Genomic DNA, 57159 nt, shown 5'->3' with positions numbered 1-57159 from the left:
GATGCGGCAATGGGTGATGAGGTGATGAGGTAGTGGGGGTTAAGAAGCAAGAGAATACACAAGAACGTCATGCTGAGCTTGCCGAAGCATCTCTACCGCTTCGTTGAATTACTATTGCAAGGAAGCGGTAGAGATGCTTCGGCTACGGCTGCGCCTTCGCTCAGCATGACGTTATAAATTAACGGCTGGAACCACGCCAGCTAAACAACCTCAGTAACAACAAGGCGCGAATACGCGTCTCTACACCTTCTGCCCGTCTTTCATGCCGCTTACTGCTCCCACCACTACCCGCCCGCGCATCCGCTTCGACCGTAACGAACTGGCGGGGGCGTTGGCGGGACTGGGCACGGATCTGCCGCTGCTCATCGGCGTTATTGCGGCCTCAGGCATTGATAGCGCGGGTGTGCTGGTCATGTTCGGGCTGATGCAGATTTTCTCGGGCGTGTGGTACGGCATGCCTATGCCGGTGCAGCCCCTCAAGGCCTTTGCCGCGCTGGTCATTGCCCAGAAAATTCCGGGCCGCGTGATATCCGGGGGCGGGCTGGCCATTGGCGTGAGCATGCTGGTGCTGTCGGTTTCGGGGCTGATTGATGCGGTGGCGCGGCTGGTGCCCAAGCCCGTTATCCGGGGCATTCAGTTCGGGCTGGCGTTACAGTTGGCCACGCTGGCGCTCAAGGAGTACGTGCCGGCCGCCGGCCTGCCGGGCTACGCGCTGGCCACGGCCGCGTTTGTGGTGACGGTGGCGCTGCTGGGCAACCGGCGCTGGCCGGCCGCGCTGGTAGTGCTGGCGCTGGGTGTGGCCTACGGGCTGCTGTTTCAGCTGGATTACGCCACCGCCACCCGCGCCATTGGGCTGCATCTACCCACCTGGCACGTGCCGCAGGTGGCCGATGTGCTGACGGGCGCGGTGCTGCTGGCCCTGCCCCAGATTCCGCTGTCGTTGGGCAACTCGGTGCTGGCGACCCGACAGGTGGTGGAGGATTACTTTCCGGAGCGCCGCCTTACCGTGCGGCAAATTAGCTTCACCTACGGCCTTATGAACCTCGTCAATCCGTTTCTGGGCGGCTTTCCGGTCTGCCACGGCTCGGGCGGTATGGTGGGACACTATACCTTTGGCGGGCGCACGGGCGGCTCGGTGGTGCTCTACGGCACGCTGTTCGTGGTGCTGGGCCTATTCTTCAGCCAGGGTTTCCAGCAGCTGGTGCAGATTTTCCCGCTGCCAATTCTGGGCGTGCTGCTGATGTTCGAGGCCCTCACGCTGGCCGCCCTGCTGCGCGACATCAGCGAGTCCCGCACTGGCTTGTTGCTGGCTTTATTAGTGGGGTTACTGTGTAGCGGGCTGCCGTATGGTTACCTTGTGGGCCTGTTGGTGGGTACGGCGTTGTACTATGCCATGCAGCGCGGCTGGGTAGGGCTGGGTAAGTAACGGCGTATGGAAGAACAAGTACTTTGTCGGATCTGGAAAACAGTGCGTATTGAAGCTGGTCCGCAGCCATTTCAGGGCTACTGGAGCATGGGCGAAGGCGTGGTGTTTGACTTCAGCTTCCTGAACCAGGCTCCCGAAGCAGCGGCTCCCCTTCGCTGGATAAAGCAGGCCGGTAAAATTGTACAGGCCGGCAATGAGGCGGCCCTGCACCTACTCATCAAAGCCCTCACCAGCCAGCACCTCACGCTGGAGTTGCACATGCTGTACGCCGGTGAGGCCCGCCACACACTCACGCTGCATCTGGTACCCGCTGCTTAGTCGGGTTGGGATGGGACGTATTCCGGGGAGGTAGTGGCCGGGCGGCCGAGGCGGTAAATCACCGACAACACCACGTTGTTTTTGGCCACGCTGGTTTGGGGCGTAAACACGTTCAGCCGATAGTTGGCGGGCGTGTAGTTGGTCTGGTTAACCCAGCCGGCCTGCACTGTCCAGTGTTTATCGAACTGGTAGCCCAACCCGGCGTACAGGCGGTTGCGCTCAAAAAACGGCCCGCGCGGATTGAAGAACACCTCATCATACACCGATAGGAAAGCCGTTTTATCGGTGAAGTTAGCATGGTTGAGGGGCAGAAAGGTGTTGAAGCGGTAGCGCATGCGCGTCCGGTAGCGGGAGGAGCCGGCCGGCACCACATCATCGCGGAAGCGGTACCAGCGTTCCTCCATGCGGTACCGGTGTTCCAGCTTCAGTCGGGCGGCAAATTGTGTGAGCGTGAGTTGCTGCCAGAGGCGCCTTTCCACATTCAACGGGCCGTCGCTCAGGTCGCGGTAGTCGGCGGTAGAGTAGCGGCCCCCGGCCAGCATCAGGGTGAAATTTTTGGCCAGATCATAGCTCACGCCACCTTTCAGCTCGGTGTAGAAATACTGCTGGAACAGTCCGTTGGCGCGGGTCTGCACTTCGGCATAGCCGCCCCAGTGCTTCGGGCCGCCGGGCAGGACCACCGTAGCAATATGCCAGGTGCCCCACTGCGGGTCGGGAATGGCGTTGGTTTGGGCGCGGCCGGCCGTGGGCAGCAGAGCCAGGAGCAGCAGGCCGGAACAGGAAAGCAGGCGGGAGGGAAGAAGCAGCATCAGGGCCCGAAGGTAAATAACCGGATTCCCTTTGCCCAACCTGCGCTGTTGTCATGCCTGTTCTTCACTCACCAGAAAATGCCTGCCACCCGGCAACCATCTGCCTACAACCCGGTCAGCACCCGGCGGATGGCCCGCTGATAGTCCGGGTTGTCCGTCATGCCGTTGTGGCCCGCGCCGGGCAGTGTGATGAACTGGTCGTGAGGCTTGAGATGCTGCCGGAGCCGGGCCGTGGATACCGGGCTGATGACCTCATCCTGGTCGCCGTGGAAGATGACGATGGGGGGCGATACACGGGACAGCACCTCGTCGGTGGCCAGCGGGTAGCGCACAATGAAGGGCGGCACCCAGGGGTAATGCTGGCGTGCCATGGCCTGCATGCTGGCGTAGGGGGCCTGTAGCACCAGCATGCGCGGGTGGTGCCGGGCCGCCAGCCACGCCGCCGGCCCGGTGCCCAGCGAGTAGCCCAGCAGCACCGTCTGGGCTTCCGGAAACTCCCGCGTGAGTTGCTGGTAAGCGGTGTCCACATCGGCCAGCAGCTGCGCCTGGTTGCTGATGCGGCCCCCGCTTTTGCCGTAGCCGCGGTAGTCGAGTAGGAAAACACTGTAGCCAAGGCGGGTGTAGGTGGCCGCTACCTCGCCCCAGCTATCCAGCGCCCCGCCGTTGCCGTGCAGGTAGAAAATCAGCCCCCGGGCCGCTGAATCGGCGGGGAACAGCAGGCCGTGCAAACGGGTGCCGTCGGCCGTGGGCAGCCACCGCTCCTCAAACCGGTTGTCGAACCGGAAACGGTAATCAGCGGGTAATTTGGTGGGGAAGAACAACAGGCGTTCCTGCTGAAAATACAGCAGCACGCACACCGCCACGTACAGCGCCGCCCCCACGCCCAGGATCCAGAATAGCACCTTCATAGTGGGCCAAGGATACGAGCAATAAATGAAACATACCCTGCGACTAATCTGACGAAACGTATCTGCTTAGTGCATCTATGCCACCTCTTATTCTCGTCAAACCGACGCCTGCAAGTAAGGCCACATGAAATAGAACACGGCGGCTTGCAGCAGCGTCAGTGCCAGCGTAACGCTCCAGAAAGCGGCTTTGCGGTTTTTGTGGTGCAGCAGCAGGATAGCCGCCCACGCGCCAAGAGCCGCGCCCGGCAGAGTGGCAAGGTGCAGGGTTCTTTCCGGGATGCGCCGCTGGCCGCGCTGGGCCTTGCGCTTATCGAGGGCGAAAAGCAGAAAACACAACAGATTGAAGAATAGCAGGCCGATCAGGAGTACGGTCATGGTGCGGGAGGCAAAACGTGCAGCAGTAGGGTCGCAAGTTATGTCTCAGCAGCTCCACTTACCCTCCAATCGTGCTCATCGACTCGAAGCTGAGCTGGTGCAAGGGGCGCTGGCTTTCGGCCTCGAAGCCGTTGGCGGCGCGGTTGCGGAACGCCGACTTCAGGGCGTCGGCAATCTGCTCATCCGAGGAGCCGCCGCGCAGCAAAGCGCGGATGTCGAGTACGCCCTGGTCGTAGAGGCAGGTTTTGAGGCCGCCCTCAGCCGTGAGGCGGATGCGGTTGCAGGTGCCGCAGAAGGTGCGCGAGTAGGCGGCAATGATGCCCAGACGGCCCTGGTGGCCGGCAACCGTGTAGTGTGAGGCCGTGTCGCCGGAGCGGGCGGGTACCGGCGTCAGCTCGCCCAGGTTTAGGGCCAGATGCTCCCGGATGCGGTTGTGGTTCCAGGGCAGCGTGGCGGGCGTGGCGTCGTGGCTGCCGCCGTTGAAGGGCATTTCTTCGATGAAGCGCACATCTACGGGCAGGTCGCGGGTGAGTTCGGCCAGCGGCAGCAGGTCCTGGGTGTTCTGCCCGTCCATCACCACGGCGTTGATTTTCACCCGGATGTTGGCCGCAAGCAGCGCGTACAGCGTGTCGAGCACACGGGGCAGCTCGTCGCGGCGGGTGATGCTGGCGAACCGGGCGCGGTCCAGGGTGTCGAGGCTCAGGTTCACGGCCTTCACGCCCATGCGGGCCATTTCGGGCACGTGGGGTGCGGTGAGCACGCCGTTGGTGGTCATGGTCAGCTCCTCGATGCCCGGAATCTGGCTCAGGCGGTCCATGAACGGCACCAGGTCGCGGCGCACGAACGGCTCCCCACCGGTCAGGCGTACTTTGCGCACCCCCAAGCCGGCCATGAGGGCTACCAGCCGCTCCATTTCCTCGTAGGTCAGCAGCTCCTGCTTGGGCAGGTACTTAATGCCTTCCTCGGGCATGCAGTAGAAGCAGCGCAGGTTGCACCGGTCCGTGACGGCCAGCCGCAGGTATTCCAGCGGGCGGCCATGATTATCAAACAGAACGGAGGGTACAGCAGTAGGCATACTCGGCAAGGAAAAACAACGCTGCGCACGACGGCAGCAAAACAAACAACGTAAACCAGCCTTTTCCGTTCGGGAAAAAGCTGCCTGGCTTCGGCCTCACTGGCTTGGCGTGACCTAGTGCGAACTTTCCGCTCGCATCGGCCACGGCCGCTGGCTTCATACAGAACTACTAAATAACCAATGAACCTGAAAATTGCTTTGTTTGGCATTGCCCGCGAAATCGTGGGACAATCCACGCTGGAGGTTTCCGCGCCCGAAGGCCAGTCGGCCCAGGGCCTGCTCCACGACCTGCACGCCCGCTACCCCGAGTTGGCCCGCCTTACCAGCCTCGCCGTAGCCGTCAACAACGAGTACGCCGCCGACGATACGCTGCTGCAGGAGCGCGACGAAATAGCGCTGATTCCGCCGGTAAGCGGCGGATAGAGACGCAATATCTTGCGTCTCGTCGTTGCTGATGTTGTTCAATCGGCAATGCTTGGCGCGGCCCTAGTCGTTCAACGACGAGACGCAAAATGCTGCGTCTCTACACCGTTCAGATTGCCCCGGACGTCAGCATGCGAGATGCTTCGGCAAGCTCAGCATGACGGCCATTTTTCACGACCTCAAATCCTTCCCGTCCTTCCCTTGATCAACATCGACCTCACCGACCAGCCCATCGACGTACCGGCCGCCCTGCGCAGTGTGGAAGCCGACGGAGCGGGCGCTATCAACACGTTTATCGGCACGGTGCGCAACAAGAGCACCGGCCGCCCCGTGGTGCGCCTCGAGTACGAAGCTTACGACAGCATGGCCCTGCACCAGCTCCACAAAGTAGCCGAGCAGGCCGCTGAACAGTGGCCGATGGTAGAGAACATAACCGTGGTACACCGCAAAGGCACCCTCCACATCGGCGACGTGGCCGTGGTGGTGGCCGTGTCCACCCCGCACCGCGCCGAGAGCTTCGCCGCCTGCCAGTACATCATCGATACCCTGAAACAGGTAGTCACCATCTGGAAAAAGGAGTTCTATGAAGACGGCGACGTGTGGGTTGCCGCGCACCCGTAACCACTTTTCTGGCCGAAATCTGCTAAAACAGAACGTCATGCTGAGCTTGCCGAAGCATCTCTACCTCTGGCTAACTGCTTTGATTAGCATTGCGGTAGAGATGCTTCGACAAGCTCAGCATGACGTTCTGTTTTGCGTTTCAACCTCAGCACGCGAGATTCCTCGCAGGCTCGGAATGACGGTCTTTTCTACTCGTTACTCCAACTCCTGGCGCACCTGTGCTGCTTCCTCGGGCGTGTTCACGTTGCGCAGCTCCTGAGGGGCGGGGGCGGGCAGCACGGCCACGTCGGAGTTGATGAGGGTTTTGCGGGGGCAGCTGTAGCCCAGGCTCAGGAAGCGCAACAGCTGCGGGTAGCTGGCCGGCTCCCAGATGGTGATGAGCGGCTCGGGCCACTCGTTTTCGGGACTCTGGAAGGCCGTAGCGAGGCGGGCCGGCTGGCGGTGCTGCACGAGGTGGGCCAGGGTGGTTTCGGACAGAAACGGCAGGTCGCAGGCCACTACCAGCCAGGCGGCATTGGGGTCGAGGCGCAGGGCCGAGAGGATGCCGCTGAGAGGTCCCAAGTCGGCGAAGGTGTCGGGCAGGGGGCGCAGGCCGGCGTATTCCAGCTCCACCACCTGGTCGGGGCGGCAGGAAACGTGGACGTCCTGGCAGAAGGGGGCCAGCAGCTCGGCCGCGTAGGCGCGCTGCTCCTGGCCATGGTAGGCCAGTTTGCCTTTGTCCTGGCCCATGCGCTGGCTGCGCCCCCCGGCCAGCACCAGACCCCGCAGCGGCGGCGCGGTGGCCTGCCACTCGGCCAGAATCAGCTGGGCAATAGCGCCGGTATCGTGCAAAGGCAGTACGGGTACATTGGCTTCTTCTAGATGGGCGCGCAGGTAGGCGGGCACTTCCGTTACGCCTTCGGGCAGCAGCAGGGCGCGCACGTCGGTGAGGCGGTCCAGCTTCTTTTCCACGGGCTTGGCGGGGTCCAGAATCACCAGCTGTTGGGCGGCCCGGAAGTGGTTGCCGTTTACCAGCACCAGGCTGTTATTTTGGAGCAATTCGGGCTGGCTGAACCGGTCCAGGGGCCGCTTCACGTCGAGGCGGGCGAAGCGGATGTTGTCGGTCAGCTCGGCGCTGGCCCCGGCGGCCAGCATGCCGGTTTCGGGGGCGGTGCCGTTGCGCACGGCATCGGCGGCGGCGTGGTCGGCATCCACGTAGGCCACGCGCAGGGTTTCGGACAGCAGCGGCAGCAGCCTGGCTGCCAGTTCCTTGATGCGGCCGCAGGGCGCGCCCAGAATGGCCAGCTCGTGCCGTCCGAACTCGCCCAGCGCGGGGCGGGTCAGGTGGGCGTGCTTGGTGCGGGGTTTATCGGCGGGGGCGTTATCCGGCATGGTGAAAGTCCTGTTTGCCGCCGGTTTTGCTGATGAGGCGGGTTTCCTGAATGAGAATGTCGTGCGAGAGGGCCTTGCACATATCGTAGATGGTGAGGGCCGCCACCGAAGCGCCGGTTAGGGCCTCCATTTCCACCCCGGTTTTGCCCGTCACGGTGGCCGTGCACTCAATCAGCACGGCATCGGGGCCATCCACCTCAATGGTCACCTGGCAGTTATCCAGGCCCAGCGGGTGGCACAGCGGAATCAGCTCAGAGGTGCGCTTGGCCCCCATAATCCCGGCCAGAATAGCCGTCTGAAACACGGGACCTTTGCGGGTCGGCAGGTCGCCTTCCTTTACCAGGGCCATGATTTCGGGGCCGAGCACCACCCGGCTGCGGGCGCGGGCCACGCGGCGGGTGGGTTGTTTGGCACCCACGTCCACCATGGCCGGCTGGCCGGCGTCGTTGAGGTGAGTGAGTTTAGCGGAGTCGGACATACGGAGCACAAGCTTCAGCTTGTGAGTGAGGAAAGTGGAGAGTAAGGCCTGTACGAAGGTACTGCCCGGAAAGTAGCGCGAACTTTGCGGTTCGCGCCCCCGCGCCGTTTGGGTGGCTGTCGTTCGGTTACCATTCGGGGGCGCGAACTACAAAGTTCGCGCTACTGCGCTGCCCCGGCCGTTGGTGCCAGCCGAATGAAATAACCAGCGCAGCTGCCGGATTGATTTTTTCAGCATCTTTGCGCAGGTCTATGCTGAGACCCTGAAGATTGCGCGCCCACTATGCGGCTGCTCCCCGAGGCGCGCCCCGCTTATTCATTTCGTAAAGAAGACCCCGTGAAAACAGTCTATTTCACGGATTGTAGCGCCGTGGAGCAGAACGCGCTACAGTCCCTGCTCGCCTTCGAGCAACAGGATAACATCGGCCAGATTGCCGTATTCCCTGATATTCACTACTGCTCCGAACGGTCCATTCCGGTAGGCGTCGCCTTCCAGACCAACGACGTTTTCTACCCGCTGGTGACCGGCAAGGATATGGGATGCGGGGTGGCGTACCTGCGCATTCCCAGGTCGGAAGTGCTGCGTCCGTTCGATAAGGCCCGACATTACCGGGCGCTGGAACGGGAAGTTCACCGCATGACCGACGAAGGCCTGGGCGGCGGCAACCACTTCCTGTCGCTGGAAGAGTCGGCCGATTACCTGTACGTCATCGTGCACACCGGGAGCCGCAACCTGGGCGTGTATATGTACCAGGAAAATGTCCGACTGCTGCAACTGCACAACCCCGGCCAGGACTGGTTGCCCGCTGAGGTGGCCACGCCGGCTTACCGGCAGCAATACCAGCGGGTGCTCACGTACGCAGCTGGTCGGCGGCGGGAGTTTCTGGACAAAACCTACGACTTCCTGCTGCGCAACCAGTACGTGGCCGCTGGCACTCCTGTGGTGGCCGACAGCTGCCACAACCTGCTCGACTTCACGCCCGCAGGCATCATTCACCGCAAGGGCAGCACCCAGCTGGTGGCCGGTGGCGAGGTAGTCATTCCGCTTTCGATGAGCCGGGGCTCCCTGATAGTGCGACCCAACCCCTGGCACGAGGCGCTGGAGCCGGCCCTCTGGAGCTGCGCCCACGGCGCCGGCCGGCAGCTGAGCCGCACCGATACCCTCAAATTCTGGCACTCCTTGAAGAAGACGGAAAAGGACGCGTACCGGCAACGCTTCTCTGAGTTGCTCAACCGCCAGGGCGACTTCGACAGCAGCATTCTGCAGGAGTTCGATTTCGCCTATAAGGATTCGGCGGCGCTGCTGGCCACCCAGCCTCACCTGCTCCGCTGCGACGAAACGACGCCCATCGTGACCGTGAAGTTCACTGGCGTGTAGGCAAGCAGTAGCGCGAACTTTGTAGTTCGTGTTCCCGCGCCATTCGAGTGGCTGTCGTTGCAACGTTTCGGGGACGCGAACTACAAAGTTCGCGCTACTGCGTCTGGCCCAAACAACCAGCCGGTTTGCGCGTTGAGAAACGGCGCAAGCTACGGCTTGTTCTACCTTCGTGCCTATGATTTCCGTTGCTGAAGCCACCCGCCTTGTTGCCGCCACCATCCGCCCACTGGGAGTGGAGCATCTTTCTCTGAGCCTGGCCGCCGGCCGCGTGCTGCGCGAGGACCTGCGCGCCGACCGGGACTTTCCGCCCTTTAACCGGGTGGCCATGGACGGTATGGCCGTGCGCTACGGGGCGCTGGCAGCGGGCCAGGCGGAATTCCGCATTGAAAGCACACAGTTTGCCGGTCAGCCTCCGCGACTGGTGCAGGATGCCACGGCGGCCGTGGAAATCATGACCGGGGCCATGCTGCCGCCCGGCGTCGATACCGTGATTCGCTACGAAGACCTCACGTTTCGCACCGATTCGGCGGGCCAGCGCTGGGCCACCGTGCAGGCGCTGCCGCCCCGGGCCGGCCACAACGTGCACCCCCAGGCTGCCGACCGCCACCAGGGCGACCTGCTGGTGCCCGCCGGCACGCGCCTGGAGCCGGCCGAAATGGCGGTGGCCGCCACCGTGGGAGCCGCTACCGTAGCCGTGTCGAGGCGGCCGCGGGTGGCGGTGGTGAGCACCGGCGACGAACTGGTGCCCATCACCGAGCAGCCCCAAGCCCACCAGATCCGCCGCTCCAATGCCTTGATGCTGCAGGCCGCCGCCGAAGCCGCCGGGGCCCGCACCGAACTGTTCCACTTCGACGACGACCCCGAAGCCTTGCGCAAGGGCTTGCCTGCCTTGCTTTCGGGCTTCGATGCGGTGGTGCTCAGCGGGGGCGTGTCGATGGGCAAGGCTGATTTTCTGCCGAGTGTGCTGCGGGAGCTGGGCGTGGAGCAGGTGTTTCACGAGGTGAAGCAGCGGCCGGGCAAGCCGTTCTGGTTCGGGCAGCAGCCCGGCGGGGCGGTGGTGTTTGCGCTGCCTGGCAACCCGGTGTCCACGTTCGTGAACTTCTACCGCTACGCCCGGCCCTGGCTGCTGGCCGTGCAGCAGCCCGCCGGTACCTCGGCCACCGGGGCCGCGCCCGTGCCCGCCGTCCTCACCCACCCCATCGACTTCAAGCCGCCCATGACGCACTTCCTGCTGGTGAGCCTGGAGGCCGGCCCCGACGGCCGCCTGCTGGCCACCCCCGAGCGGGCCGGCGGCTCCGGCGACATGGCTAGCTTGCTCACCTCCAGTGGCTTCCTAGAGCTACCGCCGGAACCGGAGCATTTCCCCGCAGGCACGGTTCTGCCAGTGTGGCGGTTTCGGTAGCCGCTACTGCTTCAACAGGTTCTGAAGTGTATTCCGGGCCCGGATTACCTGTCCACGATTGAAGCCTTTACCTTCGCATTGCTCATAAAAATCGGGAGCATAAAAGCTAGCTGACCGTGCGCTGGCGCGGGTGAGAAAATGCAGGATACTGGTTTCGGCGTCTTCCGCCCCGCAGATCTGGCCCGCTGGATGTGGATCAGCATCCCGTACTTTCCACAGTTGCCTGGGGCGTAACGCTTCCCAAGTCTGCGCCAGATTCCTAATGTTTATTTCCGGTAGAAGTAGAAATCGGTTAGTATCAGGCTTAGTAGTCCGGAAGCGGGCCTCCTGTTCATTGAAATACCGAGTAAGGCCGCCCGGTACGAAGTGTCCTCGAGTAGAATTGTATGGGCTTCTGTAAGTGAAAAAGTACACTTCCTTGCCCTGTTTGGCAAGAATCAGCATATCCGGAACATCGTACCAGCTAGAGCGGCTTTCATACACCAATGTGCTGTCGAAGTTCTGCTGGAAGAACCTGAATAAAGGCGGGGCAGTTTGGTGCCGCCTGGGCCCGCGCCAAGCCGGGGGTAGCCCCGTATGCGGTTAGCAGCAGAAGCAGATATATAATAGCTAAACGGGACATTGGCCGATAATATGCCTGATTGGAAGTAGTAGGTTGATGAAGCAAAAGGTAACAAGTCGAAAGCATCTGCTATTGGTCAGCTTTTACTTTTTCTCTTCGACTTTCCCCACTACCCCTCAAAATCCAGCCCGCACTGGAAGCAGTGGCACTGGGGTTTCTCGGGGGCCAGCAGCCACAGGCGCAGCTTCACGAACAGGTTGTCCTGGGGCTGGGGCTGGTGGCGGCACACCACGTCGGGGTGGTGGCAACGGGGGCAGCGGAGCGTGGCGGCCGACTCCTCGTCGGGCGACTCCGGGGGCATGGCCTGCATGGCGGCGCGCTGCGGGTGCAGGGCCTCCTGGGCTGCCGCTACGTCAGGCTGGCGTACGAACAGGCGCACACTGCCCAGCACGGGGCCGTAGGGCCGGCTTTCGTTGCTGAGGAAGCACGGAATACCGGCCGCTTCCAGCTGGTTTTTGGCCAGGTGGGCGGCAATGACATCCGAAAAGGAATCGAGCAGGACGATGTTGGCAGGAGCAGCGGAATCCGAAGACATGAGAGGAGGCGGGGCCAGTCGGCCGTATGGGCCTAAAAACAACAGAAGCACCCCTTAAGGGTGCTTCTGAAGATGAAAATTTCGGGGCGAAAAACCTATTTAAACAAAGCCAGCGCCTTGATAAAGGTTTGCGACACGCCCCAGGCCAGCGGAATGCCCACGTACAGCCAGGCAATAATGGCCGAGCCACCCACGGCGGGCTCCTCAACGTGCGGAGCAGATGAATTAGCGGGAGTAGTCATAAGGGAGGAAAGTTGAGAGGTGAATGATGAAGCATGACACAGAAAGGTGAAACGGCAACCGGCAGCTGCACAAAGCAGCGCAACCAAGACACGAGCATCTATCTGTATTTCAGGCTCCTTTCAGGGATTAGTGGCCGCCGGCTTCGGCCGTTACGGGGCCTTTTTCGTAGTACTGCTCCTTCACGGGGCGTACGGCCAGGTTGGCCAGCAAACCCAGCACCAGCACGCCGGCCATAGTGTAGAATACGTTCTGGTAGGCCGCCGCGCCGGTCAGGCCCTGCTCTTTGGCGTGCTCGTGGAGGGTGTGCACGATGAGCGGCCCTAATACGCCGGCCGTACTCCAGGCCGTGAGCAAACGGCCGTGGATGGCACCTACCTGGTACTTGCCGAACATATCGGAGAGGTAGGCCGGAATGGTGGCAAACCCACCGCCGTACATGCTGATAATCACGCAGGCTACTACCACAAACAGTGTCAGTTGCAGGCCGTGGCCCAGCGTGGGCACCAGCGCGTACAGCAGAATGCCCAGCCCAAAATAAATGGCGTACGTGACCTTGCGGCCCAGCTTATCGGAAGCCGATGACCAGAAGAAGCGGCCCAGCAGGTTGAACAAGCTCAGTAGGCCCACAAAGCCCGCAGCAGCGGCAGCAGTTACACCCGCGCCTGCGCCCATGGCGCCGTCGGAGAAGGTTTCCTGAATGAGGGGCGAAGCCGTTTCCAGCACACCAATGCCCGCCGTTACGTTGGTCAGCAGTACCACCCACAGCAGCCAGAATTGCGGCGTCTTGATAGCGTTATCGGCCGATACGTTGGCCGTGGTAATCATGGCGTTGTGCTCGGTGCTGGGCACGTAGCCGGCCGGTTTCCAGTCGTCGGCGGGCACCCGGATGGTCCACACCCCAAACTGCATAAATACCAGATAAATCAGACCCATTACAATGAATGTGGGCGCTACGCCCTGCGGAGCCGAGTCCTTGAAGTGGCCCATCAGGTTGTTGGCCAGTGGCGAGCCAATCATGGCCCCGCCCCCAAAACCCATGATGGCCATACCGGTAGCCACGCCTTTGCGGTCAGGAAACCACTTAATGAGCGTGCTCACCGGCGAAATGTAGCCGATGCCCAGCCCAATGCCGCCCACGAAGCCGTAGCCGAAGTACAGCAGCCAGATATTGTGCAGATGAATGCCCAACGAGCCGATCAGAAAGCCTCCGCCGAAGCATAAAGCCGAAGCCAGCATAGCCTTGCGAGGCCCTACGCGCTCCAGCCACTTTCCAAAAATAGCCGCCGATAAGCCTAGCAGCACAATGGCAATGGAGAAGGTGATGCCAATCTGGGTGGGCGTCCAGTCGTCGGGAGCGGGGGCGTTTACGTCGCCGCTGATGAGAGAGCCCAGGGGCTTGTTGAACACGCTGAAGGCGTAGGCCTGTCCAATGGCGAGGTGAATGGCCAGGGCCGCCGGCGGAACCAGCCAGCGGTTGTAGCCAGGACCGGCCACGGTGCGGCTGCGGTCAAGAAAGGAGTCGTTTGCCATGCGGGAACGGGTGCTTTTTAGGAGAGAAAAGAACGGAAACTACTGGCCTGATACCAGCTCCCGAATGAAGCCGGTATTAGTTGATTAACACTTAAGGTAGAGGCCTGGGGGAGGCTTTACTGTTTTCCAGACAACTATTTTTTGCTAAAAAGCTATAGCTGCCCGCCGGAAGGTGAGCACTTACTCAGGGGTGAATACGTGAGATAAACCGGAAAAGGGTGTAGCTACACGCATATTCTTACGTGCTTCAGTCGGTGAGGGTCACCTTTCGGCGGGCAAAACCAGCTATTCTTCCGCTGCTTGCTTGCCAAGCCAGCTCTTTAGCCCCGGGGCTCTGCTCTGTTTTAAAAACTGCAACAACCCCTGCTTCATGGCTTCCGCCATGCGCTGCTGAAACTTAGGGTCAATCAGCCTTTTTTCGTCTTCGGGGTTTGATACGAAGGCCGTTTCCACCAGCGCATTGGGATATTCAGTCGGCCCGTTCAGCCCGAAGTTGAAGCTGCCCACGTTACCGAAACCGGCCAGCCCGGTACCGTGCATCTGCTCATATAAGGCCACAGAAAGCGGCCGGAAGGCCACGTAGCGGTAAAACGTGCTGGTACCGTGGGCACTGGCGCTACCCGAGGAGTTGACGTGGATACTCACCAGCAGATCGGGGTTGAGGCGGCGCAGCAGCAGTACCCGGTCGCCGTTGTCCACGGTGGCGTCAGTGGTGCGCGTCATCAGCACCCGGGCGCCGGCCAGCTCCAGCTCCTGCTGCAGTTTCAGGGCAATGGCCAGGGTCAGGTCTTTCTCGCGGGCTCCGCTGGCCCCCGTGGCCCCAATGTTGGTGCCGCCGTGGCCGGCATCGAGGGCCACCGTGAGGCCGCGCAGGCGTAGCTTCTGCGGCGGCCGTTTCACCCGGATTTCCAGCGTATTGCCCCGGTAGCCGATATGGTAGCCCCAGCTCTGGCGGTGCCGTAGGTGCAGTGTCAGTCGGAATACGTCGGGCTGCACCTGCTCATACGTCACGTCGCCCAATGCCTGCAGCCCGTCGCGCTGGGTTATCCAGTTAGTATTGGAAGTGGCCCCGAAGATGTCCACCACCAGCCGGGCGGGTTCCGTGAGCAGCTGGGAGCGGTAGGGCAGGCGCTGGGTGAGGGGCACCCGCACGTAATCGTACGCGGAGTCGCCTTGCACGCTCCAAGAGCCGGTAAGGGAGCCGGGCACGAAGCCGCCCGGCGGCAGCAGGCGCACTACTTCCTGCGGCACCCAGGCCACGGTGGCTTGTGAGAGCTGCGCCCGGTACTGACTGCCCACGCGTCCCGTCAGGTGCAGCACCACCGCCGAATCGAGGTAGCCGAGCTTGGCCCCACCCAGCCGGTCTTCGCCCAGCCCGTAGTTGAGGTAGGCCAGCTCCCCTTTGGTCAGGGCGAGCTGGGGCACGTTGGGGTTGAGAAACCGGATTTTACTTTTGCTGAAGGCCGTGGCCATCAGGCTGTCTTTGGAAAGCAGCTCAAACCGGATAAGGCGGTTTTGCAGCGTATCGCCGGGGCGCACCACGTAGGTGCCCTGGTACACGCCGCGCCGGCCCTGCGCCTGGGCGGGCGGCAATTCCGTGAGCGGCTGCCCGTTCAGAAACGAGCCCTGCAAACCGGAAGTGCCCATCAGCCGCACCTGCAGCCGGTCGCCGGGTTGCAGCCACTGGTCAGCGGCCGGTACGGTTTCGGCGGCGGTGATGGTGGGCGGCGGGGCGGTCTGGGCAGGTGTAAGCTTTTGAGCGGAACGTTGCTGAGCCTGCGTGGTCAGCGGCTGAAACAGGCTGGCAAGGCTCAGGAGAAAAGGCAGTAATTGACGAAGCAGCATAAGCCGGAAAGCAAAAGCCCCGCGCGGGGCGGGGCTCGGGTACTACGATGGAAAGGTGGGCTACGGTTGCTTCACGGCGTCGCCGAGGTCCTTCACGTCGCGGCCGGTTTCCAGGGCCGTAAACTCGGTTTGCAGCGCCCGGATGTGCAACTCGTCGCGGCCCTTGATGTCGAGGCGAATGGCGCGAAACTGCGCGTTGAGGCGGCGGCTGATGGCGGTGGCGTAATCCCAGTCGCGCTGGGTCCATTGCTTGCGGCGGGCCCGTACCTGCTGCATAAACTGCACGAAGGCCGGCTCAATGGTAGCGGGCGTCAGGCCTTCAATGGCCGTGTACGTGCCCAACAGCTCGCTGGTGAAAGCGGTTTCGCCGGCTTTATCCAGCGGTTGGCGGCTGCGGGATTTCGACACTGAATCGAAGCGGGCGGCGCGGCGGCCGGCCACGCGCAGCTTGGCAGCGGCCTCGTCTACTACCGTATCAAGCTTGCGGGCTTCCTGTTTCACCATATCCTGCCGCTCCCGCGGCGTCGAGTCGCAGGCGGAGAGGAGCAAAACCCCGGCTGATAGCCCAAACAAAACGTGCTTTTTCATGGCCGTAAGATACGGGAATGGACAATCAACGGTTAGCCCCGGGCCGTAGGCCTGTGCCCTGGCCGGGGGCACCGTTTTACTGCTGGCTCAATCGGAAAGTAAAAGGCAGCTCAAACTTCGATACCACGGCCCGGCTGCCCACCCGGGCCGGAATCCATTGGTCGGGGATACTGCGGGCGACGCGCAGGGCCTCTTCGTCGCAGCCCGAGCCGATGCCCAGCAACACCTGCTGGTCGGTGGCGTGGCCCAGGGTATCCACTACAATAGACACCAGCACCCGGCCCTGCACATTTTTGGCTTGCGCCGCCGCCGGGTAGTTGAGCTTACTGATGAAAGGAGCTAGGGCTGCGTCGCTGCCGATATAGAAGATCGGATGGGTCACGCGCTGGCGCGTCCAGTCGCCGGCCGCGTTGCGTACGGCATAGGGCACATCATCGAATGGCCGGAAGAAAATCAGCTTTTTGGCCGTGTGGTCGTATTTCTGGGCAATTACCTGGCTTCCGTCGCGGGTGTAAGCGTAGTATTCCCATACGCCTATCTTTTCGCCCTTATCCAGCATGCCACTGCCGGTATCGGTTTTGCGCAGCTTCTGAGCCTGTGCGCTCAGGGTGAGGAGGAAAAGAGCGAAAAGTAAAACGTGTTTCATGGGAACAGGTGGGAAGGTAGCGAGGACAGTACGTGGCAACAGCCGGCTGGAAATCCAGTCGGCTTACTACCGCGAAGCAAAGAAATTATTGTTTTAATACAAGCACGACCGTAGGCCGCAGGCAGGCGGGGAAAGCGGGTGGGACCATAATAATCTGGCCCTGACGGCCAGAAAAGACAGTAAACAGTCGGGGGGAATTGACTGTTGAAGCTGCCCGGTCCGGGAAATTTACAACTATCTGGGTAACTCAGCAAGCCCCGGGCTGGCGAAATAGCGGCCCCGCTGGTAAATTAGTCCGGCCGCTCATCCAGCCGGTCGCGCAGGTTTCGGAGCTGCTGCTGCAGCCCCGGCCAAGCCGGGCACAGCTGTTCCAGCCGCCGCAAAACCTGCAGCGTGCCCCGGTCGTCGCCCAGGGTGCGAAGCATGGTGGCCCACCCCGAGAGGGCACCGAAGTGACGGGGCTCGCGGCGCAGGGTTTCCTGCACGTCGCGCAGTGAGGCCTTGTATTCGCCGCGTAAGAAGTGCGCCGTGGCGCGTTTGTTCCAGCCTTCGGCGTACTCCGGCATGGCTTCCGTGAGGAAGGTAAACTCGTGAATAGCTAAGGTATAGTCGTCGGCGGCCAGGGCCCGGATGCCGTTTTCCAGCCGCTTATCCAGTAAGGGGTGTACGGTGGTAAGCCAGAGCTGCCAGATGCCGTCCTGCAGGGCCTCAATCTCAGCCGGGGCCTTCGCCTCGCGCAGGCGTGCAAACAGGTCGTCGAGGGAATCCAAAGTGGTGAACCGGTGAGATAGTGAAATGGTGAGTTTTACGTTGTGCTGGCCTATATGGTGTGGTCAGAACGTAAAACTCACCATTTCACTATCTCACCGGTTCACCCCTAAAAAAGGGCTGAGGCCACCCGCCGGATGCTTTCCGACTTGCCCATGCTGTAGTAGTGCAGGCAGGGCACGCCGTGGGCCATCAGCTCCCGGCTCTGGTTGATGCACCACTCAATCCCGATTTCGCGGGCCGCCGCGTTGTCGGGGGCGAGGTGCACGGCATCTACCAACTCGTCGGGCAGGTTGAGGTAGAAGGAGCGGGGCAGGGCCGTAAGCTGGGCTTTGGTGGTGAGGGGCTTGAGGCCGGGGATGATGGGCACCAGAATGCCCGCCGCCCGGCACTTCTGCTCAAACTGGAAAAACTGCTCGTTATCGAAGAACATCTGCGTCACGATGTACTCGGCCCCGCGGTCCACTTTGTGCTTGAGGTAGCGGATATCAGCCCCTGAGTTGGGCGACTCAAAGTGTTTCTCGGGGTAGCCGGCCGTACCGATGCAGAAATTGGTGGCCCACACGTCATCCTGCTCCTCATCCAGGTACGCGCCCTTGTTCAGGTCCGACACCTGCCCGATCAGGTCGCAGGCGTAGGCGTGGCCGTCGGGTTCCGGCACGAAGCGGCCCTCGCTCTTGATCGGGTCGCCGCGCAAAGCCAGCACGTTATCAATGCCCAGGAAGTGCAGGTCGATAAGAGCGTTTTCGGTTTCCTCCTTCGAGAATCCGCCGCAGATGAGGTGGGGCACCGTGTCCACATCGAAGCGGTTTTTGATGGCCGCGCAGATGCCCACCGTGCCGGGCCGGCGGCGCACGGTTTTCTTCTCCAGCAGCCCGTTGGCGTGCTGCCGGTACACGTACTCCTCGCGGTGGTACGTCACGTCGATAAACGGCGGCTTGAATTCCAGCAGCGGCTCGATGTTGGAAAACAGGTTCTGGATGTTCTCTCCCTTTTTGGGCGGCAGCACCTCGAAGGAAAACAGCGTATTGCCGTTGGCGCGGGTCAGGTGTTCGGTTACTTTCATATGGGTCGGTGGTCCGGCTCGTGCTGGTGGGCGCCTCACCCCCCGGCCCCCTCTCCGAAAAAGGAGAGGGGGAGCCTGACGCGTTATTGGGCAGTTGAGGTGAGGTGGAGTTTGATGGTGGCGACTGTTCGGCGGGGTTGTGTGAGGACCTGAGCGTTGGAAAACCGCAGCAGTCGGTAGCCTAACTCGGCAAGAAGGGCTGTGCGGCCAGCATCGTAGTCCTGCTGATCAGGCTGATAATAGCCTTCGCCATCAACTTCCAGGATCAGCTTGTGGCGCAGGCTCACAAAATCCACGATATACTGGTCAATGCTATGCTGATGCCGGAATCTGGCCCCCGGTGCATTGCCGCGCACCAGCTGCCAAAGGGCTTCTTCCGCTTCCGTGGGCGCATGGCGCATAGCCCGGCTTCGGTCTTTCAGATTGAGCTTGCCATACTGCCGCTTGTCGGCGGTAAAGGCCTTTTCCTGTGGCAGAATAACCTCTAACCGGTTCATCGTCTGGCTCCCCCTCTCCTTTTTCGGAGAGGGGGGCGGGGGGTGAGGCGTTTCGTCAGGTTCGTTGCAACAGTCCATGCCCTACCCCGCCGTTACCGCCACCACTGCCGGCTCGTAGTTCAGGTTGGGCATCAGCCAGCGCTCCAGCTCCGGCAGCGGCATGTGCTTGCGCGCGGCCAGGTCGGCTACCTGGTCCTGGCCGATGCGGCCGAGGCCGAAGTAGCGGCTGTCGGGGTGGGCGTAGTAGAGGCCGCTCACCGACGAGGCCGGGTACATGGCCAGGTTTTCGGTGAGGCGGATGCCGGTGGCGGCTTCGGCGTCGAGCAGCTCAAACAGGGTGATTTTCTCGGTGTGATCGGGGCAGCCGGGGTAGCCGGGCGCCGGGCGCACACCTTTGTACTTCTCCTGAATCAGGTCCTCGTTCGATAGGTTTTCGGCCGGGTCGTAGCCCCAGAACTCCTCCCGCACGCGCTGGTGCAGGCGCTCGGCAAAGGCCTCGGCGAGACGGTCGGCCAAGGCCTTCATCAGGATGCTGCTGTAGTCGTCGTGCTCGGCCTCAAACCGCTCCAGGTGCTTCTCGATGCCGATACCGGCCGTGACGGCAAAGCCGCCGATGTAGTCCTGGCGGCCGGTTTCCAGCGGGGCCACGAAGTCGGAGAAGGCCAGGTTGGGCACGCCCGCGGCCTTTTCGCTCTGCTGGCGCAGGGTGAAAAACTCGGTGGCTACTTGCTGGCGGGTATCGTCGGTGAACACCTGCACGGTGTCGTGGCCGACGGTGTTGGCGGGCCAGAAGCCGATGACGGCGCGGGCCGTGAGCAGCTTCTCGTCGATGATCTGGCGCAGCATCTTCTGCGCGTCGTTGAAGAGCTGGGTGGCGGCCTCGCCCACGTTCGGGTCTTCCAGGATGCGCGGGTAGCGGCCCTTCAGCTCCCAGGTCTGGAAGAACGGCGTCCAGTCGATGTAGGTGGCCAGCTCGGCCAGGTCGTAGTCTTCCAGCGCCTTGGTGCCCAGGAAGGTCGGCTTGACGATGGGCGTAGCGGCCCAATCGGCCTTGAAGCCGTTTTCGCGGGCGGCCTCGATGGTCAGGTAGTTTTTGTCGCGCTGGCGGCCGGCGTAGTCCTCGCGCAGCTGGCGGTACTCCTCGCGCACCGTGCGGGCGTACTCCACATCAGCCGAGCCCAGCAGCGCGGCGGCTACGCCCACCGAGCGGGACGCGTCGTTGACGTGCACGATGGGGCCGCTGTAGTTGGGCGCAATTTTCACGGCGGCGTGCAGGCGGGAGGTGGTAGCGCCGCCGATGAGCAACGGGGTTTTCAGGCCGCGCTTTTCCATCTCCTGAGCCACGTACACCATCTCGTCGAGGCTCGGCGTAATCAGCCCGCTCAGCCCGATAACGTCCACCTGCTGCTTCTGCGCTTCGTCGAGGATGCGCTCCAGCGGCACCATCACGCCCAGGTCCACGATGTCGAAGTTGTTGCAGGCCAGCACCACGCCCACGATGTTCTTGCCGATGTCGTGCACGTCGCCTTTCACCGTGGCCAGCAGGATTTTGCCGGCCGTCTGCCGGTCGCCGCTTTGCTTGTCGGCCAGCAGGTAGGGCTCCAGATAGGCCACCGCCTTCTTCATCACCCGGGCCGATTTCACCACCTGGGGCAGGAACATCTTGCCGGCCCCAAACAGGTCACCGACCACGTTCATGCCGGCCATCAGCGGGCCTTCAATCACCTCCAGCGGGCGGCCTACCAGCTGCCGCACTTCCTCGGTATCTTGGTCGATGAACTCGGTTATGCCCTTCACCAAGGCGTGTTGCAGGCGTTCTTTCACCGGCAGACTGCGCCAAGCGTCGGCCACCACTTCCACTTTGTCCTTCTGCTTCACCGTGTCGGCGAAGTCCACGAGGCGCTCGGTGGCGTCGGGGCGGCGGTTGAGCAGCACGTCTTCCACCAGCTCCAGCAGGTCCTTGGGCACCTCGTCGTACACGGCCAGCTGGCTCGGGTTCACGATGCCCATATCCAGGCCGGCCCGGATGGCGTGGTACAGGAACGCCGAGTGCATGGCCTCGCGCACCACGTCGTTGCCGCGGAACGAGAAGCTGATGTTCGAGACGCCGCCGCTGGTGAGGGCGCCGGGCAGGTTCTGCTTAATCCAGCGGACGGCCTCGATGAAGTCTACGGCGTAGTTGCGGTGCTCGTCGAGGCCGGTGCCCACCGTCAGGATGTTGGGGTCGAAGATGATGTCCTCGGCCGGGAAACCGACTTCATTCACTAGGATATCGTAGCTGCGCTGGCAGATTTCGATGCGCTTCTCGTAGTTGTCGGCCTGGCCGTTTTCGTCGAAGGCCATGACCACCACGGCCGCGCCGTACTGGCGCACGGTGCGGGCCCGCTGCCGGAACACGTCCTCACCTTCCTTGAGGGAAATGGAGTTGACGATGCTCTTGCCCTGCACGCACTTGAGGCCGGCTTCCAGCACGCTCCACTTCGAGGAGTCAATCATGACGGGCACCCGCGAAATGTCGGGCTCCGAGGCAATCAGGTTCAGGAACGTGGTCATGGCCTGCTCCGAGTCGAGCATGCCTTCGTCCATGTTCACGTCGATGACCTGCGCGCCGCCTTCCACCTGGTCGCGTGCTACTTGCAGGGCCTGCTCATAGTTGCCGGTCCGGATGAGGCGGGCGAAGGCGCGGCTGCCGGTGACGTTGCACCGCTCGCCTACGTTCACAAACAGGCTGTCGGAGGTGATGTTGAAGGGCTCGAGGCCGGCGAGGCGGGTGATTGCCTCACCCCCTAGCCCCCTCTCCGGTAGAGAGGGGGAACTAGATACTAGCTTTTTAGAGCTAATTCCTTTCTCTAAATCTAGTTCCCCCTCTCTACCGGAGAGGGGGCTAGGGGGTGAGGCAACCCGTGAGGTCAAGGGCCGTGGCGCGTATTTTTCGGCCAGCTGGGCCAGCTCGCCGATGTGCTGGGGCGTGGTGCCGCAGCAGCCGCCCACCACCGTCACGAGGCCATCGGCCAGGTAGCCTTCCACCACGCCCGCAAATTCCTGGGCCGACTCATCGTAGCCGCCAAAGGCGTTGGGCAAACCGGCGTTGGGGTAGGCCGAAATGTGCACGTCGGCAATGCGGCTCAGCTCCTTGATGTACACCTTGAGCTGGTCGGCGCCGAGGGCGCAGTTCAACCCCACGCTCAGCAGCGGCAGGTGGCGGATGGAGTTCCAGAACGCCTCCACGGTCTGCCCGCTCAGGGTGCGGCCCGAGGCGTCGGTAATCGTGCCCGAAATCATGACGGGCACCACTTTGCCGCCTTCATCAAAGAACTTCTGCACCGCGTACAGGGCCGCTTTGGCGTTGAGCGTATCGAAGATGGTTTCGATGAGCAGCGCGTCGGAGCCGCCGTCCACGAGGCCGCGCACCTGCTCCAGGTAGGCGGTGGCCAGCTCGTCGAAGGTCACGGCCCGGAAGCCGGGGCGGTTCACGTCGGGCGAGAGGCTGGCGGTGCGGTTGGTGGGCCCCACGGCCCCGGCCACGAAGCGCGGCTTGTCGGGCGTGAGAGCCGTAAACGCGTCGGCCGATTCCCGCGCCAGCCGCGCCGACTCGTAGTTCAGCTCATATACCACGTGCTCTAGGGCGTAGTCAGCCTGGGCGATGGTGGTGCCGCTGAAGGTGTTGGTTTCCACCATGTCGGCCCCGGCCGCGAAGTACTCGTCGTGGATGCCGCGGATGATATCGGGTCGGGTGAGACTGAGCAAATCGTTGTTGCCGCGCAGCGGGTGCGAGTGGTCGGCAAAGCGCGTGCCCCGGAAATCCTCCTCCGTGAGCGTGTGGCGCTGGATCATGGTGCCCATGGCACCGTCGAGAATCAGCACGCGCTGACGCAGGATGTCGTGGAGGGGAGACGTAGTAGCGGGGGCAGGAAGGACGGTCGGCATATCGGCTTTTCTGGAGAAAATCAGCAGCAAAAAGTGCCTATCCAGAAAGAGCCGCGCCGGGAGCACGCCTGTTCTTATCTTCTTTCAGAGCCCGGAAAGGACCTGAAACGGGAGTTAGCACCTTGTTTTATTTCAGGTTGCTAAGACGTCATCGGGCCCAATCCCTCGGTCTTTCTGGATAAGTAACACGGCGAAGATACAACCGGAAATTCCGAAATTCAATTCGGGTGCCACCCGCTTAACCTGAGCCGGGTGTATTGTTGCGGAAAAGAAATATATAGCTGCGACCCAATGATTCGTTGTGATAAAGCAGGCCGCTGGTTGAATAGCCGTTCTGCCCGCCGGAATGCTGCTGAATTTGCTTCTAACCTTACACTGTAGTCGTTATGCTGCCTGCCCGCTACTTCCGAAACATGGCCTTTGGGTGGCTGTTGCTGTTCTCCTTTTCAAGTGCGGCGCAGTCGCGCCCCAGTGGTACGGGCCTGCGCGGGCAATACTACGAGGGGCAGAATTTCGAGAAGCTGGCCCTCACCCGCGTTGATCCGGGCATTGACTTCAACTGGACTATCGGGCCGACCGGCGACCATTTTGTGTCGCCGGGGCCGGGCGTGCCGGGCGAGTGGTTTTCGGCGCGCTGGAAGGGCCATCTGTATGCCCCGGTAACGGGCGTGTACACGTTCCGGATGACGATGGACGACGGAATGCGGGTATGGGTAGGTGGTCAGCGCATCCTGAATTCCTGGCAAAATCAGGCCGTCAGCAGCTACACGGCCCAAATTGCCCTCACGGCCGGACGCTACTACCCCATTCGGGTGGAGTATTACCAGGCCGGTCAGGACTCACGCGCTGCACTGGCCTGGCAACTGCCCACTACAACGGAGCCGGAGCCGATTCCGGCGGCGTATCTGTATGCCAGTCTGCCCACCACGGCGGTGCCCGTACCGGTAGCGGCCAGCAAACCCGCCGCTCAACCGGTCCGCCCGCAACCGGCCGCGCCCCGGCCCAGTGTGACCATGACGCCCCTCGAGCCGGCTGTGGTAGTGGGACGGCGGCCGGTGGCGGCCGCGCCGCGTGCCGCGCGTGTTGTACGTCGGCCTCAGGCAACGCCGCTACCACCAAAAGTAACCCCGCCGGATACGGTGCCGCTGCCGGACTTATCGGCCCTGAGCAAAGGCGCGGCCGTAACGCTGCCCAACCTCTATTTCACCCAAAGCACCGCTGCGCTGCTGCCTTCCAGTCGGCCCACGCTCAACGAGCTAGCCCGCCGCCTGCGCGAGCAGCCGGCTATGCGGCTGGAAATAGCGGGCCATACTGATAATGTGGGCGAGGCGGCCCTGAACCTGCGCCTTTCCGAGCAGCGGGCCCGGGTGGTGCGGCAGTACCTGGTGCAGCAGGGCATTGACTCGGTGCGGCTGGCGGCGCGGGGCTACGGCGGCACCCGCCCGGTAGCCGACAACCGCGACCCGCAGCAACGGCCCCGCAACCGCCGGGTGGAAGTGGTGGTGCAGTGAATGGGCAGAAAGTAGCTACGTTACTTGTTTTTTTGCCGGAATAAGTAGGGCTCTTTTTATCTTGTAGCCTAATTTACTCTCCGCGTGACTTATTTCTATTGGAGCGCCTTGTTGCTGTGTGCTTCTGCCTGCCTGCCAACCACCGCCCAAACCCTGCCCGCGCACGGCCTGGCAGCTACGTATTACAACGGCGAGAATTTTGAGGAAGCCGTGGTGGAGCGCACCGACGCACAGCTGGATTTCGAATGGCACGCCCGGCCGCCGGCTACCGGCGTCAGCAAAGAGCATTTCTCGGTGCGTTGGACCGGCTTTCTGGAAGCGCCGGCTACGGGCCTGTATATTCTGCACCTGACGGTGGATGATGGCGTGCGGGTGTGGGTCGGCAATAAGCTACTGCTGGACTCCTGGCGCAACCAGTACGTCACCGATGGGCAGGCCCGGGTGCGACTGGAGGCGGGCAAAGTGTACGCGCTACGCATCGAGTATTATCAGAGCGCACTGGAATCGAGGCTGGTGCTGGGGTGGGAGCGGCCCGATGTATCGATGGAGGATTTCTTCAGCGGGCGGCCCATTTTCGAGCCCATCCCTACCCGCTACCTCTGGGCTGCCTTGCCCGGGCCACCTACCGAAGTCAGGGAAGCTGCCAGCCCTGCGTCGCCGGTAGCGCGCGCCATTGCGCCCCCGGATACGCTGCCGGTGCGGCTGGAAGAACTGGCCCGCCTCGCCAAAGGCCAGCGGCTGACGCTGCCTAACCTCTATTTCACCCAAAGCACCGCCGATTTGCTGCCCACTTCCCGGCCGGTGCTGAACCAGCTAGCTCGTCGCCTGCGCGAGCAGCCGGCTATGCGGCTGGAAATAGCGGGCCATACCGATAATGTGGGCGACGCGGCCCTGAACCTGCGCCTGTCCCGGCAGCGGGCCCGGGTGGTGCGCCAGTATCTGGTGCAGCAGGGCATCGACTCAGTGCGGCTGCTGGCGCGGGGCTACGGCAGTGCCCGCCCGCTGGCCGACAACCGCGACCCGCAGCAACGGCCCCGCAACCGCCGGGTAGAGGTAGTGCGGCAGTGAGGAGTGAGGGGTAGAGCAGTTGAGAAAAATCTGGCCGAAACATAAATGTTGCTACATCGGTTAAAAGCAACTGTCCTGCAAAACGGCCCTGGGCCGAAGCAGAGGTTTTATCCACACGAAGTTTCTCATGAGCCAGACCCCAAATCTTTTCACGCCCGCCCAAGTAGGCGCGCTTTCCTTGCCCAACCGTTTCGCCATGGCGCCCATGACGCGCAGCCGGGCCGATAACCCCGGCAACGTCCCCACCGATTCGACGGTGACCTATTACGTGCAGCGCGCTACGGCCGGCCTCATCATCACCGAAGGCTCCCAGGTTTCGCCCCAGGGCGTGGGCTACATTAACACGCCCGGTATCTACTCCGAGGAGCAGGTAGCCGGCTGGAAAAAGGTGACCGACGCGGTACACGCCGCCGGCGGCCGCATTTACATTCAGCTCTGGCACGTGGGCCGGGTGTCGCACCCGTTCTTCCACAACGGCGAGCTGCCGGTGGGTCCGTCGGCCATTGCGCCGGCCGGAGCCCAGGCCTACACCGATAAAGGCATGGAAGACATTCCGGCTCCGCGCGCGCTGGAGCTGGCCGAAATTCCGGGCGTGGTCGACCAGTTCCGGCAGGCGGCCCGCAATGCCAAACTCGCCGGCTTCGATGGGGCCGAAATCCACGGGGCCAACGGTTACCTGCTCGACCAGTTCATTCAGGACGGCTCCAACCAGCGCACCGACGAGTACGGCGGCAGCCTGGAAAACCGCGCCCGTTTCGTGCTGGAAGTAGTACAGGCTGTGGTAGATGAGCTGGGTGCCGACCGGGTAGGCATCCGCCTCTCGCCCCAAGGCAGCGCCAGCATTCAGGATTCGGACCGTGTGAAAACCTTCAGCTACCTCACCGAGCAGCTCAACCAGTTCAACCTGGCTTACCTGCACGTAATTGAGGCGTTGCCGGGCCACCCGATGGCGGCCCCCGCCGACGTGCCGACCGTTGCGGCGCATCTGCGCCAGATTTTCCGCAACACCTTCATCCTGAACGGCGGCTACACCCACGAAACGGCCGATAAGGCGCTGGCCAACAACGAGGCCGACCTGATTGCCTTCGGGGTGCCCTACATTGCCAACCCTGATCTGGTGGAGCGGTTCCGCACCGGCGCGGCCCTCAACGCCCCCGACCCCAGCACCTTCTACGTGCCCGGCGACCATGGCTACATCGACTACCCTTCGTTGCAGGACGCGGCGGCCGATACCAAGCAGCCCGTTGACTATCAGAACAACTAAGCTCCGGCTTCATGGCTGATGAACAAAAACCCGTTTCGGCTGCTGTCGGAACGGGTTTTTTGTTGGGTTTTGGTTTGTTAAGGGCAAAAGTGTCGGCTCCCGATGCAAAATCTTCGTAAGCCCAGAACTCCACCATAGTCTCGCTATTCTGATGGCTGCTAAAAAAACTTCGGCTGCTCCGGCAGCTTCTAAAAAAGCCGCTGCCCCGGCCAAAACTGCCGCTACGCCCGCTGCCAAACAGGCCGCCAAGGATGCCGCTACGGCTCCCAAGCCCGTGAAGCGCCCCACGGCCAAAGACATGAAGCAGCACGCCCAGACGCTGCCCTACCCCGCCAGGCAGGCTGATATGAAGCTGCAGCCCACCATGGACTTCAGCACCTACCGCGCCGCCGGCAAGCTCCAGGATAAAGTGGCCCTCATCACCGGTTCCGATTCCGGCATCGGGCGGGCCGTGGCCGTGGCCTTTGCCATGGAAGGTGCCCACGTAGCCGTGCTCTTCAACGAAAACGTGGTGGATGCCGAGGAAACCAAGCGCCTCGTGGAGGCCCAGGGCCGCCAGTGCATCCTGCTGCAAAGCGACGTGCGCGACCCGGAGCAGTGCAAGCAGGCCGTGCGCCGCACGCTGGCTGAGCTGGGCGGCCTCAATATTCTGGTGAACAACGCCGCTTTCCAGATGTCCCAGGAGAAGTTCGAGGACATTCCCGAGGAGCAGATTCGCCGCACCTTCGACACCAACATTCTCGGCTACATCTGGATGGCGCAGGCCGCCGTGCCGCACCTCAAAAAGGACGACTGCATCATCAATACCGGCAGCATCGTAGGCCTCACGGGCATCCCGATTCTGATTGACTACGCCTGCACCAAGTCGGCCATTCACGCCCTCACCAAAAGCCTGGCCACCCATCTGGGCGAGCGGGGTATCCGGGTGAACTGCGTGGTGCCCGGCCCGGTCTGGACGCCCAACATCCCCGGCACCATGCCCCGCGAGGAAATCGAGAAGTTCGGCTACGAAGTGGCCCTGGCCCGTCCTGGTCAGCCCGAAGAGCTGGCCCCCGCCTACGTGCTGCTAGCCTCCCAGGACGGCTCGTTCATGACCGGCAGCCTTGTGCACGTCACCGGCGGCAAGATGAGCAGCGACCAGTAGGCTAGGGCCAATCGGTGCTGACGTTGTTTCATTGGGACACATCTGCCCAGTGTAGAGACGCAATAGTTGGAGTCTCGTCGTTGCTGATATTGTTTGACTGGACGATATAGTTCCGGCCTTTCAACGACAAGACTCCAACTATTGCGTCTCTACATCGTGCCAGCGGCTTTACCGGCCCGAAAACATAACCCACCGCTCCGTACTTCTAGGCTGCCCCTCCACACTTCTGACTACCCCATGCCGCACTATCCCGAAGGCACCGTCCGGGCGCTGCTCCAGACCGAGCTGGTGACGCCCGCCACCCGCGCCGCCCTGGAAGCCCGCCTCAACGCCCCCGCCGACTACACCCCGCAGTTCTTCGACGCCGATACGTACCAGCTGTTGCGTGCCGTGGCCGCCCGCATCTTCCCCCAGCCCGACCGCGAAAAACCCGTCGAGCTGGCCCCGGCCGTGGACAAGCGCCTCACCGACGGCACCGCCGACGGCTGGCGCTACGACGCCATGCCGCCCGACCGCGAAGCCTACCGCCTCGGCCTGGGCGGCATCAACCAGGCCGCCGAAGCGCAGTTTCAGCAGCCTTTCATGGCCCTGAGTGCTGAGCAGCAGGACGCAGTTATCGGGCAGCTGGCTGCCGGTGAGGCGGCCGGGCAAAACTGGCAGCAGTTGCCCCAGGACCGGTTTTTTGAGGAGTTTCTATCCGAGCTGACCGAGAACTACTACGCCCACCCGCTGGCTCAGGAAGAAATCGGCTACGTGGGCATGGCCGACGTGCCCGGCTGGCCCCACGTCACTCCCAACACCCTCGAACCCCGCGAGCCGGAAGAGGTGAAATAGTGAGGTGGTGAAATGGTGAGTTCGGAATTCTGACCGCACCATTTGCGCATTATCCACCTCACAAATTCACCATTTCACAAATTCACCGCACATGCCCGACGAAGAAGTACTCGAAGAAGGCGTGCTGAACCCGGTTCAGCCCGAAATTCAGGCCCCCTTGCTCCAAAGCCTGCTGGCTGATAACGAAGCCACCCCGGCCACCGAGCCCACTGGCGAGGAAGCCCCCAATCCGCTGCCCGACCCTACCGACGAGGTGGACTGCGTGGTGATTGGCACCGGGGCGGGTGGCGCGCCGTTGCTGGCCCGTTTGGCCATGGCCGGCCTGAAGGTGGTGGCCCTGGAAGCCGGCCCCCGCCGCGACCCAACCAAGGACTACGCCACCGACGAAAAAGCCCAGAGCTTCCTGTTCTGGAACGACGAGCGCCTCTCGGCCGGCCAGAACCCGGTGGCCTTCGGCAAAAACAACTCCGGCACCGGCGTAGGCGGCTCCACGCTGCACTACACCGCCTATACCCCCCGCGCCCACCGCGGCGACCTGAAGCTGCACACCGACTTTGGCCAGGGCGTGGACTGGCCCTTCGGTATCGAGGAGCTGGAGCCGTACTACGAAGAAATTGAGTACTTTCTGGGTATTTCCGGCCCTACGCCTTACCCCTGGGACCCTACCCGCCGCAAGGGCTACCCGCTGGCCCCGCTGCCTTTGAACGGTGCGGCTTTGCTCATGCAACGCGCCTGCGCCCAGCTGGGCATCCAGACTTCGCCTGCGGCCAACGCGGCCCTCTCGGCGCGCTATTATCAGGAGGGCATCGGCTGGCGTGAGGCCTGCACCAACCGGGGCTTTTGCCAGGCCGGCTGCAACCGCGGCGCCAAGGCCAGCATGGACGTGACGTTCCTGCCTTTGGCCGAAAGCTACGGGGCCGAAATTCGGGCCGACGCTTACGTGACGGAGATTGAGCGCGACGCCTCCGGCCGCGTGGTGGCCGTGGTATACGAGCAGCATGGCCACACCGTGCGCCAGCGTTGCCGCCACCTGTTTTTGTGCGCTGGGGCCGTGGAAACGCCGCGTTTGCTGATGCTCAATGAGCTGGCCCTCAATAGCGGGCAGGTCGGCAAGCACTTCATGGCCCACCCCGGTATGCAGGTCTGGGGCACGTTCGACGAGGACATCCGCCCCTATAAAGGTATTCCCGGCGGCCTGATTTCCGAGGATACCCACCGCCCCAAAGACGCCGACTTCGCCGGCGGCTACCTGCTGCAAAGCATCGGGGTGATGCCCGTGACCTTCGCCACCCAGATGGTGCGCCAGCGCAAGCTCTGGGGCCAGCCCCTGCGCGACTACATGCGCACCTACAACCACACGGCCGGCATCAACATCCTGGGCGACTGTATGCCGCACGCCGCCAACTACATGGAGCTCAGCGACGAAAAGGACGCCCGCGGCCTGCCCAAGCCACGCCTGCACTTCACGGCCCAGGAAAACGAGCAGCGCATGAACCGACATGCCGAGAAAATCATGCGTCAGATCTGGGAAGCCGCCGGGGCCAAGGACATTTGGGCCTTCGAGCGCTACGCCCACGTCATCGGGACGGCGCGCATGGGCCTGAGCGGCGACGATGCGGTGGTGAACCCCGACGGCAAAGCCTTCGACGTTCCCAACCTCTACATCTGCGACAACTCGGTGTTTCCCAGCGCCCTCAGCGTGAACCCCGCCCTCACCATCATGGCCCTCAGCCTGCGCACCGCCGACAAGTTTCTGGCGGCGCTACGGGCATAGCATAGGCTGAATCAGAACGTCATTCCGAGCTTGCCGAGGAATCTCGCGTGCTGACGTTGCAATAGTATTCAGACGTCAGCACGCGAGATGCTTCGGCAAGCTCAGCATGACGTTCTTCTTTATTACGAGGCGTTTTTCCGGCGCGTCATTTCAGCTTCAAAAATGAAGTCTTTCCTCAGTCATATCAAAGAAGCATTCGGCGACGGCCACTACGAGGGCGACCAGTTTGGCGGAGCCGGCGGCCACGATGGCTCGGGCCTGCCTACCGGCGACGCGGGTAACTTCATGTTTGCCACCGGCATCGAGTGCTCGTACCCCACCATTGCCAACGGCACCATCCGGCGCGACTTACTGGCCGAAACCGACCACTATAACCGCTACAAGGAAGACCTGGGGCTGGTAAAGGAGCTGGGCCTGAAGGTGCTGCGCTACAACCTGCCGTACTACCTCATCCACAAAGCCCCCGGCCAGTTCGACTGGGAGTTTGCCGATGCGGCCATGGCCGAAATCCAGCGCCTGGGCATCACGCCCATCCTGGACCTGATGCACTTCGGCGTGCCTGATTGGGTAGGAAACTTCCAGAACCCCGAGCTGCCGGTGCACTTTGCCGAGTACTGCGGGGCTGTGGCGCGGCGCTACCCCTGGGTGCGCTTCTACACGCCCGTCAACGAGATTTACGTGACGGCCCGTGCCTCCGCCAAAGACGGCATCTGGAACGAGCAGCTCAAGGATGACCGGGCCTTCGTGACGGCCATGAAGCACATCACGGCGGCCAGCATCATGGGCACCCAGCAGATTGCCAAGGTGCGGCCCGACTGCATCATCGTGCAAAGTGAATCGGCGGAGTACATCCACGAGATGCGCGCCGTACCCACGCCCGAAATCTGCCTGGTCAACAAGCTGCGGTTTCTATCCCTAGACTTGCTGTACGCCCACCCGCTCGACTCGGAAGTGCTGCTCTACTGCCTCGACAACGGCCTGACCCGGCAGGAGCTCGACTGGTTTATGGCCGGCGAGCCGCCCGGCTACCAGATCATGGGCAACGACTACTACGGTCGTAACGAGAAGATTATCAAGCCCGACGGCCAGATCTGCCAGGCCGAGGACGTGCTGGGTTGGTACACCATGACGCGCCAGTACTACGAGCGGTACCGCAAGCCCGTGATGCACACCGAAACCAACACCTTCAACCCCAAAGACGCCGAATGCTGGCTCTGGAAGCAGTGGGTGAACGTGCAGCGCATCCGCCACGACGGCGTGCCGGTGGTGGGCTTCACCTGGTACAGCCTGCTCGACCAGGTGGACTGGGACATCAGTCTGGCCGAAAAGCGTCTCACCGTGAATGCCTGCGGCCTCTACGATCTGGACCGCAAAATCCGGCCGGTGGGGGAGAGCTACAAGATGATGATCCGCGAGTTCGGCCAGATTACCATCATGCCCCACGGCGAGATGTTCGAATTCACCAACCGCCCCGCCACGCTCAAGGTGGAGCGGTAGCGCGAACTTTGCCCGCCCCGTCGTTTCGCTTCGGGGAAGCGCGGATGATATTCAGCGCGCAGCAATACGCAACTTCCGGCCCATGCGCTTTTTTCGTCCTCACCTCGGCACCGCTTTGCAATGGCTGCTGCTACTGGCCTTTGTGGTAGTGCTGACTACCGATTTGCGCCCGGTGGTGCTGGGCCGGCTGCAACAGGGGCTGCTGGCCACGGGGCTGTGGCGGCCGACGCTGCCCACCGCTCCAGCTGGCCCGCCGGCCCGGCTTACGGCGGGCGGCTACCCCCACGCGCTTACCCTGCGCGGCCTCGATGGCCGCACCCTTACTTTGCAGGAGCTGCGGGGCAAAGCAGTGCTGGTAAACCTCTGGGCCAGCTGGTGCCCGCCCTGCGTGGCCGAAATGCCCGGCCTGCAGCGCCTGTATGAGCAGGTGAACAAGCGCAAAGTGGCTTTCGTGCTGATTTCCCTGGACGAAAATCCCGCCAAAGCCCAGCGGCTGGTGCAGCGCCGGGGCTACACCATGCCCGTGTATTTCCCCGTCGCGCCGCTGCCCGCTCCCTTCGATACCGAGTCCATTCCGACCACCGTGCTGCTGGGGCCGGATGGGCAGGTGGCCGCCCGCCACGAGGGCATGGCCGACTACGATACCCCGGCGTTCAGGGCCGCGCTGGAAAAACTGGCCAGCTCTGGCCGGCCCTAGCCCGCCAAGCTGCGTACTGCGGATATGCGAGGCCGGCCCGAAGTCGGCTCATTATGCCCTTTTCTGTATGCCTGCACCGTCTGCCATTACCTTCATTGGCCTGCACTACTGGGCCGGCTCCGGCCGTGCATTTGAAGCCGTAGCCCACCTGCTGGCCCCCGATTATCCGTTGCTTTCCCCCGACCTGCTGGGCTTCGGCGACGCGGCCTTAACGGAAGCGAACAGCTACACCGTGGATGCCTGCGCCGACGCGCTGGCGGCGTTTATTACCGGGCAAAAGGTGAGGCGCTACGTGCTGGTGGGCCACAGCATGGGCGGCAAAATTGCCCTGGCCCTGGCCGCCCGCCAACCGACTGGTCTGGCGGGCGTGGCCCTGCTGAGCCCCTCGCCGCCCACACCCGAGCCCATGACCGACGAGGACCGCATGCTCAGCGTGAAAGCATACGGAAAGCCTGCCGAAGCCGAAAAAACCTTCCGCACCATCACCGCCCGGCCGTTGGCCCCGAAGCTGCATCAGCAGATTGTGCAGGACAACCTGCGCAGCTCCCGCGCCGCCTGGGATGCCTGGCTGCTGCACGGCAGCCGCGAAAACATCAGCGGCCGGATGTGCGACGTGCAGGTGCCGTGCATGATTCTGGCCGGCGACCAGGACGCCATCATGTCACCCTCCGTACACGGGCTGGAAACCCTGCCGCTGCTGCCTGAGGGCACTCCGCTCGAAATTATCAGCGGGGCGGGCCACCTGCTGCCGTATGAGGCCCCGGAAGAAGTAGCGGCGCTGCTGCGCCGGTTTGCGGCGCGGATAGAAACTGCGTAAGCCCGGCCGGTCCGGCGGGCGCAGCCCGTCGGGCCGGTTGCCGTCAGAACGGCTGCCGGAACGGTAGGCCTCGGGCCGTAGGTGTCAGTAGCCCTGGAAACCGGGCGGGGGCTTCGGGAAGCGCGGCAAACCACCGAACTTGCGGTCTGATTTCTCTGCCCTTATGAAAGCCTGGCTCTTCCCGACGCTTGTTTCCGTAGTTCTTTCCCTGACCACCTGCCGCACGGCCCGGGTGGGCGAGGGCTACGACGCCTACCCCACCTACGAAGGCCCCGACCTCGGCCTGACCTTCCAGCAGGGCCAGGGCCGGCTGCGGGTGTGGGCTCCTACGGCCGAAAAGCTCCAGCTGAAGCTCTATACCGATGGTGCCGGGGGCAGTCCGGTAGCGGAGTATGCCATGCAGAAATCAGCGGGCGGAACCTGGCTGTATGAGCTACCGGCCCAGCCGGCCGGCCGGTTCTACGTAGTGCAGGCCACCATTAAAGGTCAACAAATGGCCGAAGTGCCCGACCCCTACGTGCATGCCTTGGGCCTCAACGGCCAGCGGGGCGCGCTGCTCGACCCCGCCACCGCCAGCCCGGCCGGCTGGGACGAGGACGCACGGCCCCAGCTAAAGCAGGCCACCGACGTGGTAATCGGGGAGCTGCACGTGCGCGACCTGTCGATGGACCCGCAGTCGGGGGTAGCGCAGAAGGGCAAGTATCTGGGCCTCACGGAAGCCGGTACGCGCGGCCCCAGCGGCGTCAAAACCGGCCTCGACCACCTCGCGGAACTGGGCATCACCCACCTGCACCTGCTGCCCACCAACGACTTCTCCTCGGTAGATGAAAGCCGCCTGGCCGAAAACGCCTACAACTGGGGCTACGACCCGCTGCACTACTCCGCGCCCGAAGGCTCCTACGCCACCGACCCCGCCGACCCCGCCAGCCGCATCCGGGAGCTGAAGCAGGTGGTGCAAACCCTGCACCGCCGCGGCCTGCGCCTGGTGCTGGATGTGGTGTACAACCACACCACGGCCGTTGCGCGCACTTCCTTCGAGCAGCTGGTGCCCGGCTACTACTACCGTCACCGCCCCGATGGCACGCTCTCCGACGCGGCGGCCTGCGGCAACGAAATTGCCTCCGAGCGGCCCATGGTGCGCAAGCTCATCGTGGAATCGGTGGCGTACTGGGCGCGGGAGTTTCACGCCGATGGGTTTCGGTTTGATTTGATGGGCGTGCTGGATCTGCGCACCATGCGGGCCGTGCGCGTGGTCCTGGATCAGCAGGACCACAGTATTTTCGTGTACGGCGAAGGCTGGGCCGCCGGCAGCAGCCCCTTGCCTGAGGCCGAGCGTGCCCTGAAAGCCAACGTGCTGAAAATGGACCGCATTGCGGCGTTTTCAGATGAGCTGCGCGACGGCGTGAAGGGCCACTTCGCCCGGCAGACGGAGCCGGGTTTCGCCAGCGGCCGGCCGGGCCTGGAGGAAAGCGTGAAGTTCGGCATTGTGGCCGCCACCCAGCACCCGCAGCTGGATTACGCGAAGGTGAACTACTCCCAGGCTCCCTGGGCGGCTTCCCCGGCTCAAACCATCAACTACGTGGCCTGCCACGACGATATGGTGCTCTGGGACAAGCTGGCGGCCTCCAACCCCGGCGCATCGGAGGAGGAGCGGCTGCGGATGGATTTGCTCAGCAATACCATCGTATTCACCTCCCAGGGCGTGCCGTTTTTGCCCATCGGCGACGAGTTTCTGCGCACCAAGGGCGGCTCCCACAACTCCTACAACCAGCCCGATGCCGTAAACCAACTCGACTGGAGCCGGAAGGCACAGTACGGGCGCGTGTTCGAGTTTTACCGCCAGCTCATTGCCCTGCGGAAAGCCCACCCCGCCTTCCGGTTGCCCACCCAGGAGCTGGTGCAGCAGCACCTGGAATTCCTGCCCGGCGTGCCGCCGGTTACCATCGGCTACCGCCTGAAAAACCACGCCGGCGGCGACGAGTGGAACAATATCGTGGTGCTGTTCAACGGCAACCGCCAAGCCGCCCGCCTGCCCGTACCCGCCGGCCGCTACACCGTAGTCCTAAGCGGTTCGGAAATCAACCCTAAAGGCCTCCGCCCGCTGGAAGTTGCCGCTGAAGCGGCCGTGGAAGTGCCCGCCTCATCGGCCCTGATTCTGGTGCAGGAACGATGAAATGGTGATTTAGCGAGTTAGTGAATCGGTGAGTTGTCATTGCGAGCATGTGGCGCAGTCCTTCTTTTACCCAGCACAAAGCCCCTGACGTCCGAACTGGCGTCAGGGGCTTTTGAATAAGTCAATATTTAGCGCTCGGAAAAGGAAGGATTGCTTCGACACTGGCTTGATGCGCCACATCTCGCAATAACAACTCACCGATTCACTAACTCGCTAAATCACCACTTCACCACTTAATCCAACGACCGGTCGCGGAAAAGGACGAAGCCGATGTGGGCGAAGACGCCGAACTGGTGGTCTTTCTCGTCGTAGTGGATGAACTGTAGCGCGGCCGGCCCGACGGGCGTCTGGTACTGGAAGCCCGTCATGAGGGTGAGGTAAGGGCGGGTGATGAAGTCGCCGCGCTTGGCCAGCAGCGAGTTATCCTCGCGCCGCTCCCAAGGCCGCACCAGGGTGTGCAGGTAGCCCTCAGTGCGCCATTCCAGGGAGCCCACCACGGCTTTCACGTAGCGCAGACCGGCGGCGGCGTAGGCCGTGCCCCGGTAGCGGTCCAGGAAAATGGTGCGCGAATCGGGTAGGGGCAGGAAGGTGGAGGAGTTGGTGAGCGAGGAGCGGTAGGTAGAGAAGCTGCCCTGCGTGCTGGCCATTAAGTCTACCACGAAACCCCAGGAGTTGGTGCGCGCGCCCACCGTATCCACCTTGTTCAGGTTGAAATACTGCTCCGTAAACAGGTTGGCCTTCAGCCACTGGTGGTTGCGGCTGCGCGCCACCAGGTCGCCGGCTGTGGAGCCGGGCTCGTACTTTTCCCGGCCCGTCACGCCCCGGAAGCTCAGGTCTACGCGGCGGCCGGTGGTGGCGTACTGGCGGCGGTTGAGCGAGTTGCGCTCAAACTTAACGGCGGCCGTCCCGCCCTGAAACCGACTTTGGTCCAGCCGGTCATCGGTGCGGATGGCATCGGTGTTGGCGAAGTTGTCGCGGTTGGTGAACAGTCCGCCGCTGAGCACGTAGCGGCTGCGGTAGTTGGGGCTGATGCCCACCTGCAGGAAGGTTTTCAAGTCGCGCTGCTGGAGCTGGGTGTTCTGGGCCGCCCGGCCGTTGCTGAGCAGACCGCCGGTATCCTGGTAGTTGAAGTTGTTGAAGATGATGGTCGGCTCGAAGTACACCGGTACGTTGCCCGGCACGCTCACCCGGAACGAGCCCCTCGCTCCATTATAAAATCGCCCGATGGTGGCATCGGCCTTGATGGTGTAAAGGTAGCGGTTGAGGTAGCGGTAGCTGGCACCGAGGTAAAAGTTGCTCATCGAGCGGGTCGAGAGCAGCACGCCCAGGTCGGTGGTGAGGTTGGAGTTCTGGCGGGCGTCTACGTTCAGGGTGTAGCCCTGCTTCTGCTGGTCGTAGCGGATGCGCGGGTACACGTTGTTGAAGAAGTCGTTATTCACCAGGCGATAGTAGCCTTCCTCAATATCGGCGGGTGAGTAGGTGGAGCCGCTGCGCTGGAAAAACCGGCGCACAAACGTCTGCTGCACCTCGGGAATGCCCTGCACGTTTACCTGCTTGAACTCGGGGCGCGGCGCCCGCTCCTGAAAGGCGCGGCGGCGGGCCTGTAGCGCCACCGTATCCTCGCGGCGCGCAATGCGCTGCTGAATCAGGGCCAGCTTTTCCTCGGTAGCCTGAGTGCCTAGGTGCACCAGCTGCTTCACCTGGCCAAAATCGGCGGCCGTAATGTCGCCCAGCTTGGGCTGGATAAAGATGCCATTGGGGCCCACGGAGGTCGTATCGGCCACGTTGGAGCCCAGGAAGAGCAAGGTGCTGGTCAGCAGCTCATCATCGCGCTGCTTAGGATACTTGTTGAAGGCCACGTCGCCCACGTTGACCCCAATGATAACATCGGGCTTGAACTCTTCCCGCATCACGCCGGTCGGGAAGTTATCCACCACGGCCCCATCGAACAGGTAGCGGCCGTCGGGCTGGCGGATGGGGCGGAAGGCCAGCGGAAACGCCATGGAGTTGCGCACGGCATCGGAGAGCGAGCCGCTGCGCTGTACCACTTTTTCGCGGGTAAACACCTCCGAGGCTACGGCGCGGTAGGGCACCAGCAGCTTGTTGAAATCGTAGCCTGAAATGGCCCCGGCCGGCGCCAGCATGGTGGCCAGTACATAGTTCAGGGTCACGTCGTCCACCAGTTTGGGCGTCACGCGCACTTTCAGGGTCGAGTCGAGGGCCAGGCGCAGGTGCAGGGCGGCGGGGCTGGGGTCCGAATCGTAGTAGTTGAACACCTTGCCTTCCAGCGGCCGGCCCGAAACCCAGGTCTGGAAAGCCGGAGCCATGATGATTTCCTCGATTTCGCGGGGCGAGTAGCCGGCCGCGTACATGCCGCCCACAATGGCTCCCATGCTGGTGCCCACGATGTAGTCGATGGGAATCCGGTTCTTTTCCAGCACCTTAAGCACCCCTACGTGGGCGAGGCCCTTCGCCCCGCCGCCGCTCAGCACCAGGCCCACGCGCTGGGCCTGCAGGGAATGAAAACTCAGCAGCCACAGCAACAGCAGCGGCAGGATACGGTAGGTTTTTCGCATATAGCAGGCAGGTAGAAACGGGGAGAGCCCACGAGACGGGGCGCGTTTCCTACGAAGATAGCGGCCGGGAGTTGCCGCCGGTTCGACCTATCTGCGCGCTTACTCAGCCAATGGAGCCGTCGGCCCGGCCGGCAGCGCAAGCACAACGGTAAATTCCAGGTTTTGCTGCTCAAACCGGAGAGTGGCCCCGTGCAGTTCGGCAATGCGTCCGCTGAGCCACAAGCCCAGTCCGGCCCCGTCGCTGAGCACCTCGGCGCGGTAGTAAGGCGCGGTGAGCTGGTCGAGGTCGGGCAGCGGCCGGGCTATGGGGTTACGGATGGTTAGCTGGTACGCGCCGGCCGCCGGGGCCAGGGTGGCGTGTACGGCCGCGCCGGCCGGGGCGTGGCGCAGCGCGTTTTCCAGCAGGTTCAGCACTACCGTCAGCAGCTTGTCCGCGTCGGCCGAAACGGTGTAAGTGGGCGTATCCTCATCTATGAGCAGATGCAGCGGCCGGCCGGCTTCCCGGAAGCGGGGCAGCAGCCGGTCGGCCGCCAGCAGCAGCAGCTCATCCAGCGCCACCGGGGCCAGGTGCAGCGGCAGCGCCTGGGCCTGCAACCGGCTCACCAGCAGAAAATCATCGACTAAGCTGCTCAAACGGCGCAGTTCCTCCAAATGGCCGCGCAGCTCCCGGGCCAGCGGCTCCGATACGTCGGGGCGGGCCTGAGCCACGCTCAGGCCGGTGCGCAACGTGGCCAGCGGAGTGCGCAGCTCGTGGGCGGCGGCGGCCAGAAAGTTATCCTGCAACTGCCCACCTTCGTGCAGCCGCCGCAGCATCTGGTTGAGGGTGCGGGCCAACTCCTGCACCTCGTCGCCGGTAGTGGGCTCGGGCAGCTGCACCAAGCCGGGGGCCGACTGAATCCGGCGGGCCTGGGCCGTAATACGCCGCAACGGCCGCAACGCCAGCCGGCTCACGGCCCCCGCCAGCAAAGCCGCCAGCACCAGACTGCCGCCTGCCGCCCAAGCCAGTCCCTGCCATACCTGCCGCAGCTGCCGCCGCAAAGGCGCGGCCGGATGGGCTAGCCACACCTCCACCGCATCGGCGGGCAGTAGGTTGGCGGCTTTGCGGGCCCGGACCACGCGCCAGTCGGTGGTCCCGGCGGCGGGCCAGTGGGCCGAGCGGAACAGCTCCCGCGGGGCGTAACCGGGGGCGCGGTACAGTACCCGCAGCTGCTCGCCGGGCTGGTCGGGCAGCGGGATGGTGGGGGCGCCGGGGCCGGCTTCGGTGCGCAGTAGCAGCATCCCGGCCCGGCTGCGTAGCCGGGCGTCGTCGGTTTGGGTGAGCAACCGGCGCAGTTGCCGGAACTGGTAGCCGCCGGCCAGCAGCGTAGTCAGCAGCACTACGGCCCCGAAAGCCAGCAGTAAATGCGCGCGTAAAGACATGCGGAATCGATAGGGAAAGGGGAAAAAGCCGGTCGGCTGCCGCAGGGCTACCGTCATCAGCCCTGCTTATTAACCGCTCAGCTCCGCAGCCGGTAGCCGTGGCCGATAACGGTTTCGAGCAGGGGCGGCTGGTCAGGAAAGGCGCGGTCGAGCTTACGGCGCAGCTGGGAAATATGCACCTCAATAACGTTGGAGCCCATGTCGTAATCCACTTCCCACACTTTTTCGGCGATGCGGGTTTTGGGCACCACGCGGCCGGCGTGGCGCAGCAGCAGCTCCAGCAGGGCAAACTCGCGGTTGGTAAGGCTGATGGGTCGGCCCCCTCGCGTCACGGCCCGGTGCAGCGGGTCCAGCTCCAGATCCAGCAGGCGCAGCGGCGCGGCGGCCGGCGTGGCGCGCACCCGATCCAGCGCCCGGAGCCGGGCCAGCAGCTCATCCAGCTCGAAGGGCTTGCGCAGGTAATCCTGGGCCCCGGCATCCAGCCCGCTAATTACGTGGCGGGTATCCGACAGCGCACTCAGAATGATAACCGGCACCTGCGGATTGTTGCCAAACTGGCGCAGATTACGCAGCACTTCCAGCCCGTTCTGGCCGGGCAGCATCATGTCCAGCAGCACCACGTCGTAGGCCGTCAGGGCGGCCTGTTCCAGACCGGTAGGGCCATCGGCGGCCACATCCACTACGTGGCCGTGCTGCACCAGCCCCTGGCGCACGAACTCCGCCAGCCGGGTTTCATCTTCAATCAGCAGAACGCGCATAGGCAATGAGGGAGAAGCAGGTTGCAGCAGCCTGATGGGTTTTCATGGTCGATATAGGAATTTTTTGAACCGCCACAACAGCTCTGCCGGCTAATTCACCAGAAACCGGGTGCCGTTGATGGTGAGGGTTTGGGTGCGGAGGCGGCGTAGCGCATCGGCCGCTACCACGCCTTCCGTTGCAGGTACGGCCAGGGCCGTGGCCTGGATGCTGGTGCCTACTTTGAGCTTATCGGCCAGTTGCTCACCTACGTGCGGCGGTACCAGTAGTAGCGTATTATCGGCCAGAACCAGGCCCCGCAGCTGGCCCCGCTCATCGGTGCGCAGCTGGGCAATGGTGCCGCTGACGGTTGTAGCCGTGGCCGTGGTAGCGGCCGTGGCCTCCGGCCGGACGGGGGGCGTGAGTTGCAGGGCCGTGGTGCCTTCGCCCACGCTCACCAGCTCCAGGCGCGGCGCGGCGGCAGCAGCTGTGGCAGCCGTGGCAGTCGGCAGTGAGAAGGCGGGGCCGGCCACGGCCTCAAAGTGGACGGTTTGGCCCGGCTTGGTGGCAGCCATCAGGGCTTTGGCCATGTGCGGGGGAAAGTGGACGCGGGTGGCCGTGCCGTTGAGGTTGACCAGAAATCCGTCGTATAGTCCTTCGGGGTTGGTGGTGTAGCTGCTGAGCGTGCCGGAGTAGGTTTTCACCTCTCGCAGGGCCTGGGGCCGCCCTTGGGGGCCGCCGGGGTGGTGCGGGCCCCGGCCAGCCCGCGGACCATTCGGGCCGGCGGGCCCCTGTGGGCCTCTGGGGCCGCCGGGGAAAGGAGCCGGTGCGCCTTCGGGAGCGGGGACAACGGCGCTGGCCGCCGAGGTGGCTCGCTTGGTTTTTACCTTGGTTTTGGTGGTCTGGTCAGAGCTGGGGGTTTGTTGGGCGTGGGCGGTGTGGAGCGTGGCGGCCAGCAACAGCAGCGGCAGAAGTTTATGTGCAGTTTGCATCGAAAAAAGCAGTAGGCCGCGGGCTCGTTCCCGGCGGACGATACAAAGGTTCGGCGGCCGGATAAGGTCGGGCTGAAGCTGATATTAATTTTTCTTCAGCCGCGCTGGTGGTAGTGGGTAGCTGGAATCAGGATAACAGTTACCGACTACCACTTCCTGAAAATAACGTACACCGCCGCCACCAGCAGCGCAAACCCAACCAGGTGGTTCCAGCCCAGCTTATCGGTTTTGAACACGTACACGGCGCAGATGGTGAACACCGTGAGCGAAATAACCTCCTGAATCACCTTGAGCTGAAACAGGTTGAACGGCCCCCCATTCTCCTCGAAGCCGATGCGGTTGGCCGGCACCTGAAACACGTACTCGAAAAAGGCCAGCCCCCAGCTAATCAGAATCACGCCCACCAGCCCTAGTCCGTGCAGCCAGCTGATTTTTTTGAACTGCAGATGCCCGTACCAGGCAAACGTCATGAACAGGTTGGAAATGGTGAGCAGCAGAACGGTGTAGAGGCTTTTCATGAGGAGAGGGCGGGGAAGTCCAAGAGAAAACGGCGAAAGTCGAAGTAGACGGTATGGCTGCACGGACAACGGAAACAGCCCGGACGGGCGGTTTCCATACGCAGGCCGGCCGTTTCAGGTGCGTCGGCTACCAGCTTTCTTCTGGGGCAGCTGCTCTTTCACTTCCGCCCAAAACCAGGCGTTGACTTTCGAAATTTTCTCTTTGACTTTTCTCCCGGCTAGTCCTCGTGGCCCACTATGGCCTTCACGGGGGCCTGATCCAGCTGTTTGGCTTCGAGGGCCAGGCGTTGCTGTTCCTTCTCGGAGGGCGTGCGGGGCAACTTGTCGAGGTCGGGCTGGCCGGCATCTACCCAGGCCGTGTACCAGAACGCGCCTACCAGCCGCAGGGCCAGCCGCATCTGGCGCTCCACTTGGCCGCTGAGGCGCTGGTGGTACTCACGGGCAAAGTCGCGGGAATAGGTGCGCACCGTGAGGTTGCCGCGCTGCTCGAAGCCGTACTTGCGGTCCTCAGGCATCTTCTGGCTCAGTTCCCGCTCAAACCGCAGCACCGAGTCCACGGCGGCGTTGGAGCGGGCCACCGCGCCCCAGATGGCGTCGGTGGGCTTGTCCAGGTAAGGGGCGGGGCCGGTGAAGAAATCGTAGCCCGAGCTGAGCAGCTCGGGCAGGCGGCTTTCCCAGAGGCCGTGAATACCGCGCTGCCCGGTCAGCTGGCCATTGTAGTTGTGGGTGGTGTGCAGCGGCACGCAGGCGTCGGCCACGTAATGGCCCATATCGGCCGAGAGGTGCAGAATCCGGTCGGTGTCGTGGGCCTGAAAGGCGGCCGTGAGCTGACCTTTCATGCGGGCCACCTGCCAGGGCACAATGCCGTGGCGCAGCAAAGAGTCTTCGCCCAGCAGGGCTACCGCATCGGCGTAGGAGCGGGGCAGCCGGGTCAGGGCCGAGTCGCCGTACACGTCCACGTCCAGAAAGTGACGCGGGGCTTCGGTGGGCACCACCGAGCGGCGGGAATCGGGGCGGGTGGCATTGTCGGTGAGGTAGTCGATGTTGGCCTTGTAGAAGCCAATCATTTCGGGCGGCAGTGTGTACACGGCCAGCCGGTTAATCAGCCGGTGCCCGAAAAATCCCCAGGCCCGGGGTTGCAGCGGCAGTAGCAGCAGGAAACCAAGCAGTAGCAGGATACGAAGCATAGACATCTGGAATACAGCGAATAGAGCGAGGAAGATACATGGAGTTCCTGAGCCCGACAACTGCTGGCTGGGGCAGCTGGCCTCAGTCCCGCTCCCGCACCAGCCGGTACAGACTGTCGCGGTAGGTTTCGCCCACCGGAATGGCCTGCTCACCGATGTAAACCGTGTTGCCGTCCACCATGCTGATCTTGTCCACGGACACCAGAAACGACTTATGCACCCGCAGAAACGGGGGCTGCGGCAGCTGGGCGGCCAGCTCCTTCAGCGTCTGATAGGTGATGAGGCGCTGGCCCGCCACGAAGAGCGTCACGTAGTTGCCCAGCGCTTCAGCGTAGAGAATATCGGCATGGCTGACGCGCACAAACTTGTTTTTGCTTTCGCCCTTCACGAACAGGTAGCCGTTGGCCGTCGGCGCCGTAGCCGCTGGTGTTGCAGCTACGGGTAGGGGCGGGGCCGCAGGTGCCAGCAGAGCCTGGGCTTTCTGCACGGCCCGCAGAAACCGGTCGAAGGCAATGGGCTTGAGCAGGTAGTCCACCACGTCGTGCTCGTATCCCTCCAGGGCGTACTCGGGGTAAGCGGTGGTGAGGATGACTTTGCACTTGTTGCCGCAGAGCTTCAGAAACTGCAGCCCCGTCAGTTCGGGCATCTGAATATCCAGGAACACGAGGTCGGCGCGGCCTTCCTGCACCCACTGTAGCGCCTCAATGGGGTTGGTGGTGGTGCCGGCCAGCTCCAGCCCCGGAATTTTCTGAATGTAGGCGGCCAGCAACCGGCTGGCGTAGGCTTCATCATCAACGGCAATACAGCGGAGCATAGCAGGCGGGCAGCAGGTAGAGGCCGCAATATAGCCGCCAGAACAGCGCTGCGTCCTCCGCGTTTTCCTCCGCGCCTTCTGCGGGTACCGTCGTCAGGAAATAGCAAGGACTTCACCCCAACTCCAGCTCCAGCAGCGTGTGGTGCATGGTGCCGTCGTTGCGGATTTCCAGGCGATGGCGGCCGGGGTAGAGCAGCGCCAGCCGCCGCCGGATATTGCCCAGCCCGATGCCGGTGGTAGGATCTTTCTGGTGCTGGCTGATGTGGTTGTGGACCTCAAACTGCAGCTTCCGGGGCGTGGGCAGGCGCAGACTGATGCGCACCGGGCACTCGGGCCGGCTTGTGACGCCGTGCTTGAGGGCGTTTTCCACGAACGGAATCAGCAGCAACGCCGCAATGCGCTGCCCATCGACGGCACCCTGTACGTCCATTTCCACAAAAAACCGGTCCTCGAACCGCAGCCGGTGCAGGGCCAGGTAGTTGTGCAGGTAGTCTACTTCGTGCTGCAGGCTGGCTGTGCCGTCGGGGCTTTCCGTGAGCATGTAGCGCATCAGGTCGGAGAGGCGCAGTACCGCGTCGGCCAGCGGCTCCGACACCAGATAGGCTTCGGCGTAGAGGTAGTTGAGCGTGTTGTAGAGGAAGTGCGGGTTGATCTGGGTTTTGAGGAAGGCCAGTTCGGCCTGGGTTTTCTCGCGCTGCAGCTGCTGGTGCTCCCGCTCCCGCCGAAACGCATTTTCCAGTCCCCATACAGCCGCGCTCAGCACCATGTAGGAGGTACCCCAGTACAGATTGTCGAGGGCGTAGTGGCTGAAGGTGGTATCGGGCGAGTAGTTGCTGATGCCTATGGTGGCGGGCAGCAGCACTTCTTCCAGCAGGTAGCGCAGCGTAATGAACGCGCCCATCATACCGGCTACGCCCAGCAGCAGCTGCGGCAGCCGGCCGCGCCGCAGGTAGCGCGGAAACACCCATAGGTAGCCCAGGTAAAACTCCGCGCACTCCACCAGCAGCAGGGTGTAGGTCAGGATGGCAAACGAGCGTTTCGCGTGGTCGAGGTAGAAGCCCAGGCCGATGTAGCTGGCCCACAGCCCCCAGCCCAGTACATGCAGCCCGATGAGTTGGCGTTTCGTCATGCCCTAAAAGTAGCAGGAGCCGTCCGGCGGGCGCGGTTTATTATGTGAATCCGCTGGTTTGGCTTGTGAACCGGGCGGCCGGGTTCCGGGCGGGCAGATGGGGAGTTGGCAGTTGGTTTTGGGTAGTTGAAATAATAAAGTTTCGTCCGGCGGGCGGGGGCTGCACCTTTGAATCAGTTCTGCCACCTCACCTACTTTCTCCTGCGTTATGCTGCTTTCCCCGCTCCGCCACCTGCTGTTCTGCCTGCTGCTGGCACTTCCCCTGGCCGCCCGTTCCCAGTCTGCCGCGCCGCTTGAGGTGGTGGTGGTGGCTTCCTCGCACGGCAACCCCAACCCCGCGGCCAGCTACCGGCCCATCATCGAGAAGCTGAAAGCCTATAAGCCCGATATGATTTTCGGCGAGTATATCTCGGCCGCGGAAATGCAGCAGCTGCCCGCCGACAGCTACGCGCCCCGGATGTTCCGGACCCGCCGCCAGTTTGTGCAGCAGCGCAGCCCCAAAGCCCGGCCTCTTACGGCGCGCCAGATGGAGAAGGCCCGGCAGGCGCTGGCTGGCTTCCCTTACTACCACAAAACCCGCATGGACCTGGCCCGCAGCTATGTGCTCGGCTTCGACCGGGCCAATGCTGAGTATCAGCTCTACCTGCTCAACCAGGAAATGAAGCCCCGCTTCGGTGGGCAGGAGCTGGCCTACTTCAACACCGTATTCGGCGGCTCCGACTCCTTGCAGCGGCAGCGCCTCGTGCGGCCCAACAGCGAGTACCACAAGATTTTTTTTCCGCTGGCCTACGAGCTGCAGCACCCCCAGATATACCCCATGGATTGCCAGCTCTACGATGCCGCCTGGAGCGCCGCCTGGGAGCAGACCGACAAGCAGGTAACTGCCCTGGGTGCCCGCTTCAAGCTTGATTCCACCTCGGCCGAAGCCACCACCTGGCGCCGCATGAACGCCGCTGGCACCGCTTACGCCAACTACGGCCCCGCCACCAACACCCCGCTGGCCGTCTACCAGGCCCTGAATGCCCCTGCTTATGCCGAGGTAGATGAGCCCGCCAACTTCTACGGCGGCGTGGCCCTGTACGGCGCGCCCGGCTTCCCCACCGAAGAAGTGAAGGCCATGAAAGCACAATGGCTGCTGCGCAACCAGGGCATGTGCGCCAACGTGGTGCGCCTGGCCCGCCAGCAGGGTGCCCGCCGGGTGGTGGTAGCCGTCGGGGCCTCCCACGGGCAGCTGATGACCGAGCTGCTTAATGCAACTCCCGGTGTGAAGGTGGTTAGCTTCAACGTGCTGCCGTAGCGCGCAGCGCAAAGCCGTTGCTTCGTGCCGCCGGTGCCCGAAATACACGGGCCATCAGCATACGCAAAAGGCCCGCGGCGCAATACCGTGGGCCTTTTCTGCAGTTAAATAATTGCCGCCTACCGCCGGCCCTGGCCCGCGAAGCGCATGCGGTAGTCGGCATTCACGTCGCCCTTGCTGATGCGGGCCAGCTTGCCCTTCAGCAGCTGCTTCTTCAGCCCCGACACGTAGTCAGTGAACAGTACGCCCTCCAGGTGGTCGTACTCGTGCTGGATTACGCGGGCGGTCATGCCGGTAAAGGTTTCCTCTTGTTGCTGGCGGTTTTCATCCTCGTAGCGTAGCACGATGGTGGCATGGCGCACCACTTTCTCGCGCACGCCGGGAATGCTCAGGCAGCCTTCCTCAAAGGCCCATTCCTCCCCGGTTTCGCTTACCATCACGGGGTTGATGAAGGCGCGCTTTACCGGGCCGGCCGTGGGCTCCTCAATAATGGGGTTGCCATCTTCATCCTCATCCATCATCGGGGTGGAGTCGATAACGAACAGGCGGATGCTTTTGCCTACCTGCGGCGCGGCCAGGCCCACACCACTGGCGTGGTACATGGTGGCGTACATGTCGGCAATAATCTGCTTCAGCTCCGTGGCGGAGTAATCGGCCGCCAGGGGTTTGGCGGGCGTTTTGAGAACCGGGTCGCCGAAGGCAACAATGGGGTAAATCATCGGGATTCGAGGTAGGATTGCAGAATGATGGTGGCGGCCACCTTGTCTACGGTTGCTTTGTCGCGGCGGTCTTTTTTGCCCAGGCCCCCGGCCAGCATGGCGGCGTGGGCCATCCGGGAGGTAAACCGCTCGTCAATCTCATGCACGGGCACGCCCGGAAACTCCTTGCGCAGCCGCCGCACCACGCCTACTACGGCGCTGGTCGAGTCGGTGGCTTCATTCTGGAGGTTTTTCGGCATGCCAATCACCAGGGCATCCAGCGGGTCGCGCTGGTGGTAGGCCTTGAGGTAGGCCAGCAGGTCCTGGCTGTGAATGGTTTCGAGCGGGGTGGCGATGAGCTGGAGCGGGTCCGTCACGGCCAGCCCCACGCGCTTATGGCCGTAATCGATGGCAAGAATTCGGCCCATCGCAAAAAGAACTAAGTAGAAAGCCAAGCGGCGGCCAATCAGCCGGTTAGCCGGAGCCGCGCCCCAAAGATACGACACCCACCCCGAAAGGTGCTACCCACTTGCCAACCACCGCAATCTGACAGCGGGGTGGTTCCCGTAGTTTACCGGCAAAACCGGCCTGTTGAACGAGATACCCGCGCCTTTCTAAAATGATAAAATAATATTTGCAGCACGCTCAGTATCAAGCCCTTTTATTGCCGGATAAAACCGTCACTAATGAATGGTAATTGACTTGGGGGAATATTAAATTGTACTGTTATTGGAAAATGCCTATACCTCTATGCGTAGCGTGGCTTTCTTGGAAAAGTTTCAATAGTTTTGAAGACCTGTCCGTAGTGTGGATTCCTGATTATCGACTGAACAACTACTCTCTCAACGCGTTATGACCACCGAGCCGAACGACTCGCCGCTACCCGCGTCGGAGCCGACCCCGCGTAATTTCCGGTGGCAGGTGCGTCAGCCGTGGCTGTTGGGCCTGATGCTGGCCTGCGGCATTCTGCTGGGGGCAAATCCGTTCCGGCCTTCCGATCAGAACCCCGACCTCACGGCCCGTGGCTACTTAAAGTTCAAAGAAATCCTGAGCTACGTGGACCGCGACTACGTGGACTCGGTAAATGCCGAGGAGCTGTCGGATTACGCTATCAGCCGCATGCTGGAGCGCCTCGATCCGCACTCGGTGTTCATTCCGGCCAAGCAGCAGCAGCAGGCATCTTCCTTTCTGCAAAGCGACTACGACGGCATCGGAGTGGAGTTTAACCTGTTCCGGGACACCGTGACGGTGGTGGCCCCGCTCAGCGAAGGCCCCGCCGAACAGGCCGGCCTGCAGCCCGGCGACCGGATTCTGGCCGTGAACGGGCAGCGGGTATCGGGCGTGCACCTGACCACCGAGCAGATGTTCGGGAAGCTGCGCGGCCCCCGCGGCACCAGCGTCACCCTCCAGATTACCCGCCGCGGCCTGGCCCGCCCTCTGAACGTACAGGTAACGCGCAACCGCATTTCCAACGCCTCCGTGGACGTGGCCTACATGGTGGATAACCAGACCGGCTACATCAAAGTAAGCCGCTTCGCCAGCGGCACTTACGATGAATTTAAATCGGCCCTGGGCGACTTGCGCCGGCAGGGCCTCACGCGCCTCGTGCTGGATTTGCGCGGCAACCCCGGCGGCTACCTCGACCGCGCCACCAAAATGGCCGACGAGTTCATCGGGGGCACCAAGAAGATTGTGTACACCGACGGCAAGGGCGACCAGTACGACACCCAGACGTTTTCGCGGGTGGCCGGCGAGTTTGAGGAAGGCTCTCTGGTGGTAATGGTGGATGAAGGCAGCGCCTCGGCGGCCGAAGTGCTGGCCGGTGCCCTGCAGGACCACGACCGGGCCGTGCTGGTAGGCCGCCGCACCTTCGGCAAAGGCCTGGTGCAGCAGCCCATTGCCCTCAACGACGGCTCGGAACTGCGCCTGACCATTGCCCGCTACTACACGCCCTCGGGCCGGAGCATCCAGAAGTCCTACCGGGGCGGGCTGGGCGAGTACGAGAAGGACCTGCAGAACCGCCTGCGCCACGGCGAGCTATTCCACGCCGACAGCATCCACTTCGCCGATTCGCTGAAGTTCCGCACCGCCCACGGCCGCACCGTGTACGGCGGCGGCGGCATCATGCCCGACCTGTTCGTGCCCCGCGACACTTCGGCTTACTCGGCGTATTACACCCGCCTGCAGAGCAATAACTTAGTGCGCGAATTCGCCCTCACGTACTACCAGGAGCACAAAGACGAGCTGGAAGCTTTGCGCTTCGAGCAGTTCAGGGAGACGTTCAAAATAGGAGATGCCCAACTGCAGCAGCTGGCCGCCCGCGCCGCCCAGAATGGCGTGCCGGCCGATGCCGCCGGCCTGCGCCGCAGCTCGCCGCTGCTGCGCACCCAGCTCAAAGCCCTCATTGCCCGCAACGCCTACGGCAAACCTGCTTATTTCCAGGTGCTGAACCAAGACGACGCCGAGATGCAGCAGGCCCTGAAAGCCGTGCAGGAACCCAACAACCCCGTGATGCTGGGGCTGTTGGAGAAGTAGCCGGGTGGAGACTCGATTAGAGGCCGTTTCGAAAAAAACAGAACGTCATGCTGAGCTTGCCGAAGCATCTCTACTGCAGTGCTAATCAAAAAAGTTAGCCAGAGGTAGAGATGCTTCGGCAAGCTCAGCATGACGTTCCAGGTTCATAACAAACGCGAAAGGCCCGCTATGCTCAGTACATGGCGGGCCTTTTGCGTCTGGCTGGGCTGCATTACCTCACATCTTGAAACCGGAAGGTCTGCTGAATGCCCGTCAGCGGCTTGCCGTCAGCTTCGGCGTAGGGGTAGATGAAGTAGTTGAGCGGGGCACTTTCCTGACGGGGCGCGAGCACCAAGTCGCGGCCTCGGGTGAACTCCAGGCGGTTTTCGTCGTGGGCGCCGAAGAAGTAGTTGCGGCGGGCGGGGTTTTTGGCGGCTTCGGAGGCATCGACGGGTACCCAGCCGGTGGCCGGTGTGTAGAACTCAGCCCAGCAGTGGTAGCCCTTGATTTCACCCTGACCCCGCTCGGGCGGCAGCGGAAACCCGATGCTGAAGCGCGCCGGAATGCCCACGGCCCGGCAGTAGCCGATGAACACGGCGTGAAAATCGGTGCAGTTGCCGCGGCGGGCGTCGCAGGCGTAGTAGATGTCGCCCCGGCCCCAGCCCTGGCCGGTTTTGTCGTAGGTGACGGTGCTGACCACGTGCTCGTAGATGGCCCGGGCTTTTTCTAGGTCGGTTTTGGCTTGGGCTTTCGTTACTACTTCCTGGGCCCACTGCTTGATCTTATCGTCGAGCGGCACGAGGCGGTCGGGCTGGAGCCAGCGGGCCATGTCGGGGTCGGCGGCTTCGGTGCGGCGCGCTTTTTTGGGCGCGGCGCTGGTCAGATACGGGTTGAGATGCTCCTGGCGGGTGGCTTCCAGCTGCATTTCCACCCGCAGATTGGCTGCTTGGGCGACGGCCACTTTCAGGTGCAGCAGCTGGTTGCCGTACTGGCCGGTGCGCACCGTGTAAGGCACGGTAGTTCTCACCGTCAGACCGCTGACTTGCTGGGAGGCATCGGGGTGGGGCATTGGCAGCCACAGCTCCACCGAGTCGGTGCCGGCGGGCAGGGGCGGCACGGTGGCCGCGTACGTAAAGGTGAACGTACGGCTGCGGGGCGCGGGTGCGGCCGGCGCATCGGGTGCCAGAAATGAGAGCAAAGGGAGCAGAAATGACAGCATAGCAAGGAGGGCACGTGGGCCGGGCAACGGGAAAAGCCGAAACAAGCCGAAAAAGTTGCCGGCGCCACCGTTACGTAAAGGTAAGGTAGCCAGCGTCGGGCGGCCGGTGGTGGTAGGTGCCACCACGTCAGCGGCAAACCTTGTATCTTCCAGCCGGCATCCTCCGCTTGTTTCCCACCCGAACTTTCCCACCCGTATGCCCTTCTATCAACGCTTAGGCCAGATTCCGCGCAAGCGCCATACCCAGTTCCGCCAGCCCGACGGCTCCCTCTACCACGAGCAACTGGTGGGCACCCTGGGCTTCCACGGCGTCTCGTCATTGCTCTACCACCGGCACGCGCCCACCGAAATCAAGCGCGTGGGCACGCCCCAGCCCTACGCGCCCAAGCTGCTGAAAGACCGGCCCCTGGAGCCCGCCCACCTGCGCACCCTGGCCCAGACCAGCACCGGCGGCGACTACCTCCAGGCCCGTCAGACGCTGCTCGGCAATGCCGACGTGACCATGAGCATCTGCAACCCCACGGAGCTGCGCATGGATTACTACTACAAGAACGCGCTGGCCGATGAGGTGATTTTCGTGCATGAGGGCCGGGGGGAATTGTGGAGCCAGCTGGGTAAGCTGGCCTTCGAACCCGGCGACTACGTGGTGATTCCGCGCACCATCATTCACCAGATGCACTTCGAGGAAGGCCCTGTGCGCCTGCTCATTATTGAGTCGTTCAGCCCTATTGAAACCTGCCGCCGCTACCGCAACCACTTCGGGCAGCTGCTGGAGCACGCGCCCTACTGCGAGCGGGACTTTCGGGGACCCTCGGAGCTGGTGGAGAATGACGTGCGCGAGTCGGGCGAGTACGAGGTGCGGGTGAAAAAGGACGGGCTGCTGCACACGCTGGTGTACGGCCACTCGCCCTTTGATGTGGTGGGCTGGGACGGTTACTTCTACCCGTATGCCACCAGCATCCACGATTTCGAGCCCATTACCGGCCGCATTCACCAGCCGCCACCCGTGCATCAGCAGTTCGAGGGCAACAACTTCGTCATCTGCTCCTTCGTGCCGCGTCTGTTCGATTATCATCCGCTGGCTATTCCGGCGCCCTACAACCACTCCAACGTCGATTCCGACGAGGTGCTGTATTACGTGGCGGGCAACTTCATGTCGCGCAAGGGCGTGGATCTGGCCTCGTTTACCTGGCATCCCAGCGGCATTCCGCACGGCCCGCACCCCGGTACCGTGGAGGCCAGTATCGGCAAAAAGGAAACCCACGAGCTGGCTGTGATGCTCGACACGTTCCGGCCGCTCTACCTAACCGAGGCCGCTTTGCCCTACGTGGACCCGCGCTACCCCATGAGCTGGCAGCCTGGCTTCGTGCCCGACCCGCCGCGGGCGGCGGATATGATGGATTAAGCGCGTACCACGCGAAAACCGGAACCGGGACGTTAGGCAACTAGCGTCCCGGTTCCGGTTTTATCGACTAATCGGTTCAGTTTATGCGGTAAATACGAGGCTTCAGGGTGTCGGACAAACCGGGAAAACAGACGCTTCGTACCTTCGGCTAAATTGCAAAACCCATGAAAAAAATCCTGTTTCTGGCCCCAGTGCTTCTGGTACTAGCCTTTCTGAGCAGCTGCGACAAGATTGCCGATCTGCTGACGTTCTACATCGAGGACTCGCAGTCGGTGAAGATTGCCAGCAACTTCCCCATCGGGCAGGTGGTGCCGCTCACGCCCATTGCCGTGCCCACCCGTTCCGATGAGAAGTTCAAAAACGAAAACACCAGCGCCAATCTGGTGAAGGACGTGAAGCTGGACCGCCTCACGCTCACCGTCACCGACCCCACCGCCGAGAATTTCGACTTCCTGCAAAGCATCAACCTGTACATCAGCACCGACAACAGTGACCGGATTCTGCTGGCTTCTCAGGACAACATTCCCACCGGCGTCAACACCATCCAGCTCACGCCCACCAAGGAGAAGCTGGACAAATACATCAAAGCCAGCAGCTACACGCTGTCCACGGAAGCCCGCATCCGCAAGCCCATCAGCCGCGACATTACCATCCGCACGGATTCCCGCTTCAAAGTAACCGCCGACCCGCTGTAACGGTGATTTAGTGAAATGGTGAGTGGCCGTTCTGATAGCGCATTTCGCGCCGACAGAACGGCCACTCACCATTTCACTAAATCACTAAATCACCGATTCCGGCCGTATTGCTCGTGGCTGCTGACCCAGTCGGAGCTGCTGATGGCGGCGCCCAGGCTGAGCTCACCGGCCAGTACTACGCCGGCTACTATTTCGGCGAATTTGTTGACGGTACCCCGGCCTACGCAGCCCAACATCCGCAGGAACTCGTTCTGGGTGGCCAAGCCGGTGCCGCCGCCGTGGGTGGCTACAATCAGCGAGGGAATCGTCATGCTGATGTACAGGTCGCCTTCCGGGGTGATTTCGGAGTAGAGTACCCCAGCCGAGGATTCCGAGACATTGGCCACGTCCTGGCCGGTGGCAATGAACATGGCCGTGATGCCGTTGGCCGAGTGCGCCCCGTTGTTGTTGGCCCCCGAGATGAACGCGCCCACGTTGCTGACCTGCCCGTGGTAGGCCAGCTGCTCGGGCGTTACGCGCATGCGTTGTTGCAAAATGTCGCGCTTGATGACGGCCTCCGCTACCACCCGCTTGCCCCGGGTGCGCATCACGTTGATCTGGGAGGCCTTTTTGTCTGTGGCAAAGTTGCTTTCGAGGTAGAAGTGGCGGATGGGCGCGCCCTTGTAGTGCTCCAGAATCCAGGAGCAGGCCGCGAAGGTGGCGCGGCCCACCATGTTCTGGCCCGCCGCGTCGCCGGTGCTATAATTGAAGCGCAGGTAGGCGAATTTGCCCGCCAGGTAGGTGTCGATGTACTGGAGCTTGGCCACGCGGGAGGTGCTTTCCGCCTCGGGCCGGATCTTCTCGATTTCGTCTTCCACCCACTTGCCAAAATCCCGGGCCCCGCGCGCATCGTCGAACACGAACACCGGGGCGCGTTGCATGGCATCACCGATGACGGTGCATTTCACGCCGCCACAGAGGTTCAGGAGCTGAATGCCGCGGTTGTAGCTGGCTACCAGCGTGCCTTCGGTGGTGGCCAGCGGAATCAGGAAGTCGCCTTGGGCGTGCTCGCCGTTCACGTGCAGCGGCCCGGCCAGGCCCACCGGAATCTGGGCCACGCCGGTGAAATGCTCGCAGTTGCCCTGCAAATCGTGGGCATCGAAGGAGTAGTGCTTGAGGTGCTGAAACTGCTGGCCCGAAAACTCCTCGGCGAACCGCTGCCGGGTCTGGATGGCCTCGTCCGAGTAATCGTCCTCCTCGGAGCGCGGAATCTTGTGGCCCTGGGCTGGCAGATTGGTAATGGAATCTTCCACCTCCACCGTCAACTCTCCGAACGGATCAGCCGAAAACTGCACCTGCACCTTGTGCATGCCTTCCGGCAGCGGCTCGGTATGCAGGTGGAAGGTGGCCGACTGACCCACCGGCAGGGTGAACCCAGTGGCATCGGCATTGAAAGTGGTGGCCGGCCGCACGTCGCCGCCGCCCAGGTCGAGGGCAATTTCTTCCACGCCAATGCGCTTACCATCCAGCACCACGGCCTCCACACGGGTAATGCGCACGGTATCGAGGCGGTTTTTGATGCTGAAGGCCACGCCCTCGGGCGTATTGTGGAGGCTGCCGCGGGTATACAGCAGCTTAAGCAGCATGGGGCTGGGCGTGAAAAGCATAGGGCGGGAGAAGTTGAGTGGGGGGGCTACGGGAGCGGAAAATAGAAAGGTTTTGGATAGCTCAACGGGTATTAGCCGTAAAAGATGAAGCACAGCGTTTAAAACGTTTAAGCTGCTTTCTGCCGGTGGGCATCGTCGCCGGAAATTGAATCGGTAGAGTAAAGGGAACGGCAACCGGCCGTTTGTTTTGGCGGCCTGGCGTAAAGCGTCCGCTCAGTAGGTTTACCAGCCGCAGTGCTTCGGCGTCCAGGGCTGGATGTAGACCTTTTAAAATCTGTGCACCTTGTACATGGCCCGCAGTATCAACGATGAATCCAACAAATACCTTACCGGATGGGTATTCATTTCCTGGTTGGCTTAATTGGTTATTTTGGTGAAGGAAACAGAGCAATCCTTCAATGCCCCCTTCAAATGTGGGCATCTGTTCGATATATATTCCCGTACCCCTGTAGGGTACTTGGTAGTGAGTACGGGTAGCCGTTGTTAGTGGTGCCAGTTGATGAAAGTCAGTGGTGTCAAATGCTGCTGGAGCTACTTGGGCAGTGGCGCCGTGGCCGAGGATAAGCAGCACACGGGCGAAAAGGGCAAACCGGTGCATACCACTATTTGAGTTGAAATGTAACCGGCACTGTTTGCCTTACCGCTATTGGCCGGCCGTGTGTATCCAGCGCCGGGGTAAATTCGCCCAGCAGCCGGACGGCCTGCACGGCAGCTGAATCGGCATCGGGTTGTAGGCGCTGTTTTACCACAGCGTTGCGTACCCGTCCGTGTTCATCAATCGTGAACTGCACAAAGACTCTTTCGTCCCGTTGCAGGTGCTCAGGGAAGCGCACGTTTTTGCTAATGGCGCGAAGCATGCCCTCAACTCCACCATCTTTATAGACCGGATACTTGCAACCGGAGCAGTGAAACAATGCGTCACCCAGGATGAAGCCGAATGGCAAAGGTGAATTAGGCTTTGCTGGAATGGCTTGGGCTATGGTGTGGTAGCTGAGAAGCCACAGAAACACAATCAGTGGAGGTGACAATAGCCTATTCATCGTCCTGAGAGGTAAAGGTTACGGGCACTGTATACCGAATATCAACAGCCTTACCGCGTTGGCTTCCCGGTTGCCAGGCTGGCATCAACTCAATAACTCGCAGTACTTCCTGGTCCAGCAGTGGTTCCAGACCTTTAACAATGCTGGCGTCTTTAACCCGACCATTAGCTGCCACGGTGAAAGTGACCAAAATCCTCCCGGCAGAAGTCGCTCCGTCAGGATAGTGCAGGTTCTGCTGCAAAAAGGACAGCACGCCTTTCTGCCCGCCTTTAAACTCCGGCATTCGCTCCACTACCATTCCTACGAATGGCAATGATGCAGAGTGCTCAACAGTTGATGGTTTTTCTAATCCCATGGCAGCGGCCGTTACGTCAGCAAGCGGCTCAAATAACTCGTTTTGCCCCGGCTTAAAGCAAAGAGCAGCCTGCCCCACCGCCTCCCGCGCCGACAGCCCCAGCCCGCATACCAGCAGCAGCGCCACCAGAAACTTCCGCTGCCGGGGGCGCAGGGCCACGCGGCGCGGTAACGGGGCGGGTTGCTCCAGGGCCAGCTGCTCCGGCCAGAAACGGCCGCACACCCGGCCGTCGGGGGAGTCTCGGAACGCGGCTTCCAGCTCCGGTTGGGTGGCTTCGGTGAAATCGAGGACCGTGCGACGGCACTGGGCGCAGTGGCGGCCCTGGGCGGTGGGCGTCATCTGCTGCCAGTCTTCGGAGCAGGCGCTAAGGCGGACGTTAAGGATGGGGAGCGGTAGCATAATCGGAAGGATAAGATGCGGAATATAAACGGTATAGAAACGGCTATTGATATTTCCGGCTGCTGACCGATTTCAGTTGCTGCGGTATCGGCACAAGTAGTCAACGCCCGAAAAACGGGAGCAGCGTCTTAGCAGCCAAAAGATACACCGGCCTACTGCCCGCTGGTGGGGGCTTCCTCCCAGAACTCCCGGCCGCTGGCATCCAGGTAGCCGATCTGGCCGTCGGGGAGTTGCACACGGGCCACGCCTTCGGCAAACGGCTCGGCCTGGCGGTAGCGGATATCAGTGAGGCGGTTGCCCTCGGCATCAAGGTAGCCGAACAGGCCGGCCAGCTGCACCACCGGAAACGCGAGGTTGCCGGTAAGCCGGATGGTTTGGTACTGCACCGGCTGCACCAGCTTGCCCTTGCCGTTGATAACGCCCCACTTATCGGCCATGCGCACGAACAGCAGGCCGTTGTAGTTGTCCCGGATTTCGTCGTAAATGGCCGGTACCGAGGCCGTGCCTACGGTGAAGCGGAAGCCTACTTTGCCATCCTTGCGCACCACGTCGCCCTGTTCCAGCGGTTCCTCCTCGGGTTCGGGCGGGGCGGACTCGGTGAGGCGACGGCCGGTTACGCCAATGTCGAACGTTTCGCCGGCCTGCTCCACGGTGGCCCGGCCCTGGCGGAAGTTGCCGGCACGGGTGTACTGTACGGGCGTTACGGGGTTGCCGCCGCCATCAATGTAGCCGTAGAGCTGGCCCAGTCGCACCCAGGCAATTTCCTCCACGAAGGGGCCAGCCTCATCGAAGCGGGCGGGCAGTACCAGCCGGCGGGTGTGGTCGGCGTAGCCCCAGCGGGTACCCTGCCGGAACGGCACGAGGCGGGAGGGCGCAGTCTGGGCCTGCCCGG

53 protein-coding genes and 1 riboswitch (2 of these 54 only partly in view) are annotated in these 57159 nt (G+C 62.6%); of the genes, 21 read left to right on the top strand and 32 right to left on the bottom strand.

Annotated elements, in window-relative coordinates:
* The 3 genes from moeB to EI293_RS04955 all read left to right on the top strand — a co-directional run.
* Positions 1-33, top strand: partial view of a molybdopterin-synthase adenylyltransferase MoeB gene (gene moeB, locus EI293_RS04965; RefSeq protein ID WP_125436019.1) — the end only. It extends 1077 nt beyond the left edge of the window; 33 of the gene's 1110 nt are visible here — the last part of the coding sequence; the start codon falls outside the window, past its left edge; its stop codon occupies positions 31-33.
* Between the two features lie 229 nt (positions 34-262).
* Complete coding sequence (locus EI293_RS04960) at positions 263-1426, top strand: putative sulfate/molybdate transporter (protein WP_125436018.1); 1164 nt, start codon at positions 263-265, stop codon at positions 1424-1426.
* Positions 1427-1432: 6 nt separating this feature from the next.
* The gene (locus EI293_RS04955; protein ID WP_125436017.1) at positions 1433-1744 is read left to right on the top strand and encodes a hypothetical protein; all 312 of its coding nucleotides are present in this window, start codon (positions 1433-1435) and stop codon (positions 1742-1744) included.
* On the opposite strand, the gene EI293_RS04950 is transcribed toward EI293_RS04955, so the two are convergent.
* The 4 genes from EI293_RS04950 to moaA all read right to left on the bottom strand — a co-directional run bounded on the left by EI293_RS04950 (position 1741) and on the right by moaA (position 4911).
* Complete coding sequence (locus tag EI293_RS04950; RefSeq protein WP_125436016.1) at positions 1741-2553, bottom strand: DUF2490 domain-containing protein; 813 nt, start codon at positions 2551-2553, stop codon at positions 1741-1743. The genes EI293_RS04955 and EI293_RS04950 overlap by 4 nt on opposite strands.
* Before the next feature lie 104 nt (positions 2554-2657).
* Positions 2658-3461 (bottom strand): alpha/beta hydrolase, encoded by an 804-nt coding sequence (locus EI293_RS04945; protein WP_125436015.1) that lies wholly within the window; start codon positions 3459-3461, stop codon positions 2658-2660.
* A gap of 96 nt (positions 3462-3557) precedes the next feature.
* On the bottom strand, positions 3558-3836 hold the full coding sequence (locus EI293_RS04940) for a DUF1294 domain-containing protein (RefSeq protein ID WP_125436014.1): 279 nt from the start codon (positions 3834-3836) through the stop codon (positions 3558-3560).
* A 58-nt stretch (positions 3837-3894) separates the two neighbouring features.
* On the bottom strand, positions 3895-4911 hold the full coding sequence (gene moaA / locus EI293_RS04935; RefSeq protein WP_125436013.1) for a GTP 3',8-cyclase MoaA: 1017 nt from the start codon (positions 4909-4911) through the stop codon (positions 3895-3897).
* Between the two features lie 180 nt (positions 4912-5091).
* On the opposite strand from moaA, the gene moaD reads away from it, so the two are divergent.
* Positions 5092-5334, top strand: coding sequence for a molybdopterin converting factor subunit 1 (gene moaD / locus EI293_RS04930; RefSeq protein WP_125436012.1), 243 nt, complete (start codon positions 5092-5094; stop codon positions 5332-5334).
* 201 nt (positions 5335-5535) lie between these two features.
* Complete coding sequence (locus tag EI293_RS04925; protein WP_125436011.1) at positions 5536-5955, top strand: molybdenum cofactor biosynthesis protein MoaE; 420 nt, start codon at positions 5536-5538, stop codon at positions 5953-5955.
* Positions 5956-6150: 195 nt separating this feature from the next.
* On the opposite strand, the gene EI293_RS22225 is transcribed toward EI293_RS04925, so the two are convergent.
* The gene (locus EI293_RS22225) at positions 6151-7326 is read right to left on the bottom strand and encodes an NTP transferase domain-containing protein (protein WP_246010529.1); all 1176 of its coding nucleotides are present in this window, start codon (positions 7324-7326) and stop codon (positions 6151-6153) included.
* Positions 7316-7804, bottom strand: coding sequence for a cyclic pyranopterin monophosphate synthase MoaC (moaC, locus tag EI293_RS04915; RefSeq protein WP_125417263.1), 489 nt, complete (start codon positions 7802-7804; stop codon positions 7316-7318). Before moaC ends, EI293_RS22225 begins: the two co-directional genes overlap by 11 nt.
* 336 nt (positions 7805-8140) lie before the next feature.
* On the opposite strand from moaC, the gene EI293_RS04910 reads away from it, so the two are divergent.
* Positions 8141-9181, top strand: coding sequence for an RtcB family protein (locus EI293_RS04910; RefSeq protein WP_170170246.1), 1041 nt, complete (start codon positions 8141-8143; stop codon positions 9179-9181).
* Between the two features lie 175 nt (positions 9182-9356).
* Complete coding sequence (locus tag EI293_RS04905; protein ID WP_125436009.1) at positions 9357-10583, top strand: molybdopterin molybdotransferase MoeA; 1227 nt, start codon at positions 9357-9359, stop codon at positions 10581-10583.
* Positions 10584-11314: 731 nt separating this feature from the next.
* On the opposite strand, the gene EI293_RS04900 is transcribed toward EI293_RS04905, so the two are convergent.
* From EI293_RS04900 to metH, 10 genes are all read right to left on the bottom strand, one after another.
* Positions 11315-11740, bottom strand: coding sequence for a putative signal transducing protein (locus EI293_RS04900; protein ID WP_125436008.1), 426 nt, complete (start codon positions 11738-11740; stop codon positions 11315-11317).
* Positions 11741-11835: 95 nt separating this feature from the next.
* Positions 11836-11982: an MFS transporter small subunit gene (locus EI293_RS22045; RefSeq protein ID WP_170170182.1), complete on the bottom strand. Its 147-nt coding sequence runs from the start codon at positions 11980-11982 to the stop codon at positions 11836-11838.
* A gap of 127 nt (positions 11983-12109) precedes the next feature.
* Positions 12110-13513: an L-lactate MFS transporter gene (locus tag EI293_RS04895; protein ID WP_125436007.1), complete on the bottom strand. Its 1404-nt coding sequence runs from the start codon at positions 13511-13513 to the stop codon at positions 12110-12112.
* Between the two features lie 285 nt (positions 13514-13798).
* Complete coding sequence (locus EI293_RS04890) at positions 13799-15358, bottom strand: N-acetylmuramoyl-L-alanine amidase (RefSeq protein ID WP_125436006.1); 1560 nt, start codon at positions 15356-15358, stop codon at positions 13799-13801.
* 60 nt (positions 15359-15418) lie between these two features.
* Complete coding sequence (locus tag EI293_RS04885; protein WP_125436005.1) at positions 15419-15946, bottom strand: hypothetical protein; 528 nt, start codon at positions 15944-15946, stop codon at positions 15419-15421.
* 76 nt (positions 15947-16022) lie between these two features.
* Positions 16023-16592, bottom strand: a complete 570-nt coding sequence (locus tag EI293_RS04880) for an energy transducer TonB (protein WP_125436004.1) — start codon at positions 16590-16592, stop codon at positions 16023-16025.
* 290 nt (positions 16593-16882) lie between these two features.
* Entirely contained in the window at positions 16883-17362 is a 480-nt protein-coding gene (locus EI293_RS04875) for a tetratricopeptide repeat protein (protein ID WP_125436003.1), read from the bottom strand.
* Positions 17363-17469: 107 nt separating this feature from the next.
* Positions 17470-18426: a methylenetetrahydrofolate reductase [NAD(P)H] gene (metF, locus tag EI293_RS04870; protein ID WP_125436002.1), complete on the bottom strand. Its 957-nt coding sequence runs from the start codon at positions 18424-18426 to the stop codon at positions 17470-17472.
* Positions 18427-18509: 83 nt separating this feature from the next.
* Positions 18510-18923 (bottom strand): endonuclease domain-containing protein, encoded by a 414-nt coding sequence (locus EI293_RS04865; RefSeq protein WP_125436001.1) that lies wholly within the window; start codon positions 18921-18923, stop codon positions 18510-18512.
* An 81-nt stretch (positions 18924-19004) separates the two neighbouring features.
* On the bottom strand, positions 19005-22850 hold the full coding sequence (gene metH, locus EI293_RS04860) for a methionine synthase (protein ID WP_125436000.1): 3846 nt from the start codon (positions 22848-22850) through the stop codon (positions 19005-19007).
* A 71-nt stretch (positions 22851-22921) separates the two neighbouring features.
* A riboswitch (SAM riboswitch) is annotated at positions 22922-23035 on the bottom strand.
* A gap of 201 nt (positions 23036-23236) precedes the next feature.
* Here metH and EI293_RS04855 point away from each other — a divergent pair.
* The 10 genes from EI293_RS04855 (at position 23237) to pulA (ending at position 35629) form a co-directional block, all read left to right on the top strand.
* Positions 23237-24361: an OmpA family protein gene (locus tag EI293_RS04855; RefSeq protein WP_125435999.1), complete on the top strand. Its 1125-nt coding sequence runs from the start codon at positions 23237-23239 to the stop codon at positions 24359-24361.
* Positions 24362-24445: 84 nt separating this feature from the next.
* On the top strand, positions 24446-25429 hold the full coding sequence (locus EI293_RS04850; RefSeq protein WP_125435998.1) for a PA14 domain-containing protein: 984 nt from the start codon (positions 24446-24448) through the stop codon (positions 25427-25429).
* A gap of 127 nt (positions 25430-25556) precedes the next feature.
* Positions 25557-26693: an alkene reductase gene (locus EI293_RS04845; RefSeq protein ID WP_125435997.1), complete on the top strand. Its 1137-nt coding sequence runs from the start codon at positions 25557-25559 to the stop codon at positions 26691-26693.
* A 151-nt stretch (positions 26694-26844) separates the two neighbouring features.
* Complete coding sequence (locus EI293_RS04840; RefSeq protein WP_125435996.1) at positions 26845-27837, top strand: SDR family oxidoreductase; 993 nt, start codon at positions 26845-26847, stop codon at positions 27835-27837.
* A gap of 237 nt (positions 27838-28074) precedes the next feature.
* Positions 28075-28671: a gluconate 2-dehydrogenase subunit 3 family protein gene (locus EI293_RS04835; protein WP_125435995.1), complete on the top strand. Its 597-nt coding sequence runs from the start codon at positions 28075-28077 to the stop codon at positions 28669-28671.
* Between the two features lie 91 nt (positions 28672-28762).
* Positions 28763-30445, top strand: coding sequence for a GMC family oxidoreductase (locus tag EI293_RS04830; protein ID WP_125435994.1), 1683 nt, complete (start codon positions 28763-28765; stop codon positions 30443-30445).
* Between the two features lie 162 nt (positions 30446-30607).
* A complete protein-coding gene (locus EI293_RS04825; protein ID WP_125435993.1) occupies positions 30608-31942 on the top strand; it encodes a family 1 glycosylhydrolase in 1335 nt (444 codons plus the stop codon).
* Positions 31943-32024: 82 nt separating this feature from the next.
* On the top strand, positions 32025-32639 hold the full coding sequence (locus tag EI293_RS04820; protein ID WP_246010528.1) for a TlpA family protein disulfide reductase: 615 nt from the start codon (positions 32025-32027) through the stop codon (positions 32637-32639).
* Between the two features lie 67 nt (positions 32640-32706).
* The gene (locus tag EI293_RS04815) at positions 32707-33456 is read left to right on the top strand and encodes an alpha/beta fold hydrolase (protein ID WP_170170245.1); all 750 of its coding nucleotides are present in this window, start codon (positions 32707-32709) and stop codon (positions 33454-33456) included.
* 163 nt (positions 33457-33619) lie between these two features.
* Positions 33620-35629 carry a type I pullulanase gene (pulA, locus tag EI293_RS04810; RefSeq protein ID WP_125435991.1) on the top strand — a complete coding sequence of 670 codons (2010 nt, stop codon included), beginning with the start codon at positions 33620-33622 and terminating at the stop codon, positions 35627-35629.
* 233 nt (positions 35630-35862) lie between these two features.
* Here pulA and EI293_RS04805 read toward each other — a convergent pair whose 3' ends face one another.
* The 8 genes from EI293_RS04805 to EI293_RS04770 form a co-directional block, all read right to left on the bottom strand.
* Entirely contained in the window at positions 35863-38205 is a 2343-nt protein-coding gene (locus EI293_RS04805; RefSeq protein ID WP_125435990.1) for a patatin-like phospholipase family protein, read from the bottom strand.
* A gap of 99 nt (positions 38206-38304) precedes the next feature.
* A complete protein-coding gene (locus EI293_RS04800) occupies positions 38305-39624 on the bottom strand; it encodes a HAMP domain-containing sensor histidine kinase (RefSeq protein WP_170170244.1) in 1320 nt (439 codons plus the stop codon).
* A 77-nt stretch (positions 39625-39701) separates the two neighbouring features.
* Complete coding sequence (locus tag EI293_RS04795) at positions 39702-40382, bottom strand: response regulator transcription factor (RefSeq protein WP_125435988.1); 681 nt, start codon at positions 40380-40382, stop codon at positions 39702-39704.
* 90 nt (positions 40383-40472) lie between these two features.
* Positions 40473-41351: a hypothetical protein gene (locus EI293_RS04790; protein ID WP_125435987.1), complete on the bottom strand. Its 879-nt coding sequence runs from the start codon at positions 41349-41351 to the stop codon at positions 40473-40475.
* Positions 41352-41497: 146 nt separating this feature from the next.
* Positions 41498-41869: a DMT family protein gene (locus EI293_RS04785; RefSeq protein WP_125435986.1), complete on the bottom strand. Its 372-nt coding sequence runs from the start codon at positions 41867-41869 to the stop codon at positions 41498-41500.
* Positions 41870-42087: 218 nt separating this feature from the next.
* A complete protein-coding gene (locus EI293_RS04780; protein ID WP_125435985.1) occupies positions 42088-43056 on the bottom strand; it encodes a zinc dependent phospholipase C family protein in 969 nt (322 codons plus the stop codon).
* Between the two features lie 82 nt (positions 43057-43138).
* A complete protein-coding gene (locus EI293_RS04775) occupies positions 43139-43870 on the bottom strand; it encodes a LytR/AlgR family response regulator transcription factor (RefSeq protein ID WP_125435984.1) in 732 nt (243 codons plus the stop codon).
* Positions 43871-43982: 112 nt separating this feature from the next.
* Positions 43983-44999, bottom strand: coding sequence for a sensor histidine kinase (locus EI293_RS04770; protein WP_125435983.1), 1017 nt, complete (start codon positions 44997-44999; stop codon positions 43983-43985).
* A gap of 208 nt (positions 45000-45207) precedes the next feature.
* On the opposite strand from EI293_RS04770, the gene EI293_RS04765 reads away from it, so the two are divergent.
* Positions 45208-46296, top strand: a complete 1089-nt coding sequence (locus tag EI293_RS04765) for a DUF5694 domain-containing protein (RefSeq protein ID WP_125435982.1) — start codon at positions 45208-45210, stop codon at positions 46294-46296.
* Positions 46297-46415: 119 nt separating this feature from the next.
* On the opposite strand, the gene def is transcribed toward EI293_RS04765, so the two are convergent.
* Positions 46416-47015 (bottom strand): peptide deformylase, encoded by a 600-nt coding sequence (gene def, locus EI293_RS04760; protein WP_125435981.1) that lies wholly within the window; start codon positions 47013-47015, stop codon positions 46416-46418.
* Positions 47012-47422, bottom strand: coding sequence for a Holliday junction resolvase RuvX (gene ruvX / locus EI293_RS04755; protein WP_125435980.1), 411 nt, complete (start codon positions 47420-47422; stop codon positions 47012-47014). The genes def and ruvX overlap by 4 nt, the downstream gene beginning before the upstream one ends.
* A 424-nt stretch (positions 47423-47846) precedes the next feature.
* Here ruvX and EI293_RS04750 point away from each other — a divergent pair, with 424 nt between their 5' ends.
* Entirely contained in the window at positions 47847-49529 is a 1683-nt protein-coding gene (locus EI293_RS04750; RefSeq protein ID WP_125435979.1) for a S41 family peptidase, read from the top strand.
* 211 nt (positions 49530-49740) lie between these two features.
* On the opposite strand, the gene EI293_RS04745 is transcribed toward EI293_RS04750, so the two are convergent.
* Positions 49741-50706 carry a transglutaminase-like domain-containing protein gene (locus tag EI293_RS04745; RefSeq protein ID WP_246010527.1) on the bottom strand — a complete coding sequence of 322 codons (966 nt, stop codon included), beginning with the start codon at positions 50704-50706 and terminating at the stop codon, positions 49741-49743.
* Positions 50707-50923: 217 nt separating this feature from the next.
* Here EI293_RS04745 and EI293_RS04740 point away from each other — a divergent pair, with 217 nt between their 5' ends.
* Both EI293_RS04740 and EI293_RS04735 read left to right on the top strand, forming a co-directional pair.
* Positions 50924-52132: a homogentisate 1,2-dioxygenase gene (locus EI293_RS04740; protein WP_125435977.1), complete on the top strand. Its 1209-nt coding sequence runs from the start codon at positions 50924-50926 to the stop codon at positions 52130-52132.
* Positions 52133-52296: 164 nt separating this feature from the next.
* Positions 52297-52827 carry a hypothetical protein gene (locus EI293_RS04735; RefSeq protein WP_125435976.1) on the top strand — a complete coding sequence of 177 codons (531 nt, stop codon included), beginning with the start codon at positions 52297-52299 and terminating at the stop codon, positions 52825-52827.
* Positions 52828-52916: 89 nt separating this feature from the next.
* On the opposite strand, the gene EI293_RS04730 is transcribed toward EI293_RS04735, so the two are convergent.
* The 5 genes from EI293_RS04730 to EI293_RS04710 all read right to left on the bottom strand — a co-directional run.
* Entirely contained in the window at positions 52917-54473 is a 1557-nt protein-coding gene (locus EI293_RS04730) for a hydroxymethylglutaryl-CoA reductase (RefSeq protein ID WP_125435975.1), read from the bottom strand.
* 61 nt (positions 54474-54534) lie between these two features.
* The gene (locus EI293_RS04725; protein ID WP_170170243.1) at positions 54535-55044 is read right to left on the bottom strand and encodes an energy transducer TonB; all 510 of its coding nucleotides are present in this window, start codon (positions 55042-55044) and stop codon (positions 54535-54537) included.
* A 31-nt stretch (positions 55045-55075) separates the two neighbouring features.
* A complete protein-coding gene (locus tag EI293_RS04720; protein WP_125435973.1) occupies positions 55076-55513 on the bottom strand; it encodes an energy transducer TonB in 438 nt (145 codons plus the stop codon).
* Positions 55506-56267, bottom strand: coding sequence for an energy transducer TonB (locus EI293_RS04715; protein WP_125435972.1), 762 nt, complete (start codon positions 56265-56267; stop codon positions 55506-55508). Before EI293_RS04715 ends, EI293_RS04720 begins: the two co-directional genes overlap by 8 nt.
* 152 nt (positions 56268-56419) lie before the next feature.
* Positions 56420-57159, bottom strand: the 3' portion of a protein-coding gene (locus tag EI293_RS04710) for a WG repeat-containing protein (RefSeq protein WP_125435971.1). The gene runs 55 nt beyond the window's last position; the window shows 740 of its 795 coding nt (coding positions 56-795); its start codon lies off the right edge, out of view — the gene reads right to left on this strand; the stop codon is at positions 56420-56422.

The sequence above is a fragment of the Hymenobacter perfusus genome (assembly GCF_003944765.1).
Lineage (GTDB): Bacteria > Bacteroidota > Bacteroidia > Cytophagales > Hymenobacteraceae > Hymenobacter > Hymenobacter perfusus.
This window is presented reverse-complemented; position numbering and strand designations above follow the sequence as displayed.

Coding starts and splice junctions, on each gene's coding strand:
- EI293_RS04960 (WP_125436018.1), top strand. CDS start 263: ATGCCGCTTACTGCTCCCACCACTACCCGCCCGCGCATCCGCTTCGAC.
- EI293_RS04955 (WP_125436017.1), top strand. CDS start 1,433: ATGGAAGAACAAGTACTTTGTCGGATCTGGAAAACAGTGCGTATTGAA.
- EI293_RS04950 (WP_125436016.1), bottom strand. CDS start 2,553: ATGCTGCTTCTTCCCTCCCGCCTGCTTTCCTGTTCCGGCCTGCTGCTC.
- EI293_RS04945 (WP_125436015.1), bottom strand. CDS start 3,461: ATGAAGGTGCTATTCTGGATCCTGGGCGTGGGGGCGGCGCTGTACGTG.
- EI293_RS04940 (WP_125436014.1), bottom strand. CDS start 3,836: ATGACCGTACTCCTGATCGGCCTGCTATTCTTCAATCTGTTGTGTTTT.
- moaA (WP_125436013.1), bottom strand. CDS start 4,911: ATGCCTACTGCTGTACCCTCCGTTCTGTTTGATAATCATGGCCGCCCG.
- moaD (WP_125436012.1), top strand. CDS start 5,092: ATGAACCTGAAAATTGCTTTGTTTGGCATTGCCCGCGAAATCGTGGGA.
- EI293_RS22225 (WP_246010529.1), bottom strand. CDS start 7,326: ATGCCGGATAACGCCCCCGCCGATAAACCCCGCACCAAGCACGCCCAC.
- moaC (WP_125417263.1), bottom strand. CDS start 7,804: ATGTCCGACTCCGCTAAACTCACTCACCTCAACGACGCCGGCCAGCCG.
- EI293_RS04905 (WP_125436009.1), top strand. CDS start 9,357: ATGATTTCCGTTGCTGAAGCCACCCGCCTTGTTGCCGCCACCATCCGC.
- EI293_RS04900 (WP_125436008.1), bottom strand. CDS start 11,740: ATGTCTTCGGATTCCGCTGCTCCTGCCAACATCGTCCTGCTCGATTCC.
- EI293_RS22045 (WP_170170182.1), bottom strand. CDS start 11,982: ATGACTACTCCCGCTAATTCATCTGCTCCGCACGTTGAGGAGCCCGCC.
- EI293_RS04895 (WP_125436007.1), bottom strand. CDS start 13,513: ATGGCAAACGACTCCTTTCTTGACCGCAGCCGCACCGTGGCCGGTCCT.
- EI293_RS04890 (WP_125436006.1), bottom strand. CDS start 15,358: ATGCTGCTTCGTCAATTACTGCCTTTTCTCCTGAGCCTTGCCAGCCTG.
- EI293_RS04885 (WP_125436005.1), bottom strand. CDS start 15,946: ATGAAAAAGCACGTTTTGTTTGGGCTATCAGCCGGGGTTTTGCTCCTC.
- EI293_RS04880 (WP_125436004.1), bottom strand. CDS start 16,592: ATGAAACACGTTTTACTTTTCGCTCTTTTCCTCCTCACCCTGAGCGCA.
- metF (WP_125436002.1), bottom strand. CDS start 18,426: ATGAAAGTAACCGAACACCTGACCCGCGCCAACGGCAATACGCTGTTT.
- EI293_RS04865 (WP_125436001.1), bottom strand. CDS start 18,923: ATGAACCGGTTAGAGGTTATTCTGCCACAGGAAAAGGCCTTTACCGCC.
- metH (WP_125436000.1), bottom strand. CDS start 22,850: ATGCCGACCGTCCTTCCTGCCCCCGCTACTACGTCTCCCCTCCACGAC.
- EI293_RS04855 (WP_125435999.1), top strand. CDS start 23,237: ATGCTGCCTGCCCGCTACTTCCGAAACATGGCCTTTGGGTGGCTGTTG.
- EI293_RS04845 (WP_125435997.1), top strand. CDS start 25,557: ATGAGCCAGACCCCAAATCTTTTCACGCCCGCCCAAGTAGGCGCGCTT.
- EI293_RS04840 (WP_125435996.1), top strand. CDS start 26,845: ATGGCTGCTAAAAAAACTTCGGCTGCTCCGGCAGCTTCTAAAAAAGCC.
- EI293_RS04835 (WP_125435995.1), top strand. CDS start 28,075: ATGCCGCACTATCCCGAAGGCACCGTCCGGGCGCTGCTCCAGACCGAG.
- EI293_RS04830 (WP_125435994.1), top strand. CDS start 28,763: ATGCCCGACGAAGAAGTACTCGAAGAAGGCGTGCTGAACCCGGTTCAG.
- EI293_RS04825 (WP_125435993.1), top strand. CDS start 30,608: ATGAAGTCTTTCCTCAGTCATATCAAAGAAGCATTCGGCGACGGCCAC.
- EI293_RS04820 (WP_246010528.1), top strand. CDS start 32,025: ATGCGCTTTTTTCGTCCTCACCTCGGCACCGCTTTGCAATGGCTGCTG.
- EI293_RS04815 (WP_170170245.1), top strand. CDS start 32,707: ATGCCTGCACCGTCTGCCATTACCTTCATTGGCCTGCACTACTGGGCC.
- pulA (WP_125435991.1), top strand. CDS start 33,620: ATGAAAGCCTGGCTCTTCCCGACGCTTGTTTCCGTAGTTCTTTCCCTG.
- EI293_RS04805 (WP_125435990.1), bottom strand. CDS start 38,205: ATGCGAAAAACCTACCGTATCCTGCCGCTGCTGTTGCTGTGGCTGCTG.
- EI293_RS04800 (WP_170170244.1), bottom strand. CDS start 39,624: ATGTCTTTACGCGCGCATTTACTGCTGGCTTTCGGGGCCGTAGTGCTG.
- EI293_RS04795 (WP_125435988.1), bottom strand. CDS start 40,382: ATGCGCGTTCTGCTGATTGAAGATGAAACCCGGCTGGCGGAGTTCGTG.
- EI293_RS04790 (WP_125435987.1), bottom strand. CDS start 41,351: ATGCAAACTGCACATAAACTTCTGCCGCTGCTGTTGCTGGCCGCCACG.
- EI293_RS04785 (WP_125435986.1), bottom strand. CDS start 41,869: ATGAAAAGCCTCTACACCGTTCTGCTGCTCACCATTTCCAACCTGTTC.
- EI293_RS04780 (WP_125435985.1), bottom strand. CDS start 43,056: ATGCTTCGTATCCTGCTACTGCTTGGTTTCCTGCTGCTACTGCCGCTG.
- EI293_RS04775 (WP_125435984.1), bottom strand. CDS start 43,870: ATGCTCCGCTGTATTGCCGTTGATGATGAAGCCTACGCCAGCCGGTTG.
- EI293_RS04770 (WP_125435983.1), bottom strand. CDS start 44,999: ATGACGAAACGCCAACTCATCGGGCTGCATGTACTGGGCTGGGGGCTG.
- EI293_RS04765 (WP_125435982.1), top strand. CDS start 45,208: ATGCTGCTTTCCCCGCTCCGCCACCTGCTGTTCTGCCTGCTGCTGGCA.
- def (WP_125435981.1), bottom strand. CDS start 47,015: ATGATTTACCCCATTGTTGCCTTCGGCGACCCGGTTCTCAAAACGCCC.
- ruvX (WP_125435980.1), bottom strand. CDS start 47,422: ATGGGCCGAATTCTTGCCATCGATTACGGCCATAAGCGCGTGGGGCTG.
- EI293_RS04750 (WP_125435979.1), top strand. CDS start 47,847: ATGACCACCGAGCCGAACGACTCGCCGCTACCCGCGTCGGAGCCGACC.
- EI293_RS04740 (WP_125435977.1), top strand. CDS start 50,924: ATGCCCTTCTATCAACGCTTAGGCCAGATTCCGCGCAAGCGCCATACC.
- EI293_RS04735 (WP_125435976.1), top strand. CDS start 52,297: ATGAAAAAAATCCTGTTTCTGGCCCCAGTGCTTCTGGTACTAGCCTTT.
- EI293_RS04730 (WP_125435975.1), bottom strand. CDS start 54,473: ATGCTTTTCACGCCCAGCCCCATGCTGCTTAAGCTGCTGTATACCCGC.
- EI293_RS04720 (WP_125435973.1), bottom strand. CDS start 55,513: ATGAATAGGCTATTGTCACCTCCACTGATTGTGTTTCTGTGGCTTCTC.
- EI293_RS04715 (WP_125435972.1), bottom strand. CDS start 56,267: ATGCTACCGCTCCCCATCCTTAACGTCCGCCTTAGCGCCTGCTCCGAA.